The 57671-nt window shown below is 55.1% G+C and carries 37 protein-coding genes (2 of these 37 only partly in view); 23 read left to right on the top strand and 14 right to left on the bottom strand.

The window, feature by feature from the left end; all coding sequences use genetic code 11:
* On the bottom strand, positions 1-806 hold the beginning of the coding sequence (locus Poly59_RS29420) for an outer membrane protein assembly factor BamB family protein (protein WP_186776181.1). The gene continues 1744 nt to the left of window position 1, outside the view; the window shows 806 of its 2550 coding nt (coding positions 1-806); its start codon is at positions 804-806; its stop codon lies beyond the left edge, outside the window.
* 49 nt (positions 807-855) lie between these two features.
* A complete protein-coding gene (locus tag Poly59_RS11390) occupies positions 856-2385 on the bottom strand; it encodes a sulfatase family protein (RefSeq protein WP_146534473.1) in 1530 nt (509 codons plus the stop codon).
* Positions 2386-2798: 413 nt separating this feature from the next.
* Between Poly59_RS11390 and Poly59_RS11385 the strand changes: the two genes are divergently transcribed.
* From Poly59_RS11385 to Poly59_RS11375, 3 genes are all read left to right on the top strand, one after another.
* Positions 2799-4247, top strand: a complete 1449-nt coding sequence (locus Poly59_RS11385) for a neutral/alkaline non-lysosomal ceramidase N-terminal domain-containing protein (RefSeq protein WP_186776180.1) — start codon at positions 2799-2801, stop codon at positions 4245-4247.
* A 54-nt stretch (positions 4248-4301) separates the two neighbouring features.
* Positions 4302-7301, top strand: a complete 3000-nt coding sequence (locus Poly59_RS11380; RefSeq protein WP_146534148.1) for a PVC-type heme-binding CxxCH protein — start codon at positions 4302-4304, stop codon at positions 7299-7301.
* A gap of 283 nt (positions 7302-7584) precedes the next feature.
* Positions 7585-8235, top strand: coding sequence for a class I SAM-dependent methyltransferase (locus Poly59_RS11375; protein WP_146534147.1), 651 nt, complete (start codon positions 7585-7587; stop codon positions 8233-8235).
* 152 nt (positions 8236-8387) lie between these two features.
* Here the strand turns inward: Poly59_RS11375 and Poly59_RS11370 are convergent, their stop codons facing one another.
* Entirely contained in the window at positions 8388-10703 is a 2316-nt protein-coding gene (locus Poly59_RS11370) for a serine/threonine-protein kinase (RefSeq protein WP_246151554.1), read from the bottom strand.
* A 61-nt stretch (positions 10704-10764) separates the two neighbouring features.
* On the opposite strand from Poly59_RS11370, the gene Poly59_RS11365 reads away from it, so the two are divergent.
* Both Poly59_RS11365 and Poly59_RS11360 read left to right on the top strand, forming a co-directional pair.
* The gene (locus Poly59_RS11365) at positions 10765-12015 is read left to right on the top strand and encodes an amidohydrolase family protein (protein WP_246151553.1); all 1251 of its coding nucleotides are present in this window, start codon (positions 10765-10767) and stop codon (positions 12013-12015) included.
* Positions 12012-13082, top strand: coding sequence for an SAM-dependent methyltransferase (locus tag Poly59_RS11360; protein ID WP_146534145.1), 1071 nt, complete (start codon positions 12012-12014; stop codon positions 13080-13082). Before Poly59_RS11365 ends, Poly59_RS11360 begins: the two co-directional genes overlap by 4 nt.
* A 129-nt stretch (positions 13083-13211) precedes the next feature.
* Here Poly59_RS11360 and ypfJ read toward each other — a convergent pair whose 3' ends face one another.
* From ypfJ to Poly59_RS11325, 7 genes are all read right to left on the bottom strand, one after another.
* Positions 13212-14063, bottom strand: a complete 852-nt coding sequence (gene ypfJ, locus Poly59_RS11355) for a KPN_02809 family neutral zinc metallopeptidase (RefSeq protein WP_146534144.1) — start codon at positions 14061-14063, stop codon at positions 13212-13214.
* 158 nt (positions 14064-14221) lie between these two features.
* Positions 14222-15358: an acetate/propionate family kinase gene (locus tag Poly59_RS11350; RefSeq protein WP_146534143.1), complete on the bottom strand. Its 1137-nt coding sequence runs from the start codon at positions 15356-15358 to the stop codon at positions 14222-14224.
* Positions 15358-17496, bottom strand: a complete 2139-nt coding sequence (pta, locus tag Poly59_RS11345; protein ID WP_146534142.1) for a phosphate acetyltransferase — start codon at positions 17494-17496, stop codon at positions 15358-15360. Before pta ends, Poly59_RS11350 begins: the two co-directional genes overlap by 1 nt.
* Before the next feature lie 374 nt (positions 17497-17870).
* On the bottom strand, positions 17871-18839 hold the full coding sequence (locus Poly59_RS11340) for a diguanylate cyclase (protein ID WP_146534141.1): 969 nt from the start codon (positions 18837-18839) through the stop codon (positions 17871-17873).
* A 196-nt stretch (positions 18840-19035) separates the two neighbouring features.
* The gene (locus Poly59_RS11335; protein ID WP_146534140.1) at positions 19036-21588 is read right to left on the bottom strand and encodes a serine/threonine-protein kinase; all 2553 of its coding nucleotides are present in this window, start codon (positions 21586-21588) and stop codon (positions 19036-19038) included.
* A 538-nt stretch (positions 21589-22126) separates the two neighbouring features.
* The gene (locus Poly59_RS11330) at positions 22127-23704 is read right to left on the bottom strand and encodes a DUF1559 family PulG-like putative transporter (protein ID WP_146534139.1); all 1578 of its coding nucleotides are present in this window, start codon (positions 23702-23704) and stop codon (positions 22127-22129) included.
* Positions 23705-23718: 14 nt separating this feature from the next.
* Positions 23719-24675 carry a hypothetical protein gene (locus Poly59_RS11325; protein ID WP_146534138.1) on the bottom strand — a complete coding sequence of 319 codons (957 nt, stop codon included), beginning with the start codon at positions 24673-24675 and terminating at the stop codon, positions 23719-23721.
* Between the two features lie 367 nt (positions 24676-25042).
* On the opposite strand from Poly59_RS11325, the gene Poly59_RS11320 reads away from it, so the two are divergent.
* On the top strand, positions 25043-26572 hold the full coding sequence (locus Poly59_RS11320; protein ID WP_146534137.1) for a trypsin-like peptidase domain-containing protein: 1530 nt from the start codon (positions 25043-25045) through the stop codon (positions 26570-26572).
* Positions 26573-26618: 46 nt separating this feature from the next.
* Here Poly59_RS11320 and ftsY read toward each other — a convergent pair whose 3' ends face one another.
* Positions 26619-27581, bottom strand: coding sequence for a signal recognition particle-docking protein FtsY (gene ftsY, locus Poly59_RS11315; RefSeq protein ID WP_146534136.1), 963 nt, complete (start codon positions 27579-27581; stop codon positions 26619-26621).
* A 540-nt stretch (positions 27582-28121) separates the two neighbouring features.
* Between ftsY and Poly59_RS11310 the strand changes: the two genes are divergently transcribed.
* The 6 genes from Poly59_RS11310 (at position 28122) to Poly59_RS11285 (ending at position 35922) form a co-directional block, all read left to right on the top strand.
* Positions 28122-29420, top strand: a complete 1299-nt coding sequence (locus Poly59_RS11310; RefSeq protein WP_146534135.1) for an outer membrane beta-barrel protein — start codon at positions 28122-28124, stop codon at positions 29418-29420.
* 382 nt (positions 29421-29802) lie between these two features.
* Positions 29803-31182, top strand: a complete 1380-nt coding sequence (locus Poly59_RS11305) for a porin (protein WP_146534134.1) — start codon at positions 29803-29805, stop codon at positions 31180-31182.
* Positions 31183-31824: 642 nt separating this feature from the next.
* Complete coding sequence (locus tag Poly59_RS11300; protein WP_390621465.1) at positions 31825-33189, top strand: ammonium transporter; 1365 nt, start codon at positions 31825-31827, stop codon at positions 33187-33189.
* Positions 33190-33608: 419 nt separating this feature from the next.
* Positions 33609-33956, top strand: a complete 348-nt coding sequence (locus Poly59_RS11295) for a P-II family nitrogen regulator (protein ID WP_146534133.1) — start codon at positions 33609-33611, stop codon at positions 33954-33956.
* Complete coding sequence (locus Poly59_RS11290) at positions 33953-34489, top strand: type 1 glutamine amidotransferase domain-containing protein (protein ID WP_146534132.1); 537 nt, start codon at positions 33953-33955, stop codon at positions 34487-34489. Before Poly59_RS11295 ends, Poly59_RS11290 begins: the two co-directional genes overlap by 4 nt.
* A 47-nt stretch (positions 34490-34536) precedes the next feature.
* Positions 34537-35922: a TIGR01777 family oxidoreductase gene (locus Poly59_RS11285; protein WP_146534131.1), complete on the top strand. Its 1386-nt coding sequence runs from the start codon at positions 34537-34539 to the stop codon at positions 35920-35922.
* Between the two features lie 39 nt (positions 35923-35961).
* On the opposite strand, the gene galK is transcribed toward Poly59_RS11285, so the two are convergent.
* The 3 genes from galK to Poly59_RS11270 all read right to left on the bottom strand — a co-directional run bounded on the left by galK (position 35962) and on the right by Poly59_RS11270 (position 39577).
* Positions 35962-37221 (bottom strand): galactokinase, encoded by a 1260-nt coding sequence (galK, locus tag Poly59_RS11280; RefSeq protein ID WP_146534130.1) that lies wholly within the window; start codon positions 37219-37221, stop codon positions 35962-35964.
* 348 nt (positions 37222-37569) lie between these two features.
* The gene (locus tag Poly59_RS11275) at positions 37570-38058 is read right to left on the bottom strand and encodes a hypothetical protein (RefSeq protein WP_146534129.1); all 489 of its coding nucleotides are present in this window, start codon (positions 38056-38058) and stop codon (positions 37570-37572) included.
* 67 nt (positions 38059-38125) lie between these two features.
* Positions 38126-39577, bottom strand: a complete 1452-nt coding sequence (locus Poly59_RS11270) for a hypothetical protein (RefSeq protein WP_146534128.1) — start codon at positions 39575-39577, stop codon at positions 38126-38128.
* Positions 39578-40042: 465 nt separating this feature from the next.
* On the opposite strand from Poly59_RS11270, the gene Poly59_RS11265 reads away from it, so the two are divergent.
* The 11 genes from Poly59_RS11265 to Poly59_RS11215 all read left to right on the top strand — a co-directional run.
* Positions 40043-42967 carry a TolC family protein gene (locus Poly59_RS11265; protein WP_186776177.1) on the top strand — a complete coding sequence of 975 codons (2925 nt, stop codon included), beginning with the start codon at positions 40043-40045 and terminating at the stop codon, positions 42965-42967.
* 1093 nt (positions 42968-44060) lie between these two features.
* On the top strand, positions 44061-45209 hold the full coding sequence (locus tag Poly59_RS11260) for a DUF1559 domain-containing protein (RefSeq protein ID WP_146534127.1): 1149 nt from the start codon (positions 44061-44063) through the stop codon (positions 45207-45209).
* Between the two features lie 71 nt (positions 45210-45280).
* Positions 45281-46030, top strand: coding sequence for a choice-of-anchor M domain-containing protein (locus Poly59_RS11255; protein WP_146534470.1), 750 nt, complete (start codon positions 45281-45283; stop codon positions 46028-46030).
* 209 nt (positions 46031-46239) lie between these two features.
* Entirely contained in the window at positions 46240-47034 is a 795-nt protein-coding gene (locus Poly59_RS11250; protein WP_146534126.1) for a sterol desaturase family protein, read from the top strand.
* Between the two features lie 167 nt (positions 47035-47201).
* Complete coding sequence (locus Poly59_RS11245; protein ID WP_146534125.1) at positions 47202-48023, top strand: fumarylacetoacetate hydrolase family protein; 822 nt, start codon at positions 47202-47204, stop codon at positions 48021-48023.
* A 210-nt stretch (positions 48024-48233) separates the two neighbouring features.
* Positions 48234-50318, top strand: coding sequence for an efflux RND transporter periplasmic adaptor subunit (locus tag Poly59_RS11240; RefSeq protein WP_146534124.1), 2085 nt, complete (start codon positions 48234-48236; stop codon positions 50316-50318).
* 2 nt (positions 50319-50320) lie between these two features.
* On the top strand, positions 50321-51277 hold the full coding sequence (locus Poly59_RS11235) for an HlyD family secretion protein (protein WP_146534123.1): 957 nt from the start codon (positions 50321-50323) through the stop codon (positions 51275-51277).
* On the top strand, positions 51274-53295 hold the full coding sequence (locus Poly59_RS11230) for a hypothetical protein (RefSeq protein WP_146534122.1): 2022 nt from the start codon (positions 51274-51276) through the stop codon (positions 53293-53295). Before Poly59_RS11235 ends, Poly59_RS11230 begins: the two co-directional genes overlap by 4 nt.
* Positions 53288-53914 carry a peptide chain release factor-like protein gene (locus tag Poly59_RS11225; protein WP_246151552.1) on the top strand — a complete coding sequence of 209 codons (627 nt, stop codon included), beginning with the start codon at positions 53288-53290 and terminating at the stop codon, positions 53912-53914. The genes Poly59_RS11230 and Poly59_RS11225 overlap by 8 nt, the downstream gene beginning before the upstream one ends.
* A gap of 141 nt (positions 53915-54055) precedes the next feature.
* On the top strand, positions 54056-56320 hold the full coding sequence (locus tag Poly59_RS11220) for an FAD-dependent oxidoreductase (protein ID WP_246151551.1): 2265 nt from the start codon (positions 54056-54058) through the stop codon (positions 56318-56320).
* A 59-nt stretch (positions 56321-56379) separates the two neighbouring features.
* Positions 56380-57671: the 5' portion of an FMN-binding protein gene (locus tag Poly59_RS11215; protein ID WP_146534120.1), read on the top strand. The gene runs 295 nt beyond the window's last position; the window shows 1292 of its 1587 coding nt (coding positions 1-1292); it begins with the start codon at positions 56380-56382; the stop codon falls past the right edge of the window.

Below are 57671 nucleotides of genomic sequence, written 5' to 3'. Positions count from 1 at the left end.
ACCTGCAGAAATGAAAACTGGGCTAGGTTTTGATGTTTATTTAAATAGCTATCTCGCACTTGACTCGCTGCCGTTCCACAAACCAATACGGGGCGTCCGTTCAACCGAGACAGACGCGTCAGTGCCGAGGCTCGATCACTGTCGGCATAGTTCCATGGTTTTTGGCCGTCGAAATGATCGTGCGTCAACGCGCCCTTCCAAAGCGACGCGATCTCATCGTCTGCGAGTCCGATGTAGCTGGTTGCAATTGCCCCGCGCGAAAATCCACAGACGAAGACGTTGTCAGGGTCGCCACCAAACTGTTCGCAGATCCGGGGTACGTTCTTCTTGCAGTAGTCCACCGTTGCTTGGCGATCGCCCCACCAAAACGAGCAGTTTTGTTTCCGGCCCACGTCGATGTACGGCATTGAAACCCAAATGAATCCGCGTCCGCCGCTGATGCCGTAACCTAAGTTGGCATCTTCGGTTTTGCCGGTCGAATTGCACTGGGCCCATTGGTTGCCGGTGTACTCGACGATCACAGGCAGTGAACCTAGCGGTGTCCAGTCAGGTGGTAAGTACAGTGCGTGGTGAACGTCGGTGCCTTGATACTCTGGTGATGTCTGCCGCACTCGCCGGCCGGGCCCCGCCGGTTGGTCGGTCATCTTAGGAGTAACCAAATCAAACGGGATGACTTCGGCTGCCTTCACGCCGCCGTCGTTGAAAACCATCGCCAATGCGAGACACAGCCAGCCAACAAAACTTCGTTTGGTCATCATCATTGGCCATTTCCCCAAAATGTGAAAAACTGCAAAGGTCGTGAACATTCGAATCAAATCCGGTGCGCGGCATGAAGTCGTCAATGTCGCTACTCGTTCACTTACCCTCGGCGGCCCATTTTTTCATCAGCGCGATGTTATTTTGGACGGTTTTCAATTGACTGGCCGTGCCCCTGATTTTCAGCGTGTGCAGATAGACGGCCATGTCGCTGTCGAACATCGCATCGGATTCCGGAGTGCGGCCTTGGTCGCCGGTCGATTCCATCCATTGGTCCAAGCGACCGCGCATTTCGGACAGCCGAGTTGCATAGGCAGGGTCGGAAACCAAATTGTTGATTTCAAAAGGATCGTTGCTGAGGTCGTATAGCTCCTCGGCAGCCCGTGTCGGACGAAACAACAGTTCTTGGACCGAGTCGAGTTTGCCTGCGTCATGCCACTGACGCAGGGCAATCAGAATTGCTTTGGCATCTTTGTAAGCGCACGGTTGCAAGTGTGGTCGGTTGGGCAAAAAGTTGCGAATGTACTTCAGCTCTTTCGTTCGCACCGCTCGCATGTGGTCAACCGTTTCATCGCATCGATCCCGTGCCGCAAAGACAGCGTCACGTGGTTGGTAGTCCGTCGCTAAGATGTTTCGGGCCTGCATGATGGTTGGCACGGGGATGCCGGCCGCGGCAAGTGACAACGCGGCGATGTCGATGTGCTCGACCAAGTCATTGCGGACGGTGCCGGGCTTGATGGATGGGCCGCTGATGACCAGTGGGACATGCAGGCCTTCGTCGTACATGAATTGTTTGCCGCGTGCGTGGCTAATGCCGTGGTCGGTCATGAACAAGATCAATGTGTTCTCGCGCACACCCTCGGCTTCTAATCGAGCGACTACTTCACCCACCATCAAATCGGTCAGTCGAACTGAATCCAGGTACGCGGCCCAGTCACGAACCACATCGGGATGACGTGGGTAGTAAGGTGGCAGGACTACCCGGTCGTCGGTGGTGCGACTTCCTAGCTTCTTTTCGGCCGCACTCGCTGTTTTCTCCCAACTGGCTGCATGGCTGCCACGCAGCTTTCCACCTTTGGTTTGCAGCTGCGCGAAAAATGGCTGGCCGTCTTTGCGGTCGGCCCAGTCGTTGGAGTCGTAGACTGATTGGTCCCACTGGAAGTTGTAGTCCGTCTTGCCGAGTTTGCCGCCAATCGGCCAGTCGCTGATTGACGTGTGGTATCCCGCGTCCTGGAACAGTTTCGGCACCAATTCGATTCCCTCGGGTAGCGAGATTTTTTCTGTTCCGCGGCCACTGCGATGGTGATGCGCACCAATACTGGTTTGATACATGCCGGTGATGAATGCCGATCGGCATGTCGAGCAAACTGGCGCGGTGACATAAGCATTGGTGAATTTGACCCCGTTCGCGGCCAGTTTGTCCACGTTGGGTGTTGCGATCGCGGTTTCGCCATAGCACGCAAAGTTGGCAGACATGTCGTCCGGAATGATCCAAACAATATTCGGTCGCTCGTCGCCCCAACACGTGCCCTCAAAGTTGCAAGCCGCAGCAAGGTAGCAAGCTGCGGCTGAAAACAGGATTCCTCGTACCGGGTTAGAAAAAGTTCGCAGTCTTTGAAGCTGATTCATGGTCATTCTGGCTTTCGTTGCTAATAGGTTGGCAGTTGCCGACGGGCGTAACGCTATTCTAAGCAAATGCTGAAGTGGCAGGTTCGTCTAGGTAATTCGTGCTGTTCGGCAGATTCGTTTCAATGGCCGCCCATCGCGATGCCGATTCGAAGTCTCGCTCAACGCGACGTCTTGCCGAGCGTGCCGTCTCGCAAGATTTTTCGCCAAGACGATGAACTTTACGCGACTTGCCGGACTGAGCAATCGAGATTCCATGCCAGTAGAACGTGGTTCAAGCGAGTGAATCGATGGGGCTTTGCGACACTTTCATTTGTTCGACCCACCTACGATGGTGAGTAGGGTTATCATTGGGATAAACCATTCACGGACAATGACCGTGAAGGTTGCCTGTTGCCTCTCCGAAGAGCCAAATCATGAATCGAATCTCTCTGCCGGCGCTTTTCATTACTCTTGTTTTGACTGCGTTGATGTCGGCGACTTCAGTTTTGTCGCAAGATTCGCCATCGCGAGTTCTTCGCGCGGGAGCCTACGCAGCCGACATTACGCCGACCACGTTTCCCGTCGAATCGTCTGGCAGCATGACGCGACGCACGGCGGATAAGGCACATGATCCACTGCACGCTCGGTGTCTTGTCATCGACAACGGCGAAACGCAAATCGCGATCGTGACCTGCGATAGTTGCATGATTCCTCGCGAAATTTACGATGCCGCCAAGGAAGCGGCCTCGCGAATCACCGGCATTCCGACTCAGCACATTCTCTGTTCGGCAACACACACTCATACCGCGGCAAGCGCCACACCGACTTTTCAAAGTCCAGCCGCTGAGAACTATGTCGGCTTTCTTACCGAGCAGATCACGCAGAGTATCGTTCGTGCCCACTCACAGTTGGAACCTGCACGCATTGGATGGGCGATCGGCAACAACCCGCGGCAAGTTTTCAATCGCCGTTGGTTTTTGCGTCCGGGGGTTTCGATAAACGATCCGTTTGATCGCGGATCGGACAGAGTCCGGATGAACCCACCAGCCAATAGTCGAGATCTGCTGCAGCCTGCCGGGCCTGTTGATCCGGAAGTTCCTGTCCTCGCAGTGCAAGCCATTGACGGTCGGCCGATTGCGGTGTGGGCGAACTACAGCCTGCATTACGTCGGCGGTGTTCCTGCCGATTCGCTGTCGGCTGATTATTTCGGCCAGTTCGCACGCCAGATCGCAGACTTAATCGATGCGGGTGAAACCGAGCCACCGTTTGTGGCTGCGATGACCAACGGAACCAGCGGAGATATCAACAACATCAACTTCTTTGAAGGTGGCGGGCATCAACAACCATTCGAGCAAATTCGCATCGTCGCGGGCGATGTTGCCGCTTCCGCACAGTCCGCCTACCAGCGAGTTCGATTTGAAACCTGGGTGCCAATAAAAATGCGAGAGACTGAAATTGAGCTGGGTGTCCGACGACCGGACAAAGACGAAATTGCTCGCGCACAGAAACTAATCGAAGATGCTGCGCCCGGCCCTTGGAGTGACCGTCGTTTGATCTATGCGAATGAGACTTTGGATTTGGCAAAGTATCCTGCCGCGGTCAAAGTCAAGTTGCAAGCAATTCGCATCGGCGACCTCGGCATTGTCAGTAGCCCGTGCGAAACGTTTGTTGAAACGGGACTCGCGATCAAGCAACTCAGTCCGTTGAAACCAACGTTTACGATTGAGTTAGCCAATGGTTACAACGGCTACTTGCCAACGCCCGGGCAGCACGCACTCGGTGGATATGAAACATGGCGTTGCAAATCTAGCTACCTGTCAGTCGACGCAGAACCCAAGCTGCGGCAAACACTGTTAGCGTTGCTCGGCGAAGTTGCTCGGTGAAGCCGCTCGCTAGAAATTTCGATCTAGTAATAGCCCAAGAATATCCGGTGATCCATGCGTTTGTTTTTGCTGTTCGCTTTTTTTGTTGCATCGCCATCGGGATTTGCTGACGAGCAAGGTGGGCCGACGTCGGCGCTCGACGTAATCGAGAGTCAACAAGGCGGACGCCACTGGGTAGGGCAAGTGACCGCGCCACCCAAATCGCCAGTCGAATCATTGGCTGCCATCGAAATCGAAACTGGATTCGAAATATCGCTGTTTGCGGCCGAGCCTCTCGTGCGAGATCCGGTTGCGATCTGCTTTGACCAGCAAGGACAAATGTATGCCGTCGAGTACGGTGACTACCCGATTGGTCCGCCCGCAGGTGGCCAACCGTTGTCCCGAATCGTGATGTTGGAAGACACCGATCATGATGGCGTCGCCGACAAGCGACACGTGTTCGCGGAAAACCTCGACTTCGCTCATAGTCTGATGGCCTACAAAGGCGGACTGCTAGTCGGCGCGAAAACCAAAGTTCTATTCTTGCTCGACCGTGACGGCGATCATGTTGCCGATGTGCGACAGGCTCTTTTCGAAGGATTCAATCCGGCACATCCGCAAATGCAGATCGGCAACCCGCGATGGGGTATCGATAATTGGGTCTACTTAAATTATGGACCAGGAGAAGTCAGTTCAGCCGAGATGCCGGACAAGATCGTTTCGATGCCCCGAAAGGACTTTCGCTTTCATCCTCATTCGATGGAATTTGGCGCGGACAGTGGGATGGGCCAATACGGCAATACCATCGATCGTTGGGGGAATCGGTTTTACTGCACAAATCGGAACCCCATCATGACGACGTTCTTGGCTCCGCATGTCACAGCTAGAAACCCCTATCACGTCGTTAGTCAAACGTCTTATGACGTCGCACCGTCCGGCGGTGATTCAAAGGTTTTTCCGATTGTGGAAATGAAGAGCAACTATCTCTCACATGCGGGGACGTACACATCGGCATGCGGAACGACGGCCTATACCGGTGACCTAGGTGATGAGTCGTTTCAGAATAGTGTGTTCGTCTGTGAACCGATTGGCCATTTGGTGACGCGATCGATTGTGTCGAGCACATCTTTGAAGTTCACTGCGAAGCGAGCACAGTCGTCGAGTGACTTTATTGCATCAAGTGATTCTTGGTTTCGGCCGGCAAGTTTGGCGGTAGGCCCGGACGGTGCGCTGTATCTCGCGGACATGTATCGATTATGGGTCGAGCACCCCAAGTTTTTGCCGCCCGAAATTGCCGATAAATTGGATTGGCGAGCCGGTGAAGATCGCGGGCGCATCTACCGGATCACGCCCTCGCTCGCGACAACCTCAACGGCACTAACGCCAACATCAGCATCGCAGACGTTTTCGATACCGACCGAACCACCCGATGCCGTAGAACTGCTCAGTGAGTCCAATGGATGGCGGCAGTTTTTGGGACAGCGATTATTGGTCGAGAATAACGAATTGGACCAAGCCGCAGGAGTTCGCGAACTTCTAACGCATCCATCCGCGACAACGCGGTTGCACGCGATCTGGACATTGCACGGATTGGATTCTTGCACTGTCGCCGATGTGTTGATGATGTGCCGCGACACAAACGCTTTCTGCCGTTGTGCGGCACTGAAGTTAGCGGATCCATTTCTTGAAGACCCGCGGGTACTTGCGGCGGTCGTTCAATCCGCCGGCGACAAAGATCAGCGTGTTCGTTTCGAAGCCGCCTTGTCGCTGCATGCAAGTGACGCGTTTGCCGCCACCGAAGCATTGATCGCTCTTGCCGTAAGCGACGGACTCGATTCATCGTTCGCCGACGGGCTGTTAACGTCGCTGAAAGAGCGTGCTGGTTTGGTGATTTCTGGTTTGGTGCGAAACGAATCATTCTTAACGCACGGGCGCGATGGCGGAATTCCATTGATCAAACGGCTTGCGACAATTGTTGGTGCTCGAGGTGATTTGGCCGAACTGCGGGAACTCTTTAAATTGCTGGGAGAAAACACGAACCACGCGTGGTGGAAGTCGGCTGCAATCGTTGGCTTAGGCGATGGTCTGCCTCGCTATCGTGGGCCGCAGGGGCGGTTGAATCTGGTAGCGATGATGGAAAATCCACCCGCGGAACTAGCCAACGAGATTGTGAATCTGAGGATGATCTTCGACTCTGGACAACAGATTGCGATGGACGCGAACATGCCGATCGCCGATCGTCGTGCGGCCATCGAACTCCTCAAATACCAATCGTTTGCTTCCTCAGCGACGTCCTTTCGCGAACTGTTGTCGATCCACCAGCCTGCCGAGTTGCAATTAGCTGGTATCGACGCTCTGCGAGTTAGCGGAGCATCGGATGCTGCAGAAGTTTTGTTGGATCGTTGGTCACAATTGGGTCCAGCGGTTCGTGGTGACGCCGTTGCGTTTTTACTGAGCCGAACGGAGTCAACGCGAACGACCTTGGCTGCGATGGCAAGCGGCAAAATGAATCCTGCTGCGCTGAGTATTGATCAGCGAGTTCGTTTGCTAAAGCATTCGGATCCAGGCGTCAGCAACCAAGCGTCTGAATTATTCGGCGGAGTCGTTTCATCGAATCGACAGCAAGTCGCCCAGGAGTACGAGAGCGCGCTCACCAAAGCAGCAGACGCGAACCACGGAAAAGAAGTCTTCACGCGTGTTTGCGCTGCGTGTCATCGCATCAACGGACACGGGCATCTTGCCGGGCCAGATTTGAGCGATGTTCGCAACCGTTCGAAGGCCGCCTTGCTTTATGACATTTTAGATCCCAACTCGAAGGTTGAACCTTCATTCGTTGCTTACACCATTTTGACATTGGATGGCGGAATCTACACCGGTTTAGTCGAATCTGAAACCGATGAAGTCATTGTATTGAAAATGGCGGAAGGCAAATCGATGCTGATCGGTCGAGCCGAAATTGACCAGATGAAAGCAAGCGAGGTTTCGCTGATGCCCGAGGGAATCGAGAAAGACATCACACCCCAGCAGATGGCCGATTTGCTTGCGTATTTGAAAGATCGTAATGATGAAAACTAAACCAAATTCGTACCAAAGCATTGGCCAAAAGTGAGGGATTTGAATGCCCCATATTTCGATGACACGGCACGAGTGCATCGGTCCAATATGGCAATTGCGATGCGGGATCGGGCCCGGCAAGCCGTCCAAAGTAGAGCCATCAGGCCGAATTGCGGTAGAATGTCGCTGCAGGTGGTTTGCGTGCCCCTCTTTTGTTGATTGCTCTCGGGCGGGGAATTAGAGTGCTTGTTTTGCGTTCGTTTCTTTCCACTCGAAAGCGTCATTTCGGTCGCGCAAACCCACCATGCAAATTCTTATTCGTCACCTAAGTCAGTGGGCGTACAAAACCAAGCATTCGCCCATCCTTAAAGGTCGTGCTAAGCGGATGAAGGTTTTTCAGGATCTTGTCAATCCGCCACCCGGCGCGAAGATTCTTGATTTGGGAGGTTCTCCCATGGTGTGGAATTTGATCGACCATGACTACCAAGTCACGATGGTCAACTTACCGGGCTTCAACGACCTCTCAATCAAAGATCCACGTTACCAATTTGTCGAGGGAGACGCCTGTGACCTCGAAGGGGTCTTTGCAGATCAGTCGTTCGATTTAGTGTTTAGTAATTCGGTGATCGAACACGTCGGCGACGAAACGCAGCAAGCGGCTTTTGCGCGCGAAGTGCATCGATTGGCTCCTGCTCACTGGATTCAAACTCCGAGTGACCGATTTCCGCTCGAAGTTCACACCGGGGTTCCGTTCTATTTCAGACTGCCCAGCGGTATCCGCAATCGTCTGCATCGATCATGGGAGAAGAAACTACCTGTGTGGTATGACATGATCAGCAACACACGTGTTCTCAGTCGTTCGCAGATGTCGAGTCTGTTTCCCGATTCAGTCTGTTATCGTGAACGATTTGCATTGATGGAGAAGTCTTACGCATTCTACAAACCGATCAGCTAGTGACTCGGTGAGAATGCGGTCAATGACGAGCAACCGCCCGAAGATCGAAATCGATTTTGCTTGCCACACGGGACATCGGAACGGAGTGGCACTGATGTCATGGCGAAATTATCTGCTTTTGCCACTGCTCAATCGCCAAGCCAAGTTGCAATTCACTTGACCGCCATCGTCTCGGTCGAACCGCGTGGAATCGTTGGTTTTTCAAGAACGCTGCCAGACTCGAAACTGCCTGGTGACGCCACACGGCGGACAAGAAACCAAAGGGTCAATGTCACAGCCATGATCGACATCAGTGCTGCGGCTCCTTCGAATAAGAGCGCCGACCGCATCTGATGGACAGGTTCCATTACTTTTTCGAGACGATATTGAACCAAGACCAGCAGATCGGCATTGTCGCGGACGTTCGCTAGTACGGCTGGCTTTTTACGGTCGTCACCTTGATCAAGTGGTCGAGGCAGTTCGACGGGTTGGATCGCAGCAATCCATGGACCATCGTAGGCGTCGCCATCGTCGGCACCCGCCAAGGGATCCAGATAGTCGACGTCACCGCCACCAATCAAACGGTCCATCATTTCGGTTGACATCTGGTACTTTTCGCCCTCTAGCTTTTTGCCGGCTGTTCGTCGCGAGTCCATCAGTGGATGTTGCAGAATCGTGCCGCGAGATGTTCCTTCGCGAGCTTCCACGAGGACCGCAACTTGATTTGCACCCTCTTTGCTTTGCAACAGTTCAAAGTCACCTAAGTTAATCGTGACGACAAAGATGGCGTCGGGTTTGCTATGGTCATCGGTCAGATAGATCGGCGTGCTTACGGCAACTTTCCACAACCGCGTTGCTGTACTGGGGAAAGCCGCCGACAGATGCGTCGCATTGAGCGGTGCGATTTCGCCAATCGAGACATCCGACTTTGAATGATCGATGTGCCCGCCATGAAAGTAAGTTCGGTAACAGAAGTTTCGGCCAGCACTATTTTCCTCTTCATCAACCTGTTCGTCGTAGGCGATCCCTAGGATCGTGCCAAGAGAATCGGTGATGAACATCGTTGCCAGTCGCAATCGCCGTTCTTTAGCGTTTTCGCCTATGTATCGGGAGAGACGTTCAGCCAGGATCTTGTCCAGGTCCGCGCGTTCTCTGACCGCCAGCAGTCGCTGACGCGGATCGCTTTCGCCATGCGTGCGGACGGGGGAACCCATCGCTGCGATTTCTTTCAATGATGTTTGAATCTCTGGTGCATCGAATGTCTTCTGCAGTTGTTCAATCAGTTTTGATCGTGATGCTTCGTCGGTCGTCAATTGAAAATATCGACCGATCTCGCTTTCCAATGTGCGTGCAGCAAAACTGGCTGCTAGCTTATTGCTGCCAAACGCTTCCGTTCGAAGCGCGCTCATTGTGCTGGCGCTGGCTTGTTTGATACTGCGGTAGCCAAAAAACGAAGTCGCCAACAGGACCAACAGCGGCCCCACAATTCCCAACAGCATCAACGGCTTTCGCGATCGCGACTCGTTCCGACGATCCAGGTCGTCCAGGATTTGTTGGATGTTGCCGTAGCGAGCTTCCGGCTTGACCGACAAACACCGCGAGATGATTCGCGCAAGCGGACGGTCCACACCGCGGTGTTGCACATGACCATCTGGAAGGGATCCGCTAGCTATGGCTTCCCGGTACCGTTCCAAACGTTTGGTAAGTGATCCCGCCGTATCAATCTGTCCAACGACTTGGTCGCTGCGGTAGGGTGGTGATCCGACTAGCATTCGATACAGGATCGCGCCAACCGCGTAGACATCCCAGCTAGCGTCGGGTGTCGAGCTCAAATCGGCTTGCTCTGGCGCCATGTAGAACAACGTCCCCAACGCCGGTGTCTGTTCGTGCGACAAGCGACTTTGGCCAAAATCGGCTAGTCGTGGCTCGCCGTCATCCCCCAACAAGATATTGGCCGGCTTGATGTCACAGTGCAAAACGCCTTTGCTGTGACAGTGGCTTAGTCCGACACAAATCGCGCGAAACATCTCAACCGCTTCGGTGACCGGCAAACGGGGACGAGCTTCCAGCAGGTCTTCAAGAGAGCCACCGCCGACCAATTCCATCACATAATAGGGCGGATCGGCGTCCCATCCCACTTCTAGAACTTGGACGACATGCCGGTCGGCGGATAATGTCACAAGATTCTTGACCTCGCGACTGAGCAGGGACCAATTCACGCCGCCGCGATGCAGGTAGAATTTGACGGCAACGTTTCGGCCGGTGTTCAGATTGATGCCAACCCAAACTTGCCCGAATGCACCCGACCCAAGAAAACGGGTCAAACGATGTCCTGGAACCTCCGCTGGCGGCGTCGTCGCACGCATCGACAGCTTCTTGCTAGTCGACTGTCCATCCTCGGATTGGTGTTCGGTTTGGTCGTGATTCATTTCGCGCCGCTGGATGTAAGACTCGCCACTCAAACTCTCGAAGACAGCAACAAGCGTCATGCCTCAACACCCGCTCAAGCGTCTCACCATTATTGTATCGGACAACTCGCGATTCGCACTCATGTTGACGATCGGTTTTGGATGGCTAAGTGTCTTAGCACACGCACAAACGTTCCCTATCGCCCCACAGGCCGAAGGGTCATTGATCGAAGATTCAATCGCAGATAATCCGCCGCCACTTGATGGCAAAGATGGTCGTGACCTGTCCGTCCGCAATTTTCGACCTAAAAATCAATTGCGTACGCCAGCCAATCCAAAAACTTACGCAAAGTTTCCTGTCGTCGACGTTCATACACATTTTCACTTTAAACTTCGCGACAGCGCTGAATTGCTCGACGACTTTGTCGCAGTGATGGACCGAAACCAAATCGCCGTTTGTGTCTCGTTGGACGGTCAACTGGGCAGTCAGTTTGATGCGCACCAAGCCTTTTTGTGGAACAAGTATCGCGACCGCTTTGCCATCTTTGCTCACATCGATTGGCAGGGTGACGGCGACGAAACGGATCCCACGACCTGGGACTGTCATCGCCAAGGGTTTGCCCAACGCACGGTGGATCAGTTAACCGCGGCGGTCGAAGCAGGTGCCAGCGGCCTAAAAATCTTTAAACGATTTGGGCTCGGCTATCGCAATCCCGACGGCACGCTGATGAAAATTGACGACCGTCGTTGGGATCCGATTTGGGCCGCTTGTGGTGAACTTGGGATCCCTGTGATCATTCACACGGCCGATCCCGCAGCGTTTTTTGAACCCGTCGATTCAACGAACGAACGTTGGGAAGAACTGAGTCGGCACCCGGATTGGAGCTTCTATGGCAAGGAGTTTCCATCGCGTCAAGAGCTCTTGGATGCCAGGAACCGAGTCATCGAACGTCATCCGCAAACGAACTTTATTGGTGCTCATATCGCGAATAATTCGGAAGATTTGGCGACGGTCAGCGGGTGGCTTGATCGATACCCGAACCTCTATTTGGAACCCGCATCGCGAATCTCCGAACTCGGTCGCCAACCACGTACAGCCCGTCAATTCTTGATTCGATACGCTGATCGGCTGATGTTTGGTACCGACGGTCCTTGGCCTCAACAGCGGCTAAGACTCTATTGGCGGTTCTTCGAGACTCGCGACGAATCGTTTCCCTATAGCGAAAAGGTGCCGCCACCGCAGGGAATGTGGCAAATCGACGGTGTCGGGCTTCCCGATGAAGTTCTGGCTAAGCTGTACCACGAAAACGCGGCTCGCCTGATCCCCGGAGTTCGCGACCGAATCGAAAAGTTCCGCGTCACGTATCCGACCCTTTCAACCAAAAACGAATGAACAAGACTGACTGCCCGTCGCCAAGCTTTGCGATGATCACATGCGCGCACGGAGCCGAGCAGGCCGTGAAGCAAGCAATTGCACCGGAGGGATGGCGGCTCGCTTTTTCTCGGCCTGGTTTTGTAACCGCCAAGCACGATTCGTCTCAGACCTTGCCGAGCGGAACCTTTATCCGTACCGTTGCCAGTTCCATTGGCCAGTCCAAGAACGAACTTGGTTCGGCCCAAATCGCGAAACTGATTGCATCACTCGAGGCAGCCGATCCAGCCGCGCGTCCGTTTGACCAACTGCACGTTTGGGCGAAAGACCGGGCGGCGATTGGACGTTTTGATTTTGAGCCAGGGATTGATGAAGTCGCCTGTGCGGTCAGTGAAGAAATCTACGCTGCGATCAGTGAAAAATGGCTTCGCTGCGACGCGCCTAATCGAATCGCCGAGCCTGGTGCACGTGTGCTTGATGTGGTGTTGGTGGAACCGTCACATTGGTTCTTTGGCACACACACGGCCACTGTCTGGTCGACCCGGTGGCCCGGCGGTGTTCAGCCAATCGATCCCGCAGAAGAGCCCGTGTCGCGAGCCTACTACAAAGCCGCCGAAGCCATCACCTGGTCAGGATTCAATTTGCAGCCTGGTGATTTGGCTGTCGAGATCGGCAGCGCGCCCGGTGGCGCATGCGGGCGACTGTTGGAACTTGGTTTGCGAGTGATCGGTGTTGACCCGGCCGAGATGGACCCGCGAATTGCTGAGCATCCACGGTTTCGCCACATTCAGGCCCGGGGCGGTGATTTGCCACGTCGCGAGTTTCGGGGAGCAAAATGGATGTTGGTCGACTCGAACGTCAAGCCGGATCAGACGCTTGTCACCGTTGGCAATATTGTCACGAATCGACAAAGTGATTTTCGCGGTTTGCTGATCACGCTAAAGCTAGGCGACTACGACGCGTCGGCCTCGATTGATCGTTGGCGGACGAAGGTCGAGTCGTGGAACCCCAAGTCGATCGAAATCCGGCAATTGGCACGAAACAAATGTGAAGTCTGCTTCGCGGTCGCGATGCAAGGCGACGCCTGATCGGCAAGCACTGGTCGGCAAGCACTGGTCGGCAATAAATGATCGGCAAAAGAATAGCCATCACTTTTTAAGGTGATGGCTGCGTTGTTAATCTAGCATTTTCAATGCCAGCGTTCGTCATGCATTTCGTTACAACTGTTCTGCTGCAAACGTGTCGCCTTGCCCAGGATCCCCAGTTTCGAGGCCCTTCATGAACCATCGAACACGCTGGGCACTGCTTCCGTGCGTGAAGCTTTCTTGGTTTGCGCGTCCTGTACTGCGTTTTTGAAGCGTGTCGTCACCGATCGCCGCCGCCGCTCGCAGTCCTTCCTCGATATCGCCTTCTTCTAGGATCCGTTTTTCGCGTTGGGCATGGTGGAACATCACGCCAGCGTAAAAGTCAGCTTGCAGTTCAAGTCGCACCGATAACTTGTTGTATTCGACTTCGGGCAAACGTTGGCGAGCCTTATCGAGTTCGCTGGTCTTGCCAAGCAAGTTTTGCACGTGGTGGCCGACTTCGTGAGCGACGACGTATGCCTGAGCAAAGTCGCCTGGTGCGTTCAATTGACGATCAAGTTGGTCAAAGAATGCAGTGTCCAAATAAACTTTTTGGTCGGCCGGGCAATAAAAGGGGCCGGCCGCAGACGACGCGGTGCCACAAGCACTCTGAGTCGTTTGCGTGAACAGTTCCAGCTGAGGTTTTTCGTACTTCAGCCCACTCTGGGCGAACAGTTTCGTCCAAACATCTTCGGTATCGGCCAACACCGTACCGACGAACTCGCCGCGCTCGATGTCTTGTTGGCTCAGTTCCTTTCCACCGTTTTGCACAGCGGCTGGCTTGGCTTGGCCTGCCTGTTGCATGACCTGCCGCGGATCACCGCCCAGCAGGCCAACGATCATGGCCAGAATCAAAACGCCGATGCCACCGCCAACGACGGCAGTGCCCCGGGCTCCACGACGATCGACCACATTCTCGCTCTGACGACGTCCACGCCACTTCATATCACCGACTCCGCAAACGGCCCGCAGGCACATGACCAACTGCAATAAAATCAATCCAACACAGAAAGTGAGTATACGTGGCGTGCCCAATCCCAGGCACCCACCCGAACCTGCTTTTGTGCATCCCTGTTTTGCGGCGGAATCGTCCTTGGACCGATTCAGCCGACAATAAACGCTGTCTGGACGGCGATTTCGAGTTCTTCGTTCGTGCGAACGATTAGAGTTTTGGCCGCTGCGCCCGAATCTGAAATGTCCGTGACTGCATCGGTCGACAGGCCACTTTGGTTGGCCGAAGCGTTGATCTTGATTCCCAGGTGCTGCAATCGTTCGGTCGCCAACCGGCGAATCTCGGCTGAATTTTCACCGACTCCTGCTGTGAAGATCAATGCGTCGACGCCTCCCATCTCTGCGACATACCCGCCGATCATCTTGACCAACCGGTGAATGTAGATGTCGATCGCCAGCGACGCAGCGTCATCGCCTTCATCACGCCGGTTCAGAATGGATCGCATGTCGCAGTCGCCACAAAGGCCAAGCAGCCCGCTGGACTTGTTGAGTAAGCGGTCGACCTGGTCGGCAGTCATTCCCGCATTCCGGATCAAGTGAAGTGGCACCGATGGATCGATGTCGCCCGACCGAGTTGCCATCACGAGGCCTTCCAGTGGCGTCATGCCCATCGACGTGTCCACGGCGACACCGCCGACTGACGCGGTCGCGCTCGCTCCGCCACCCAAGTGTAACGAAACGATTCGAGCATTCGATGCCAATGCGGGCTGCCGTTTGCTGAGGTATTCGATTGCGTGTTTTGTAACGAATCGGTGAGACGTTCCGTGAGCCCCATAGCGACGAACGCCATGGTCGACGTAAACCGATTCGGGGATCGCGTATCGGTAGGCGGCCGGCGCCAACGTTGCAAAAAAGGCGGTGTCAAACACTAAGACTTGACCCAAGCCCGTTTTCATTTCGTCGATGGCTTCGACCACTGATCTTGCGGGCGGGTTGTGTAACGGTGCAAACGAGTCCAGTGTGCGTAAATCGGCGATGACGGACGGCGTTACCAGCGCGGGAGTCTGGAACATCGCGCCACCCTGGACAATTCGGTGGCCGATTGCGTCCACCGAAAGCGATCGGTGTTGGTCGAGCGCTGCCTTGGCTGCGGACAGGTGATCGCCTGCGTCGCCACCGGGTTGACCGATTCGGTCGATCAGCCCTTCGGTCAAACGTTTGCCACTGCTCGTGTCGACGCACGCGAACTTTAGCGTGGTGCTGCCGACGTTGAAAACGAGTACGTTCATTACGACTGCGACCTTTCCCACATCGGATCGGTTGATGCCTGCGCTTGGATCGCTGTGATCGCGACTGTGTTGACGATGTCGGCGACGGTGCAACCGCGTGACAAGTCGTTGACCGGTTTGCGAAGTCCTTGCAGTACCGGGCCGATCGCGACCGCGCCTGCCGAACGCTGGACTGCTTTGTAAGTATTGTTTCCGGTGTTCAGATCGGGAAAAACAAACACCGTCGCACGGCCAGCCACTTCGCTGGACGGTAATTTAGCCGCTGCGACCGCCGGGTCGATGGCTGCGTCGTATTGTAGCGGGCCTTCAATCGGCAGATCGGGACGCATCGAACGTAACAGCCCGGTCGCTTTGCGAACCCGCTCAACATCCTCCCCGTGTCCGCTCTCGCCAGTCGAGTACGACAGCATCGCGACACGAGGCTCAATGCCAAACTGCCGCGCCGTGTCGGCGCTGCTGCTGCCGATTTCGGAAAGCTCTTCGGCAGTTGGGTTCGGGATGACGGCGCAATCGCCATAGACCAAAACACTGTGTTTCAAGCACATCAAGAACACGCTGCTAACCACTTTGACGCCTGGCTTGGTCTTGATGAACTCAAACGCGGGGCGAATCGTATTGGCGGTGGTATGAATGGCACCCGAAACCATACCGCCGGCCAGTCCGCGGCGGACCATCATCGTGCCAAAGTAGCTGACCTCTAACATGCGATCTCGTGCCACGTCCATCGTGACACCTTTATGTTTTCGCAGCTCGAAATACTCTTTGGCGAACTCTTCACGCAGGGGACTGGTCGCTGGATTGATGATCGTGACAGCATCTTCCAGTTGATCAGTCGCGGCCAGCAGATTGACGCCGACCTGGCTGGCGGTTGCGCGAATCGCGACCGGGTCGCCTAGCAACACAATGTCCGCGACATCGCGTCGCCGCAGCGAGTCAACGGCTTGCAAGATCCGAGGTTCATTGCCTTCGGGCAATACGATTCGCACACGTTGCTCGCGAGCCTTTTGCATTAGCGAATACTCGAAAAGCATCGGCGTCAAGCTGGCTGTGTTGGGGGCCTTCAATCGGTCGGCCAGTTCATCGCCGTCAACGTAACGCTCGAACAAGCCGATTGCAGATTCCACTTTGCGGGGTGAATTGATTCCGATCTCGGCCTTGACCATCGAGGCCCGGTTGGCGGCGGTGAACGTGTCGTCGGTCGTCGTCAGGATTGGCAAGCAGCCAGGAAATCGCAACAGTCGCAGCAGGGCCTCGGGCGGAGCCAAGCCGCCGGTCAACACCATGCCGGCCGGTGATGGGCCATCGGAATTCAAGCACGCCAGCGCACATCCGGCAACAATGTCACTGCGGTCGCCCGGCGTGATCACTAGCGACCCAGAATACAACCGTTCCAAAAAACCAGGCAACTGCATGGCGGCAACTTTCAACCGAGTTACCTCGCGGTCGAGAGACTTTTCATCGCCATTGAGCACCTTGGCGTCCAAGCCGACTTGAATCTCGCGAAGCGTAGGCTGGCGCAGTAATGGGGACTCGGGAATGAAATAGATCGGCTCGTCACCGCCAAGCTTCGTTTCCTCAAAAGCCTCACGAATCGATTTAGCCTTGTCGTCATCGATTTGATTGACAATCGTTGCCAAAACGTGTCCGCCGTGATCGGTCAACGAATCGTTGCCAATCTGAATCGACTGCACGCAATCACCCACCGATTTGCCATGCGCCGAATAGACCGGCATGATCGCACAGCCGAAATTGACCGCAAAATCTGCGTTCAATTCAAACTCAAGCTCCGGCACCAAGCCTTGAAAGCTAGTGCCTTCGACCACTGCGAAATCCGCGTCCTGTTGAATTGCCTTGAAACGCTGTTGGACTCGTTGGATCAGTTCATCGTAGCGGTCTTCGGCCAATAATTTACGTGCTTCGGTTCGTGTTACACCCGACATCTGCCCTGCCGTGTGCGGCAATTTGTATCGTGCTCGCATCAATTGAATGCTCTGATCCAATTCCGCGGATTCACGCACCACAGGGCGGAAGAAGACGACGCGATTGAACCGTCGAACTGCCAGTTCCATCACGCCGAGCGCGATCATTCGCTTGCCAGTCGCGTTCTCGTTCGTTGCTAGGTAAAGACTTTCAGGCATCGTCGGGGCTCGAGTTGGGTTTGCAACGAATCCTAGCAAAAAGTTGGCCGGTACGGACCTACGGGTAATCCGGGACCCTTGGCGTGTTAGTGGCCGTTCCCCACAACGGCACGGGTTGCTCCGGTGAATTTCAGCGCAACCTAATCGCGATGCCGTCACCACCGTGGTCGCGGGGTGAATTTGCTTCGACGACGGCCTTGATTGGGTGTGCCCGGCGGGCACACTCTCGTTTCATGGCGATCGGCTTGCCGCCAAGCCGTTCTGGTCCCCACGTTGTAAGGACTGACGCGGTGACATCCAGGACCAACATTCAGGGCTGATTTAGTTGCGAAACCTTGTGGCCAAACCGTCTCGATCCCACTGGTGATCAGCGATCAGCCGCACACTCGGTTTCGGCCACCATGTTTGGCATGGTACAGCTGTTGATCGGCGGCCTCTAGCAACTCAGTGGACGTGGTCGGTTTTTTGGGATCCAAAATCGAAAGTCCGAAACTAGCGGTGACGGTCAGATCGCCGGCAGACGTCTCGAAGGCTTTCTCGCCGACGGCTCGGCGACATCGTTCCGCCATCTCGAACGCTTCTTCGCGTCCGGTGGCAGACAGCATCAAACAGAATTCTTCGCCGCCATATCGTGCAAGCAGATCGTCAGATCGGCATAAGTCACCGACTCGTTTGCCGAACGTCTGCAGCACTTGGTCGCCGACCAAATGGCCATGGGTATCGTTGACGGACTTAAAGAAGTCGATGTCAATCATGATCACCGCCAACTCCGTTGCCGATCGTGATGAACGAGATACCTCGCGATTCATCGATTCCAACAGGTACCGCTTGTTCATTGTTCCGGTCAGCGCGTCACGTGTTAGTGCGCTATAGACCGTTTCGTGATACTGCGTTTCTACTGAACCGGCCGACAGGAATCGAAACAGGAAGCTGCCGATGCGAACCGTGTCGCCGGTGCGCAGCGTGTAATCGGTATCGATAAGAGTTTCATTGACCAGGGTTCCGTTCGTGCTGCCAAGATCACGGATGACGTAGCTGTTTTCGCTGCGAATCAGTTTGGCGTGTTGACGCGAAACACTGCTGTCCGAAAGCGATAGATCAGCATCGGGCGAGCGTCCGACCGAGAACTCAGCTTGCTCTAATAACAGCATTCCTGCGATTACATCGGCAGGATAAATTTGAACAAGGCAGCTTTCGTTTTCGGTGGTTTGCGGAAGCGTCGTCGGTTTTCGCCGAAGCGTTGCCTCTTCATGTGGCGTCGCTGCGTTACTTGTCGAAACAGCTTGTTGATTCAAGGCGACTTCGGTCACAAGGTCGTTTGGCGTAGGGGCAATGTTCGTCATGATCTTGATGCTGTCTTTGCGTGGTGCTGTTTCTGCGTAAAAAGAGACGCCGGATCTGAATGCTGACGCCGGTGCATTGAATTGCTATCGAAAAGATTGGTCACCCCTTGCCATCGTGAGCGACGCTCTCGAATGCATTTAGTCGGCCGATAAGAATTGGCCGACAGTTTGCTCGTCTGGATCGGTCGCAATGATTTCACCGGTTGCTGCGGTCCTGCGTCGCTTTCGTCTGGAACGTGGACGTTGGTGCCTGAGTATGTTCGATTGATTCGCGGGTGTTTGTCTTGCCGGTGCCCAGCAACTGGGCCAAATTGGTCTCCGCGGTTGTCAGTTGCTCTTGGCAAAACCTGTCGTTGTCCGTCAACTGCCGAACGAGCTTGATCTTAACGATCGAACTTTCGAAATCACTCGACGCATCATCATGTTGGCCTATTGCCATCCAACAAATGCCTCGCTGCAACAACGCACATCCCAGTGTCTGCAGATAGTCGATACGATCAGGGGCAGTCTTCAACCAGTGGCTCAAGTCATCGATTAAGACGGTCCAGAGATGTACCGCAATTTGGTGCTGGCCGGCTTTGGTTCGTTGACGGCAAGCTTCGGTTTGAATCGTTTCGGATAGTCGGCGATTGCCAACAGTTCCGCTGCGCTCGGCTAACCAACGTGCTAAACGGATGGCCTGCTCGAAATGTTCACAGTCAGGCTGAGTCGCAGCGTTCGCTGAATGCAAAGCCAACTCCATTCGAACGAGTGCCGAGGCAGTGCGAGCGGCAAAGCCGTCAAGCGGTTTGCCAATCGCTGTGTCGGTTTCGTCAAAATGAGGTTCAGTTTTCTGTTGTAACCATCGCCTTGCCCTTGCGATCTGGTCTGACGACGGAAAGTCTGCGGATGACGAGTCGCTGACCATCGTGTTTTTGATAAGCAATTTTCCGATCAGCGAGTTGATTTGTTCTAATTCAAATTGTGAGTCAAGAAAGTAGTCAATTCGGAGGTTGGTTGCCGTAATGCCGGTCGACGAATCTGGCGTCATTTTCCATGCCGGGTCACTCGTTGCGTGAACCTTTAGCAGTCGCTCAGCAGCGAGGTAGTGATCGAGGGCTTGAGCTTTTTTGCCGGTTAGTCGATACAGATCGCCAAGCCGTAATGTTTCCTTGGCTCGTTCCAAAATGGCCATTCGATCGGTGTGTCGAAGAAATGTATCGGACGGGGCGAGTTCGGTTGCTTCAGGCAGTACTTGAACATTCGACGACTTAACGTTCTGCTTCTCGATACGGTCGTATTGGTCGATTGCCCTCTGAAGCAACTCCGCCTGTACCTTTTTCATGCCGGGATAGAACTGAAGCGATCCGCTGAGTTCAGTCAGCCATACATCGGTTGCCTCGCGAGCTTCGCCTAGGCTAAAAATTGCCTCTCGGTGCGACCGTTCAGCTTCGATGCGGGCAATTCGTTCGGCACGATGTGCTTGCTTGATCACGATGCCGAAGCCGATCGCAGCAATCGTCAAAGTCAAGACGCAGATTGCGATGGTTGCGGCGATCCCTTGGTGATGCCGGCACCAGCGAATACTTCGTTCAATCGCTGTTTCTTGGTGTACCGATACTGCGTCGCCAGCGATGAATCGCCGTACGTCTTGCGCCAGCAGTTCGGCAGTTGCGTAACGGTCGTTAGGATTCGCCGACATTGCCTTTTGAACGATCGAAACCAGCGACGACGGTGCAAGAGGCTGTAACGATCGCAGACTCGGGTGAGTTGTTGCTTTGACCTGTTTCAGGATTTCTTCGACGGGTTGCCCTTGGTAGGGATGGCGTCCCGCAATCAGCACATAGAGGATGACGCCGAGGGAATAAATGTCCGAAGGTTGACCGATCGCCGCGATTTCGCCCGCTGCCTGTTCGGGTGACATGAAGGCGGGCGTTCCCACAACCGTTCCGTCAGGCTCGGTCAGCGAAGAAACTTCGGCACTAAAATTGAGGCCGCGTCCGTTATGTGGCGGTTGGGGTGACGCTGCGGACATGCCTGTGGTCTGGGCCAATCCCCAGTCTAAAACTACCGTTTCACCGAATTCGCCAATCATTACGTTCGACGGTTTCAAATCACGATGAACGACGCCACGTTGATGCGCGTAAGCAACGGCGTTGCAGACATCGACGAACCGCTGCAGCAACGGTTCCAACGATTCGCCAAACTGAAATCGGTTTTGGGTTTGGTCACGCTGTCGATCGTTGTGATGGCGATGGACGAACTCTTGCAGCGTGATGCCGTCAAGCAACTTCATCACATAAAAGGCACCTTCCTGGTCACCTAATTCGTGGACAGGCACGATCCCGGGATGCTGAAGTTGGCTGGTGACTTTGGCTTCGTGCAAGAATCGACGACGTTCATCAATGGTCACATCGTCCGCATCGGTAAATCGTTTCACCGCAACTTCGCGATCGAGCTGGCGATCGATCGCCTTTTCCACGATGCCCCAGCCGCCCCTGCCCACTTCGCCAATGTTGTGATACCGCGGTGTCGCTACGGTGTCGCCCGTTGTGGCGATTGATTTTGACGGTTGTCCCGAACCCGAGGCAAGGGTTGCGTCTTGAATCTGATCTTGATCGACTGCCGCTGGCGATCGTTTTCGGCGCGATCGTACGCGACTCTTTTTCGAAGAGTCTTCAACGCGCGTTCGTGGATCTGTATCGCTGCGATTCGATGGATCGTCCGGGCGATTCGTTAGGTCGTCGGTGGTTGAATCAAAGTTTGTCATGACGACCGCTACCAGGTTCTCGCACTACCAGCTTGCCGGGAAATGGCAGCACAAACGTTGTCGAATCAGCCTGTAATGAGGCCGAGTGGCAAGTAATAGAAGTGCACCGGTCTAGAAATGCCGAATAGCAACGAACGCATTTCGGACCTGTAGCCCGCCGGTTTACTTCCGTCAGAAAAAGTACGTCGCCCCGAAGATGACGAGCCCCAATCGCGGATCGTTTCGCCCGTCAAACCTAATGCACGCCTGCCGCGAACCAATTGAACCGGTCGTAACGATTTCGCCGTCTGTTCCCACCAGAGCTCAGGCAGAATCCGAGTCTATAGCCGCACTGGTTCCGGCAGCACGCTGTGTTCGCTCTTCGTCGAGACCCACTCGGCGAACCCATCTTGCTTCGCACGCTAGGTTACATGCCAATACAGCGGAAAATTTTGAGTCGGCCGCGGTTGCGCTCAAGTACGATCGGTTGGATCGCGGAGTGCTCGATAGACCTGCTAGGGTAATTTTGCTGAACAGTCTTGCTGGTCAGTCTTGCTGGTCAGTCTTGCTGGTCAATGCTGGCGAGAGCTACCCACACGTCTTGGTCTACCTGATCCGAAATGAAGTCCACGCTGCCGTCGAGTCGGCAGATGCAAACGCCGCCGGGATGGTTGCTGGTGGGCGAGACGATTCCCATTGCGGCCGTCTCTAACAAGCTTCCGGAAAAGGTCCCCGAGTAGAGCGAATTAGGCGATGCGGCATGGTTGTATGCCGTCTGACCAAGCCCGGTTAGGTACCAAAACTTTCCGGGACTAGGGGCCATTTCAAACACGTTCCAATTCGCCGCCAACACTTCAATCAAGGCATCGTGGGGCGGAGAATCGGAATAGTCTTGTGGCAATATGCCTGTGTTACAGGCGCTTTCGGCTCGCTTGCGTCCCAATCCCCCTATCAGACGTTCGGACGTGAAGACCGTGTGGGACAGGCCATCGCGTACCTTCGACAAATAGTGATCCCCATCAATCATCGGAATGACGCCGTTTCCTGAATCGGTCGGAGTCGGAAACGGGCGTTGACGTCCATACAGCGAGTAGCCGGACGATCCACAAGTCCGGTAGTTGCATCCCTCGACACCATCGCTCGGGCAAGAAAGAAGGGGGACGTTGGAATTGGAAAGACTTAAACGCTCCCCTGCATCAATGCGAAGTGAGTCGGCGATCGATTGAATCTGCAAGACATCGGCCATTTGGTACCAAGGACCATCGTTGCGAGAACCGATATGCCGTTGTTTCGGAAGCACACCAGAAGTGCGATCGACGAACTGTTTCAGTCCCATTCCGAGCTGACGCAAATTGTTCAAGCACTGAGTCCGTCGTGCGGCCTCACGAGCAGTCCCAAGGGACACCGTCAGCAACGCCACTAGTATTGCAATGATGGCAAGGCATACGAATAGCTCGATCAAAGTGAACGCATCTCGCTTTCGCGATTGAGTCGAATCAAAGCCGGAACCTAGGCTGTTGGGTGAACCATGGTGCTGCGCGAATACCTCGCTCGTTAGCCGGCGACGCTTGCGCCACCAAAACGCCAACCCTAAAAGAGTCAGCGTGCCCACGATTGAACCTAAGCTCCGACGCGAAATCGTTGGCGGTTCTAGCCCGATCGCGAGGGCGTCACCGGAAAGGCGTTCTCGATGCCTTGGCGACAGGAGTTCGGGGCGCAGAGGCGGATCGTTGTAGAACCATAGCCCTCGATTGTTTTGGCTCAGAATCACCAAGTGGTCTTCACTTTGCAACCGTGCGATCAAGTACTCGCATGTCGGCAGATTCGCACCGGTATCAAATGAAATCAGTCGGTTTTCAAGCCCATGCTTGCTTGCCGAATCCGAAAGAGATGCGAGAGACATCGTTTGTTTTGTGTAGTTTTCGTCGCTCGCTAAGAATTCCGCGAAAGTAGGTGGCGACTTCGATTTGGCTGCCAATGCCATGTAGAGACACCGAGCGCCGCTGTTGCCGTACAAATTGGAATTCTTGAAATCGATGTTTGATCGTTGACGTAGCGGTGGTTCGGTCGCTGGCACACGCGTGTAGACCGCCACGAGTAGAGTGAAGCTAAGGAAGAGGCATAGCCAACGCATCATCAAATTTCGCTCGCTTACTGAGAATCGAGTTTCTTCATTTCACGCGCTGCGTGAATCATCATGTGGTGGGCTTCCCCCTCTTTGCCACCAACATAGAACTTCTTGGTAACCTTTTGTCGCGAGTCCGTTACACGGGTGCCGAACGGCAAATCATCAGGCGGAATCGAGAGTGACGGAGCGTCTTTGGGAAGCTTGTTGGTCGCCGCATGAACATTGACTTGCAGGTCAATTGAAAACGTCTTGCCGCCATCCCGGCTAACCCGGCGAACAAGCTTCTTGAGTGCAGGTGGGTTCGCAGAGGTCCACAGTACCTGAACGTCGACTTTATTTAGCTGGTCAGCGGGTACGTTGCCAATTCGTGAAGTGTGGACAAGCAACCCGTTTGCATTGAAAACGCTGCGTGAAACGTAACCATCCATAACAAGTTCGGCGAGCTCTTTCTGATCACGCAGGGCCACTGCGACTTGATCAACGTCACTTTGTTGGCGTCCCTGAAGGAACGAGAAGCTGTCGTCGGCCAGTTTCAGCACTGTGTTGGCTAATCGCGGTTCTTCAATCCATCGTCGTGTCGATTTGTTGTTCAGGACTTCGGTCCAGCTTTCGTTCGGACGAACACGCACAATGGGCAGGGGATCGCGTCCATCGATCAGACGACCGCATCGGGCGGTCAGCAGATCGGGCGCAGTGACGCAGTAGGCGTTCTTTGAACGTAGTTCGATCGATCGTCGATCATTTAATTTTGGGTTGCTCTCTCGATCGATGCGTTCCCGCCGCTCGGATTCACCTGACCACCAGACTTTGATGTCGGCCGTTTCGCCTTGGCAAATGACACTCGTGTCGACGTATCCTTCTTGCCAGTTTGACAAGAAATTGTCGATCCGACTGAAGAGATCTTGTCTCGCATCGTCCGCGCGAATTGTTCCAGGAGTTGTTGCGACAAGAAAGAAGATGATTGCGACGGGGCGATTCATAGATTTGCTCTTGAATGCGGTGCGTGCGTCTCGAAGAAGTCGCTCAGCGGTGGTTTGTCAGGGAAGCTGCCCGCCAGTCGAGCTGCGAGACCGGTGAATTCAGAATTGCATTCTCGAGGTGTTGGGGGCTCTTACATTATCAGCATCCCAAAATAACATCACGCGAGTTGTGTTTCGATAGTTCAATCGAAGCAATTGTTGTTTTGGGGACTGCGATTGGTGATTGTGGTGGGTAGTTTGTTTCGCTTCTTGGCCTTATCCAGCATGACGGTGTGCTGGTTTCTTGTTGTCGGTCGTACTTGGTGGTCGTCTGTCACTTAGAATCGGGGCTTTCAGCGGTAGTGCCCTTTCGGAGAGACAATACGTGATGCTGTTATTTTCCTTTCGCTACCGACCGTTCTTGGGGTTTGTGTTTGCTTTGACTTTGTTGTTTGGTCGCATGCCGATCGGTTACTCGCAAGATGATTTTCAGGTTGTTGATGTGCGGCGATCAGCGACGGTGACTGCGATCGAGAAATCACAACCGGCGGTTGCGGCTGTTTATGCGTTTGACGACGGTCGGCGTGGGACCGGCAGCGGATCGGTGATTGACCCTCGCGGTTACGTTTTGACAGCCAAACATGTGGTGATGAAGGATCACATCGTTCTGCTAGGCGGTCGTCCGCCGCTTCGTGCGTCGTTGATCGGAACCATGCCCGAGTTTGATGTGGCGATCTTGAAGCTGGGTGAGCAGGCGCTCCATCGACCCGGTGCTCCGACGCATCCGCGGGCGAATTTACCGCCGGACTTCATTCGGCTAAGCGTGGAAGCGGACGTTCGCATGGGGGAAACTGTTTTGAATATTGGCAGCCCGGGCGGGCGTGGGATTGTTGCAACGCAGGGGATTTTGTCAGCGGTCGCTTTCACGGGGGTCAATCCGCTGGCGCTGGCGACGCAGTCGTCGACCGCGTTTGACGAAATGTTGCAGTTCGATGCGGCCAGTAATCCGGGCAATTCAGGTGGCCCGCTGGTCAATCTGTTGGGACAACAGATCGGAATGGCTGTTAGCGGAATTCCGGGCGAAGAAGGCGTCCACTTTGCATTGCCACTGAAAACAATCCGGCACTCTATCCCGGCGATTCTCAACAGTGAACTGCGCCACCGTTACATCAGCGGAATTACGATCGATCCGCAATTGGCAGACGTCGTGGTGAGCGAAGTTGCCGGTGAATCGCCCGCATCGGCTGCCGGTATCCAACCTGGTGATCAAATCATTTCTGTTGGTGGGCGTGGACTCCGCGATCCCATTGATTGGGAGTTCACTCGGTTCGATTGGCGACCGGGCGATCAGTGCACGCTGGGGATTCGGCGCGGGGACGAAACGATGTCGGCATCGATCAAGCTTAGCCAGCGGACTGGACGGCCGGGACAACAGGTCGCGGCGACGGAGCCAGGTTTGTTGTGTCGACAATCGCCGTACGATCCTCGATTGCCAAACCCGCTTGATGAGGGTCAACGTCCCGAAGGACCGCCAACGATCATGACAGTCGTCGGGCCTAAACCAGATTCTTTGTCACAAGAGGATCACTACGAGTTGTTGATCGAAGGACTGTTGAAAGTGGATCATGCGGGCGTCTATCGACTTGGTCTACGTTCGGACGACGGTTCGAAGCTGTATGTGCATGATGAGTTGTTGATCGACAACAACGGGAATCACGCGCCGATCGTCCGGACCGACTGGGTCGATCTGCAGGCAGGGTTACATCCGATTCGGATCGAATTCTACGAAGACGAGGGCGACCAGGTGCTAGAGCTCTTGATGGCCAAAGGTGACAGGGAATTGGAAGCGGTGTCGACCGACCGACTGTTTCATCAGCCAGAGTCAAATGCGGCGGAAACCGCATCAGAGAGTGAGTGATTGTTCGTCGTCGGGGACGGTGCGTCAACGAATCCAACCTTGCCGTCTATTCGAAAAGTGCTTTGGCGAACGATGCGGCGTCGAACTTGGCGATGTCTTCGATTCCTTCGCCGAGTCCGACAAACTTGACCGGTAATTGGAACTGTTCGCGGATCGGCAAGATCACGCCGCCTTTGGCGGATCCGTCCAGTTTCGACAATACGATTCCGGTACAGCCGGCTGCGTCGCTGAACCCACGGGCTTGGCTGATTGCGTTTTGTCCGGCGGTCGCATCGAGTACCAGCAGGACTTCATGCGGCGCCGCTTCGATCTTTTTGCCAATCACTCGGCGAATCTTGTCGAGTTGCTGCATCAGGTTGGTTTGCGTCTGCAGTCGACCGGCGGTGTCGATAATGGCAACGTCGGCGCCCATTTCAACGGCCTTTTCGACGGTTTGAAAAGCGACGCTGGCCGGATCGGCTTCGGGTTTGCCGGTCACGATTTCACATCCGATGCGGCCGGCCCAAACAGTCAACTGCTCTACCGCAGCGGCTCGGAAAGTATCGCCAGCGCCCAAGACCACTTTGTGACCGGTCGAATGCAGGTGATAGGCCAGTTTGCCGATCGAGGTCGTTTTGCCGCTGCCATTGACCCCAACGACCAGGATCACGGTGGGGCCAGATTCGGCAAATTGGATATCGGTGGATTCTTGCGACAATCGTTCGCTGGTCTGTTGGGTGATCGAGTCCAATACATCGGGAAGGTGGACCACCCGAGCCCGAAAGCGGCGTCCGATGTCGTCGCGGACCGCTTCGGCCGACGACACACCCATGTCGGTGCCGATCAGACGCGCGAACAGTTCGCCAAGGAATTCGTCGTCGACCAGGCGTCCTTCGCTTTTGAAGAGGTCTCGAATGTCGGTATTGAGCGCCTGGCGAGTTTTCGTCAGCGCGTTTCGCATTTTCGAAAACACGCCGGTTTCTGGCTCGGGGGTCTTGTCTTCGGTCTTCTTGGAATTCCAGAACGCCATAGGAGCAATCACATTGGTCAGGGAACTATCAGGCTCGATCAACTGTCAGGCGAGGCACGTTGGTGCGGGAACGCCTGAATCACCCAGTTTGACGCAAGTTCGAGCAGTTCGGTAGGGCCGTTGACCAAGCGGTGGCTTGGTGACCCCCGTGTGCACGCTCGTCGTATAGTTCCGCTAATCGGTACAGCTTACCGAAGTCGGGCTTCTTTCTTAACGAGTGGACCTTTCCCGACGGGAATTCGCCGATCATTCGGTGCGACCCTTCCGATGCTTAGAAGTAGCGCGGCGTTGGATTGATTTGCGGAATGTCAGGCGGTATTGCCTCGCATGACGTGAAAGAGACTCCGATGAATACTTTCGATGACAGATCGTGGGTTGGATAGCCAGTCGCCAGTAGATCGGCGGATGACACTGACAACGAGCAACCGGTCAAAGGAGTGTTCCTTTGATCTCGTCGATCCAAGATGGATCGGTCGGGCCCATTTCAAACGAGCCGTTTTTGCGGCAACCCAAAACGGATAACTGGGGAGTTAAATAGCAATGAAGCTTAGTAAATTAGCACTGGTCGCTGCGCTTGCTTGTGGTACCTACGCCGGCAACGCGTTTGCAGATCAGACAAACGATATTCAATTGGTTTCGCATTGTGCAGCAGCTTGCGACTGCGGCGAGCCAGCTTGCGGTTGCGAGTCAATCGACACCTCTTGCGGTTGCGGCGATAATAGCTGTGACGGCGGATGCTCGATGGGCTGCGACAGCGGTTGCGATTCGGGAAGCTGCTTGAGCGGCTTGGCCGACTTGGGTAGCTGCAGCGATTGCTGCTTGGGCGACCCCTACACTTTGTTCGGCGAACACTGTGGATGGTCGGCTGGCGGTTGGGTCCAAATGGGCTACCACAGCAAGGGTAACGGACTGTTCAACAGCCGTCCCGACGAGTTGCAGTTGCAGCAGGCTTGGTTGTACGCCGAGAAGGCGATCGACACCAGCAATGGTTTCGATATCGGTGGTCGTATCGACTATCTGTACGGTACTGACTCGCAAGACACTCAAGCATTCGGTACGGGCACAGGCTACGACAACGGTTGGGACAACGGTCCTGATTATGGTCATGCACTGCCACAGTTGTACTTGGAAGCTGGTTACGGAGACCTGTCGGTCAAGCTCGGTAACTTCTACACCATCATTGGTTGGGAAGTCGTTGGCGCGACCGGAAACTTCTTCTACAGCCACGCTTACACGATGTACAACAGCGAGCCTTTCACGCACACCGGTGCTTTGGCGACCTACAATGCAAGCGATGACCTGACCATTTGGGGTGGATACACCACGGGTTGGGACAGTGGCTTTAACGATAACGGCGACGCGTTCTTGGGTGGTTTCTCGGCCGGTTTGACCGACGATCTGACCTTGATCTACACGACCACTTTCGGTCGTTTTGGTGAAGCCCGGTACGGTGCCGACGAGCGTGGATACATGCACTCGATCATCGCTGACTATGCCGTTAGCGATAGCGTCCAGTACATTTTCCAAAGCGATTACTTGGACACTGAAGACGTGGCTGGCGATACCGTTCGTGAAACGTTCGGCATCAACCAGTACCTGATCAAGACGCTTAACGACTGCTGGGCAGTTGGTGGACGTTTCGAGTGGTGGAATGCTGACTTGGCCGCCGGAAATGCCAGCGACGTGTACGCTTTGACCTTGGGTGCAAACTACAAGCCGCACGCCAACGTCATGGTTCGACCTGAAATCCGTTGGGACTGGGACGACGATCAAATCGCCGGCTTGGAAGACGGATCTGACCAAACAACGTTTGGAATCGATACGATCTTCACGTTCTAAGCATTTGCCGAATCTCAGTCGAAAAGGTCACAGAGGGAGGCCCAAGCGATTCTCCCCGACGTTCTCGGCATCTCAGGTGGTGTGATCTCTTCTGCTAAACAACGACCCGGCCGCCCTTGAAAAAGGGCGGCCGGGTTTTTTATTGGCTTGATCCAGACGGTGATTGCGTCCTGATTCATCTGCGGTCTACCGCCCGCCTGCCGCGAAAGGTCTCCTGACCGGCAAACTTTACCAGCGAGTGTTAAAACGGGTGGTTTCGGTTATTTGGCTTTTTCGGGAAGGTTGGATTTTGACGAAAGCGCGAGCCGATGACTGTTGCAGCAGCCCGGTGCTAACCAAACAAGAACGCCGGCAATGAAACATGGATGGGAGTCCAGGACGAATGAGACTTAGCAAATTGGCGTTCCTCGCCGCCCTTTGTACTGGCACTGTCATCGGCGCCGGCGTATCCGATTCGAACGCTTGGGGGCAGTCGCCCGCGGACGATTCGTACGGATTTGAATCTGTCGGATCCGGGGTTTCCCAGGTCAGCTACTGTGATTGCGGATCGCCCGACGGATCCTGTTCCGGCGGGTGCGGCAGCGGCGACTGCGGCATGCCGGTGGAAACCTGCGACAGCGGTTGCGGAAATGGCGACTGCGGTGATGGCAGCTTGTTTGATCAAGGCATCCTTAACGACGATAGCTGCCTTGGCGATCCCTACAAAATTCTCGGCGAAGCCTGTGGAATTTCGATGGGCGGATGGGCCCAACTGGGATACCACAACAAGAACTTGTCGTCGTTCAACAGCCGCAAAGACGAGTACCAACTGCACCAAGCATGGGTGTACGCCGAAAAGGCGATCGACACATCAGGCGGTTTCGACATCGGCGGACGCATTGACTACCTCTACGGTACCGACGGTCCTGACACTCAAGCCTTTGGTGTCGATACCGGCAGTTGGGATACTGGCTGGGACAATGGCCCCGACTATGGACATGCGTTGCCTCAGGTGTATTTGGAAGCCGGCTACGGCGACTGGTCCGTCAAGGTCGGACACTTCTTTACCGCCATCGGTTATGAAGTCGTGCCGGCGACTGGCAACTTCTTCTATAGCCACGCTTACACGATGTACAATTCTGAGCCGTTCACGCACACCGGTGCGATGATCACGTACAGCATGAGCGAAGATGTCGACGTGTTCGGCGGCTACGTGATGGGCTGGGACAGCGGATTTGATGACAACGGTGACTCAGTTATGGGCGGTACAACCGTTCAATTGACCGACGACATCAACATCACTTCGACGTTGATCGCTGGTCGTTTCAATGACCGGGCTGGACGGTCCGAACGAGGCTTCATGTCGTCGACGGTCGCACAGGTTCAACTGACCGAAAAGCTGAGTTACGTTTTCCAAACGGACTTGCTTGACACTGAAGATGCCGCTGGCAATACCGATCGCGAAACGTTCGATATCAACCAGTACCTGTTCCGCACGATCAACGACTACGTTCAAGTTGGCACCCGTTTTGAATGGTGGCAAGTTCAAGCCGACAGCGCTGGCTACGGCTTGCCGGCCGGTGCGATCGGTGACTACGACGTTTACGCGATGACGTTGGGCTTGAATGTCCAGCCTCACGCCAACGTGATGGTTCGCCCCGAGATTCGTTGGGATTGGGTGGACGGCAACAAGAACCGTCTGGCCGCCGCTGACTTCGCCTTGTTGGAAGACAACTCTGGCGACCAAACCACGTTCGGAATCGATACGATCTTTACCTACTAAAATCGAATGAAGACAAGTCGGTCCATGCCCTCGCCGGGCGGCGACCGGCCATCACAAAGTTTCAAAAAGCCCGCTTTCGACATCGTCGGAAGCGGGCTTTTTCTGTTTCGACACTGTGTTCGATTTTGTGTTTCGACGCAGTGTTTGAAATCTGGCGTCGAAGCAGTCTGGATAGCCCGTTTCGGCTGCCCATAATCAGGGCATTCGTGCTGCGGGTGCCTGCGTGCCAGGCAACGTCAAGCGTGGTAATCGCGTGAATCGCCGTGACCGGAAAATTTCTGTTTTTTCTAAAGCCTTTCGTGTAAAGGGCTTACGCGGCAGATTTTTGCCGCTTGATAAGTGTTGGCCCGCTTCTTGCGTTGTCGGTCCACTCAAGCGAGCAAAAGGATCCAAAGCGTCGCACAATTGGCTCACGAGCATATCTGAAGATGGCCCGGGCAGGAGTTAATGGTGAGAAAGACTGAGGTGAGCTCGCGTCACCCAGGCGGCTGTCGGGGCGTTGTTGCCCCGCCGCTCAGTCCAATTTTCAATTTCGATACAGAAGGTGAGTTTAGAATGTTCGATTGGTTGCGAGCACCACTATTTACGTGTTTGATCCTGGGAGGGATCCTAGGCGTCAACATCGCGTTGGCCCCACAATCTATGGCGCAGGATGCCGCAGCCGCAGAGTCGGCTGAAGTAGCTGTGGCAGAAGAAACTCCGGCAGAGGAAGCCGTTGAAGATGCTGACTTGGGCGTCGGCTACGCGTTGGACAACGCAGTCTTGTTTTTGTGTGCCGTTTTGGTGCTCTTCATGCAAGCTGGATTCGCCATGGTCGAAGTCGGCCTGAACTCGGCCAAGAACACGATCAACATTCTGTCGAAGAATGTGATGGACTTGGCTGTGGGAGCGTTGTTGTTCTTTTTCGTTGGCTTTGGATTGATGTATCCAGGCAGTTACGGCGAAGTTGATAACGCCTACTTTGCCTTCGGCGGCAGCGGAATTTATGACGCAGCGGCTGATCGCACCTTCTCGCCTCAAGTGGACTGGTTCTTCCAAGCTGTCTTTGCTGCGACTGCAGCGACGATTGTTTCGGGTGCAGTTGCTGGACGCATGAAGTTCACCGCTTACTTGGTCTACAGTGCTCTGTTGACAGGCTTGATTTATCCGATCAGTGGCTACTGGAAGTGGGGCGGCGGCTGGTTGATGCAGTTCGGCGATTTGGTTGACGGCGAATACACGATGGCTTTCCAAGACTTTGCCGGATCCGCAGTCGTTCACGCAGTCGGCGGTTTCGCTGGCTTGGCTGGTGCAATGATCTTGGGCCCACGTCTGGGTCGATTCACCGCTGACGGCAAGAGCGTGCCACTGCCCGGTCACAACATTGCATTTGCTGCACTTGGAGTGTTTATCCTGTGGGTGGGATGGTACGGATTCAACCCAGGTAGCCAACTGGCTTTCCAAGGAACCGGCGACATTGACGCAACAGTCTTCATCGCGGTCAACACAACGCTCGCCGCTGCCGCTGGTGCGGTGATAGCGACGGCACTTAGCTGGGCTATGTTTAGCAAGCCTGACCTAACGATGAGCCTTAATGGTGCACTCGGTGGCCTGGTTGGCATCACGGCTTGCTGCGACGCTTTCTCGAATGTCTGGTCAATCGTTGTTGGCGGCGTCGCCGGTGCATTGGTGGTGTTGGGTGTGATCATTCTTGACAAGGCCAAGATCGATGATCCCGTCGGTGCATGGCCCGTTCACGGACTGTGCGGTGTCTGGGGCTGTCTGTCGCTCGGACTGTTGCCCAACACACACCTTGAAAGTGGTGCGACCAGCTTGATGGTTCAGCTGATCGGAACCGTGTCGATCTGTGCGTGGTCGTTCGTCACGATGGGGGGACTGTTCTTGGTGCTGAAGGCACTTGGGATGTTGCGAGTCACCGCCGAAGAAGAAACTGCTGGCTTGGATATCTCTGAGCACGGCATGCACGCTTACCCATCGGACGCCGTTTCCGGCGGTGCGGTGATCTAAGCAAACGTCTACCCACCGCTGCTCTGTCACCATCGATCGTCTTGATCGGTGGTGATGGGGCGCCCGTGGTACGAAAGTAAAATCATTGATCGGAAGGTTGATGACCAGTAAGTCGGGGAATCTAGAAAGCTTCTTGGCTCTTGCCTGGGCCAGAAGACCCCAGCTCGGGCGGGCGTCCGCCTCGCTCGCTCGAGTCTGGGATTTTTTAACTGGGTGATCCGAGATGCTTTCTTGACCGAGCCCGTTCCTGATTTTCAGGAACGGGCTCTTTTTTTAGACCAACGTGAGTTCATCGCTGGCGGATCGTTGCTGGTAGATCGTTACTCGCTGACGGCGCATGGTCGACCGAGCTCTGGGCGTCTAGAATCGGCTATGACTTGCCCTCGTTTTTTTGTGTTGTCCTACTGACTGAAAATGCCGTGAAGTTCGTTATCGCTATCGTCCAACCGGGAAAACTTGAATCTGTCAAGGAAGCACTTAGCAATGTCGAGGTCGTTCGTTTGACGGTGCTTGACTGCCAAGGATTTGGTCGACAACGGGGCAAGACGGGACCGTATCGGGGGCAAGACTCTAGCGTCAATTTGTTGCGGAAAGTTCAATTGCAGATTGCCGTCAACGACGAGTTTGTCCAGCCCACGATCGACGCCATTGTTGCTGGGGGACGTAATGGTCCCGATGGTGAGATCGGTGACGGTAAAATCTTTGTGTTGCCAATGGACGATTGCATCCGAATTCGAACCGGCGAAACAGGAAACGAAGCAATATGAGTGATTCAAAACTGCCGTTGGCTGGGCAAAACGTCTTGATCTTGGTGGGCGAGATCTACGAGGATCTCGAACTTTGGTATCCCAAGCTTCGGCTCGAAGAAGCCGGCGTGGCAACCGTCGTCGCCGGTCCCAAAGCTGCCGCGCACTACAACGGAAAACACGGTTATCCGTGCACCAGCGATGCGGCAATTGACGACATGATTGCCGACGACTTTGACGCGCTGGTTGTGCCTGGTGGTTTTATGCCGGACAAGCTTCGCCGCGACCCAGTTGTCTTGAATTTGGTGCGAGCTTTTGACGTCGCTAAGAAACCGATCGCTGCGATCTGTCATGGTGGCTGGATCCCCATCTCCGCCGGAGTCTACAAAGGCGTCCGAGTGACGGGCTCACCGGGGATCAAGGATGACTTGGTCAATGCGGGTGCAGTCTACGAAGACGCCGAAGTTGTGGTCGATGGTCATCACGTCACCAGCCGACGGCCTGATGATCTGCCTGCGTTCTGTCGCGAACTGATTGGGTTGATGTCCGCCTAAAGTGGATTCGGACACCCACCGATCATGTTCTCCAACGGAACCCATTGATGTCTAAAACTGAAACCTACGCGGCGAAAGTGTCTCTGCCTGTGTCGGTCGACGAAGCGTTCGCTTATCACGAGCGTCTCGGGGCGCTAGTCCGCTTGGTTCCGCCTTGGGAGTCTGTCGAGCTAGAGCATTCAGATCACAGCCTGGCCGTCGGTAGCCGAGTGGTGATGAAGACGAAGATCCTCGGGGTGCCGTTTCGCTGGGTCGCCGAGCACACTCAGTACGACCCGCCCCACCTGTTTGCCGATACCCAAATCTCGGGACCGTTTGCATCTTGGGATCACCGACACGAATTCAGCAGCGAAGGAACTCAGTCGGCGCTGTGTGATCAGATTAGCTATCAGTTGCCGATGGGGGCGGTCGGAAAACTTTTCGGCGCTGCGAAAGCTCGAAGCACGATTGAGTCGATGTTTGCTTTTCGGCATCGATTGACTCACGATGATTTGCAACTGCACGCCGACCGGCCAATCGAACCGATGACCGTGGCGATTTCGGGCAGCTCGGGATTGGTCGGCAATCAGTTGTCGGCGCTCGTCACGTTACTTGGTCACCGTGCTCGATCGATCGTTCGGTCGACGAGCGACAGCGCCGATGATATCGCTGTTTGGTCAAGCGATCAGGAAGCGAGCAAGCTTGGCGAAGTCGACGCGGTCGTTCATTTGGCCGGTAAGTCGATCGCGGACCAACGTTGGACCGAGAAAGTTAAAAAAGAGATTCGCGATAGTCGGGTGATCAAGACGCGCGAGCTTTGCCAGGCACTTGCCAAGCTCGATTGCAAGCCCAAGGTGCTGATCTGTGCTTCGGCAACTGGCATCTACGGTGACCGCGGCGACGAGATATTGACCGAACAGTCGCAGCCCGATGATTCCTTCCTGGCCAGCGTTGCGCAAGAATGGGAGTCCGCCTGCCAGCCGGCCGTCGATGCCGGCATCCGGGTGGTGCACGCTCGGTTCGGAGTCATCCTTTCACCGAAGGGCGGCGCTTTGCAGAAGTCGCTGCTTCCGGCGAAGCTCGCCGGTGGAGCGCTAGGGAATGGCAAACAATGGTGGAGCTGGATCGCGATCGACGATGCCGTCGGTGCGTTGTACCACGCGATCACTGATCCGGCGTTGTCCGGGCCAGTCAATTTTGTATCGCCATCGCCAATCACGAATGCTGATTTTGCCAGCACTCTTGGGCGAGTTTTGAATCGTCCAGCTTTGTTTCCGGCTCCCGCATTTGCTCTTCGCGCGGCGCTTGGCGAGATGGCCGATGCGTTGCTGTTGTCGAGCACTCGGGCCGAGCCAGTTCAATTGCAAAATGCCGGCTACCGTTTCCGGTTCGACGACTTGGAACTGTTTCTGCGATACACACTGGGACGGGATCGATTGGCTTCAAACGCGTGAGCGCGACGTCAGCGTTTGAATGGTTTGCTCGGATCTGAATCAGCCCTTCACAACGTGCGCACCGCGTGCCGGACGACTCGAGAAACAAGTAGGCTTGATTCCAGTTTTGGATTCATAGCTTGTGGTTATGGTTGCGATGACCGCGTCAACGTGTTCGTTAGCAACCAAAGAAACCGTGCAACCTCCGAATCCGCCGCCGGTCATGCGCGAACCATAGACACCATTTTCGCCGCCGATGTCTCTGGCAATCTCGACCAAGATGTCTAGTTCGGGGCAACTGACGTCGTAGTCATCTCGCAGTGAGTCGTGGCTGGCGTATAGCAATTCACCCGCCAATTCCCAATCACTGTTTCGAAAAGCATCCGTCGCTTTCAGTGTTCGATGGATTTCAGTTACCACATGTCTGGCTCGACGAAATTCGGTTTCGTTCAGGCCGACAGCGTCTTTCTGGTTGGCTTGTTCGACGTCGGCCAAGGTGACATCACGCCACGACGTCTTGCCCAGTTTTTTAAGGGCCGATTCGCATTGCGATCGACGAGCCGCGTACTCGCCGTTGACCAACGCGTGCTTGACGTTGCTGTTGGTGATTAGGACTGAAACATCGCTGGCGTTGAACGGAATCCCTTCGACGGTTTCCGAGCAGCAATCGATCAGCATCAATTCGTTTTCTTTACCGAAGACACTGCTGAACTGGTCCATGATCCCACAAGGAACGCCCGCGTAGTCGTGTTCGGCTTTCTGACAAAGCAATGCCTTTTCGCTTTGGCCGAGTGTTCGGCCGGTCAATTGTTCAAGCAGAGTCGCGGTTGCCACTTCAAGTGCCGCACTGCTGGACAGGCCGCTGCCGAGCGGCACGGTCGATCCGACGATCGCATCGAACGCGGGAATCTCTACACCGAGTTGGCGGAACCCGTCCAGGACGCCTTCGACATAACGGACCCAGCTTTCGCTGCCCGGTTGAAGTTCCTGGTCCAACCGGATGACCGCCGATTCGGCCAGATCCATGCTGTATAAATTGGCTTGACCAGCCGGTCCGTTTTCGGGGGCCGGTGCAGCCGCGATCACGACTGATCGTTCGATCGCCAGCGGAAGCACATAGCCGTCATTGTAATCGATATGCTCACCGATCAAATTGACACGTCCGGGCGCCGAGACGACAACGGTTGCTGGCCGGCCATACTGCGATTGAAAATGCTGCTCTACCGTCGCTTGGTAACGAGATGCTGCATCGTTTCCGTCGTCCGCCGACGCAAAGATTGCGGGCGTAGTGTCAGTCGAGTTTAAGGAGTTTGACGGCATGGGATGGTGTGAAGGTGGGAGTAGTCGCTAGCGGGGGGAGCCGGTCGCAGTCAGCGTTAAGTATGAGGCACGTCGCTGAAATACAAACGTGTTGAGTTCTTTTGGTACTCGGCAATATCTTAGTCAACATCAGGGCCGAAAAGCGACAACCTGAAAATCTCGATCGCGGGTGTCACCTTCGACGTTTGCCAGACGAGATCTCACGACATCAGACTCTGCACTGCCAGTTCTGAGAAACGTCGGATACTGGTCGTTTTTCCTCAATGCGGCCTGGGAAATCGACTGTCAGCCCGACTGACTGCCAATCCAGCCATCACCGATCTTGCAGTGGTTTCGTCTTTGGCTGGATTACAGATACATGCCGACAAAGCCTTCAGACGAGTCGCTTTCGGCTTGGATCGTCTTGATACGTTCCTCGGTTTTTTGCAAATCACCAGCGGCGATATAGCGATCAAACTCGACCAGCAAAGCGTGACGGACACTTTCGTTCAAGAACTCGACCATTGGTTCGTTTAGCCACGAACACGTTTCCGTTTTCAGCGTGACACGGACATCGACGGCCCTGGTCTGCAGATCCTTCTCGCCCGTCATCACGGTGCCTTCGAAGGCAAACTCGATTTGGCCGCGAGCCGGGTCGTTGGTCAAGTGATAGATGCAGGTCCCACGATGCAAATAGTACGTGTTGTGCGTGCCGTGCATTTTCATCGCCTCTTTGACTCGCAGTACAAACTGCTCGTAGGCGGGTGACGCATCGACTGGGACGTCCATTCGAGTCACGCTTCGCAGCGGAAGGCAATCGAATTCAACCTCTACCCATTTGCCCGTCGTACCTGTCATGACTGTCAATTCTCTGCACAAGTTAAAGTTGGTCAAACAACGATCCCATTGTACCGAAAACTGGCGACTAGCGGGCCGTCGTCAGAACGTTCACGCTCTGTTCGACCGATCGGTGAATCCGGTCGAGTTCCTGTTCGAGTTCCAGATTTTCGCGGTGCAGACGCGACATCTCTTTTTGAGTGGATTCGACGTTCGTCTTCAACTCAGTCATGTAGTCGTTGATGGCGCTGGCTTCGATTTCGAATTGCTTCAGGTCTTGTTCCAACTTGACTTTGATGTCCTGGTTGGTGACTAGCATCCCGTTGCTCTTGTCGATTGCCTCGGTCAGCACCGTTTGAGCAGTGGAGAGTTCCGATTTGCGGTTTTCCAGTTCGGCCAAACGCAAACGAATGTGTCGCAAGATGAATCGGTAGTCGTTCAAAGGTCGCAAATAGTAGCGGTCAATCAATTTAGCCGCGCCGTCATCCACCAAAACATCGGCCGCGTCTTCCTTGACTAGGATGATGTCGTCCTTTTTGAACTTTACCGAACCGCCATCGCCACGCTGCAATCGACCGTCAACGGCTCGTCCGGTTCCGTCAAAGAAACCACCTTCGAGCGCTCCTCGTTGGTCCGGGCTGTCCACTTCGATCGAGTGATTCTTGAGGAATTGAATTTTGGTCCAACGGCTTAGCGGAGGATCGTCCTGAGTCGCGCGGGTGCCGTCACGCAGATAATTCTTCAGCGTTTCCGGCGAAACCGATTTGCCTAACAGCGATTTGACCAATTCATCGTCGATCCGTCCTAGGTAATTGTCTTCGCTCGTGACGCTGCCTTCGGCAATGAATGGCGAGTGACCATCGAGCGGCAGCAGCTCATAAATCGACCAACTGCGTGCTTTGCCACTGCTGATCGCTTGCAGTTGTGCGGGTTCGAGTGGCCCGGTCGGTGTGACTGTGATTTGGTTCGGTGTGCTTGCAGTGACACGGAACTCACCCAAATAGAACGTTGGGATAAGTGTTTGCAGCTCAGCGTTGGGCGTTTCGCCGAAGCCGTACACCACTAAGTTGACCGGGATCAGCGGGGTCTGGTCGGCAACTGGCGCGGCGGGTTCTTCACCGGGGATGCCCTCAACGTCGGTGTCCGGTCGTGGTTCGACCAGCGTGATTTGGTTGTCGGCTACATTCTTCATTTGAAGATTGCGCCAGCGTCGACCTGCTTCAATGCCAAGCTTTGACAGGCGTTGCGACAACCGACGGACACCCTCGCCCGCCGACGGATCGGCTGGATCGCCGCGCGAGATCAGCCGATGTTCGGCTTCGACGATCGCCGCCTGTTTTTCAAGCTTTTCGTGAACCTTGTGCCATTCTGAACGGCTTTTTAGCACGCCAGCGGTCGGGAATAGGAAAAGGACCGCCAATAGCATGGTGATGCAGACGGGCACGATCTGGAACCAGCGCCAACCAGAGGCAGCTTTCCAGACCATGACGAAGAAGCCGATCAGGAGAACGACCAACAAACCGAGGATGACAAACTTCATAGTCGTTTTGAAATCACCATCGCGGCGAGTGAAAGGGAAAAGCGGCTCCCGCCAGATTTATCAGCGTCCAGTAGTCCGTATCGGAATCTGAACCGCTGAAACCCTCATTTTTGAGCGGTGAACACCAAAAATGGCAGACGAGTGGCGGAAAGTGCCTCCCCGAATACTAAGTTGGGCAATTTGCACCGTCAAGGATTTCTCGGCAAACCTGAGCTCATTGTCTGATTTGATCAGCTCAAGGACCAGTGGAAGCCTGCCAATCGAGACAATTCGCAAGGACCCGAATATTCGGACTAATCGATACTACCGGTCGCCAGTGTCATCAAAAACGGCCGTCAAAGCAATCTAGTCCGGGATCTGATCCGCGAAAACACCGAAATCGAGAGAGTCCGGGACCGGCTGTGCAAATTGTGCCGGTTCATCACACGACAACGATTCCTTGGCTTTCGACGATTGGCCCACCTTATGAACATTCATCGCAATCTAACGGCTGTTGCCCCCATGATGGCGGTCAGCTTGGCAATGTTGGCATCGATCATGGCGGTTTCGACCGGATGCCACCGCCAACAATATCGCAAACAGGCTGATTGCGAGGCCCATGCGTTGATCGCCGAAAAGTCGTCGCACGTCGCCCGCCCGCCGAGCTCACCCGTTCGAATCGATGTGGATCGTCGCAGCCGTATGTTCAATCCGTTCGATTTGGACTTCCAGCCGATGCCGCTGGATGATCCGTCATCGTACCGATACATGCAGTGTGTCGACGGCCGTCGTGGTTACCCGATGTGGGAAGCGGCGGGGCTGACCAATACTTCGGAAAGTCCAGACTGGTGGCAATTCTTGCCGCTCGATGACGACGGCGTCTTGGTGCTGAATCTGGAAAATGCGGTTCAAATCGCGCTACTCCATTCGCCCGACTATCAAGCTCAAGTCGAACAGTTGTATTTGTCCGCGCTGCAGGTCAGCGCCGAGCGATTCGCCTTTGACACTCAGTTCTTCGGCGGTGCCCAAACCTTCTTGACCGCCGACGGGCCGCGCCGGCGAGGTGCAGGGGGCGACAGCAGCACACGTTTTGAAATCGGCCCCAACAGCAATGGTCGGCGAGACTTGGCACTGCAACGAAGCTTTGCAACCGGCGGTGAACTGGTTGCCGGTGTCGCCAACAGCATCGTTTGGGAACTGAGCGGCCCGAACACTCAAAGCGCCACGACGGTTTTGGACTTTTCGCTGATCCAACCCCTGCTGCGCCGTGCCGGTCGTGACCGAGTGCTGGAAGACTTGACGTTCGCCGAACGAGCGTTGCTGGCAAATGTTCGTTCCTTCGAACGTTATCGTCGTAGTTTCTTCTTGAACGTTACCGTCGGCCGAAGCATCGAAAGCACACTGCGCGGCGGCGGTTTTAGCTCTGGCGGATTGGGCAACAACGTGCCGGCCGTCAGCGTCGGGAACGTCGGCAGCGCGGGCGGTTATTTAGGGCTGCTGCAAACCCAGCTGCGAATCCGCAACCAAGAAGAAAACATCGCACGACAAAGTGAGTTCTTGCTGGTGCTCGAAGACACCTTGATTGAATTGTTGACGACGATTCCTGATGACGCTGAATCGATCGTCCGCCAGCGTCTGCAAGTCGCTCAGTCGCGATCTAGTTTGCTGCGTTCGCAGTCGGACTTGGTCAACCAACAAGCTACCTATCAAAGATCGGTCGATGCGTTTTTGCGAACCCTTGGTTTGCCGCCTTACATTTGTGCGAAACTGAACGACTCGTTCTTGGATCAGTTCGAATTGATTGATCGTACGCTCTTGCTGCGCCGCGAAGAACTCAGTGCACTGCGTTCGAAAGTGGGTGTTTTGAATGTCGCGATTCTTGAACGCAACAGTTTCGACATCGATCCCGACACGGACCTGCCCGAGTCGACGCTGCAGTGGAGCGAAGAGCTGGCGAAAACACTTGAAACGCTTCGTGACGAACTAGAACCGTTGGCCGAATTCAATCGAACCTTGATTGCCGACGACTTGCCTGCCGTTGCCAAGGACGTTGAAACCTTCAACGAATCGCTGGCGGAACGGCAAAAGCAAAACGAAGAGTTGATGAAGGTTTACAACACCGAACAGCAAAGCATTTGTGGACTTCTGAACGTCTCGGAAATCGACGAGTCGATCTTCGACATCGACGAGCTCAAGAACCTGGGGCCGCAATTGAAGAGTTCCTACGTTAGGCTGAAAGAGCGGTTTGAATCCTATACTGCCAAGATCACCAAACTGCAGGAACGGCTTGATGAAGTGTTGGACGAAGAGGGGGGCGATTTGGAGCCGGCAAAACTGTCCGAGACCCTGCGTGACGATTTGATTTTGGCGTCTCAAGATTTGTTGTCCAACTTGGGCGACGATGTGTTGGCGTTGCAATTGATCCAAGCTCGTGCTCGTACCGAACGAGTGGTGCTTCCATCGGTCGATATCTCGCCTGAGGCTGCGTTTGAAATCGCACGCAAGAATCGTCGCGACTTGGCCAACGCTCGTGCATCGCTGGTGGATAATTGGCGAGCGATCGAAGTCGTCGCCGATGACTTGGAAAGCACGTTGGATTTGGAATTCAGCGGCGACATGCAAAACGTCGGCAATAACCCGCTGGACCTGCGAACGAACACGGGCCGGCTGCGAGTCGGTTTGCGTTGGGATGCTCCGATCACACGGCTGCTTGAACGAAACGCTTATCGAACAACCTTGATCCGGTACGAACAATCCAAGCGTGACTACTATGGACTTGAAGACGGAATTTGGCAGTTGCTGCGTGCTGAAATTCGTCAGATGCAGGCCAACCGTTTGACGTTCGAACTCGGTCGCCAATCCGTTCGCATCGCGGCTCAGCAAATCGAGTTGAACGCTGACATCCGGGCGATCGGTGATGCCCGCGGTCGCTCGGCCGGCCCGACGGCTGCTCGTGACGCGATCAGTGCACTTAGCGATTTGCTGGATGCCCAAAACGGTCTGCTGAATATCTTCGTCAACTACGAAGTCGTACGACGAGGACTTGACTTTGACTTGGGCACGATGGAAATCACGCCCGAGGGTTTGTGGATCGAACCGGGTGAGCTTTCACCAGAGTATTTACTGACGCTGCCGGGAACAACATCCGGTGGTTTGATCGATGGACAATGCACCAACTGTTGCTTGCCATACAACCCGCTGCCACCGGAACCGAGTTTCAAGAGTTTCTTGCAAACGACATCGGGCGTTCCAACTCAGTCGGACACCGGTATCGCGCCCGCACTGATGATCGAAGCCGGCGGCATCAACGAACTTGTCCCTAGCTCAGTCGAATCGGCAGACTCGGCGGCAGGTTCGGCGAGCATCGAGCCGGTTGACGTGAAAGCGTTGCCGACAGAGTTAACGTTCTAAGAACGCTGTTTCTCGGTTGCCCCGTCTATCCAATGTCCATCGCCGCGAAGCGATCTCGATTCGCGAAGTGTTCCCTGGGTTCGCCGGCGCTCGCGCGGGTGACCTTGGGCTGCGGAATCAAACGCCGTTGGGGTAGGTGTCCTCGGCGGGGGAACCGAGGGCAGTCAAGTTTTGGCACGGTAAGCAAGATCTTGGATCGACGACGATTCGATGAAATTTTGTGACGCAACTTGCCGAACACTGTCGTCGACATTATCGTACTTGGAAGTGTCTTTGGTCGGACCACTCAAACTAAGTCTCGTTCATTCAAACGTAGATCTTCGTGTTCTCACTCCGACCCCTCACGACTGCGCTGCTGCTGGCCCTGGTTTGCCTGGGCCATCTGCCTGTTTGGGTTCATGTGGCAAAGTGCCACGACCCTGCTTGTGTGAGCATCCGGTTTGCTGAAGCTCACACTGCAGCCCATTCACACGGGCACGGCGTGACTGGCTCGCAATCGCATTGTCACCACAGTTGCTTGCACTCTGGCGAGAGCCGTGACGAGGCTGGTGTTGGCGGTGAGGTGAATGCTGTAAGTGACCCGACTGAAGAGCTGCCGCAGCATGATTCGGACACCTGTCCGGTTTGCCAATCACTTGCGACTCCTTGCGGGTTCACAGGGCTTGATTGCAGCGAATTGCCGATGCAACTTCTCGTGCAAGCGGTCTGCCTTCCCTGCGAATCCGACCCGTTTTCCAGTGGTCAATTTCTTCCGCCCGCTCGCGGACCTCCAGGGATGCTTGGCTAAACGTCGCTGCTTGAAGCGTTCCTGCATCACGAAGGTCGCCAAGACTTTCGGGCCGGCTCTATCGTGCAATTCATTTCGGTTGATTCCTCTATCGCAGAGTGGAGTCGGATGAATTTCGCGTGATGTCGGCTGTTTGCTAAACGCTCTCGGTCGCGTCTTCTCGCCCCTCGATTCTGATTCTCCCTTGCCCCGTGGTCGCGCCGCGGGTGGGTGACACTTGGTCCGACCAATTCCTTGGTTCACCGGCCAGCGTGCGCGCTCCACGGGGCTCTTGCTAACACCCTGCATCAAATAGTGGGCCGTTCAATGCTGCCTCGATATCAATCTCGCCGTTGCTCCGGAAACACCCCTTCGCGACTTGCCTTTACGTTGATCGAACTGTTGGTGGTGGTAGGCATCATCGGCGTTTTGGTTGCGCTCTTGTTGCCGGCCGTTCAAGCGGCTCGCGAAGCAGCCAGACGAATGCAGTGCCAAAATCGACTCAAGCAAATCACGTTAGCGATACATAACTACCACGACGTCCATCGAGTCATGCCAACCAGCATGACGGGGGCAGACCAGTTCCCTGGTGGCGCGGGCAGCGGGTTTCACAGTTGGATGGCGAGGATATTGCCGCAGGTCGAAGAACAGGCGTTGCATGACCAAATTCACTTTGACCAAACGCTGGCTGATCGTACCGACTACTCCAACGACGCCGACTACCTGGACTACACGCTGAGTTCCTCGCATGTCGATGCTGAAGCTGCTTCGGCTATCGTTACGACATTTTTGTGTCCAAGTGACCCTGCTTCAGTGCCGCAATTTACGTTGGGCACACAAACAGGACCAGGAAGCTATGCCGGAAACATTGGTTGGCCGCGATCGTCGACTGGCCCTGGTGTAACGACACCGCTGCAAAAACAGAACGGTGTGATTGGGCTGCTCAATCCGGCATCGCCCGACCAATGGCAACAGCCTCGTATTCGGTTTGCCGATATCACCGACGGTTTGTCAAACACAATGGTCGTTGGCGAACGTGTGATCGCTCAGGTCTTCGAAACTCGAGACGCGTTCGGAGGCTCGTCTATTAGTTCCAACACTCCGATTTCGATGCAGTCGTTTTGTGGCGGCGGGTCGACAGGGCGATCGTTATCGAAATGGGTGCGGTATTGCGAAGGAGTGTCGCTAGCTGACGTTTCCTACAGCGTCAGTCACGGGCACGCCTGGATCGCGGGCTGGACCTTTGCCGCCAACCATTTCATGCCGGTGATACCCGTCAATCAAAGGAATTGCCACGTCTACGGCGGGGAAGATGACGGCATGAATTTGGTCACTCCTAGCAGCCATCACTCGGGTGGCGTCCATGTCTCCATGGCCGATGGAAGCGTGCGTTTTATGACCGAAACGATCGATCGCGAACTCTATTGGGCTTTGGGCAGTCGGAACGGAGGTGAAGTGATCAAAGAAACTCCATAGCCAAACAGAACACCCTGTTCCTGCAAACAACGCAATCCTGATTGATCCACCTCTCTGATTTGATAATTACCATGAAAACGAAACTGCTTTGGGTTCTCTCGATACTCTGGTTCCTTCCGTTCACCGCTGCTAATGCCGCCGTCGTTGAATTCGCCTCTGGCCACGGAGACATCGGCTTGGCCTACGAAAATGGCGAGCTGGAACTCCACTATCACTTTGGCGACGGAGCTGTCTTGGGCGGATCTCCCCTTGTAGGTGAAATTGAATATGGTCCAAGTGAGGCCTACGTTCGCGTCGGTGACAGTGCGATGGTCACGACAACTGCTGACGTTTCTTTCCTGGGAACTTTCGCTGGCGATTCCGTTTGGTTGCTGCCTCAATCCAATACTGCCGGGCTGCCGTTCCTGGGCATTGCAGCGGAGGAACTTGACTCTTCCTTCGCCGGTGCAATGCTCAGCATGTCGTCATTTAGCGGCCCGGGCGAGTTCGCATTGTGGCAGGCGGGTGGGATTGGTGGAGCAACTGTTCGTTGGCAAAGCAATAACGGCATTGATAGTACCGATATGCTGAACCTCAGCATCGGCGGTCATGACCACTACAATTACGGTTTCACTGCCGAAGGTATCTATGACGTCGGCGTTACCGCTGTCGCCGATTTCGCAGCGGGCGGTTCGGTGACTGACGTTGGAACGTTTCGTTTTATTGTCGGAGACGCAACTGCAGTGCCCGAACCCGGTTCGCTAGCGATTTTGGCCGTAACAAGTGTTGCTGCCATCGTCACGCGACGGCGTCGCAGAACTGCCGGTTCGTCATTGAACTAAAGTCGCGAACCTAGTTGACTGGCAGTCGAAGGTCGCTAACGGGCCGTTTCATAAGCCCATTTTGCTCGAAGGAATGAAACGTATCAGATTGATTCCAGGATCCTTGGCGATCCGTTACGGTATGGCGGTGGTGGCTGTGGAAGGGCTACGATGCAACGAACGGATCGGCGATTCGATGAAATCGATCGACACACCTTCGGAGCGATGGAATGACGGCGGTAGGTTTTGGACTGTATTTTGTCGCAGTCGTGGGGCTGTTTTTTTGGACGCGAGCGTTCACTTGGACCGAAGCGGACGCTTTGCCTCCGGCGGATAAGAAGCCTGGCTTTGGCGCCCGAATCGATCTGTCGACCGCTGCTCGCGACATGTTCAAGTTCTGGGGACCGCGTGTTCTAGTGGTCGTGTGCTTGGCAAGCTTGGCCGTTCGGATCGTGGTTGGCGATTTTGCCTGGTCGGATTTGATTGTTACCGTTGGTGTGATCGTGTCTTGGCCAATTCAAGAATGGCTGATCCACGCTTGGTTGGAACACCGCCCCCCCATTCGCGTCGGCGGTCGCGAAGTCGAGTTGCTGATCACGAAGACGCATCGGGCCCATCATCGAAACCCTTGGGACCCACGATTCGGTTTAACCACGACCTACTTTGTGATCGCTTTCGTTGGCGGTGTTCCCATGATGTGGGCCGTTCCCTACTTGTTAGGATGGTTGCCGATCGGAGCAGCGATGACTGGCAACTTGATCACATTTGCCCTGATCTTGAACTACGAATGGATCCATTATTTGATCCACACTTCGTATGTTCCCAAGACTCGCCTGTATCGGCGTTTGTGGCGCAACCATCGCCTGCATCACTTTCAAAACGAAAACTACTGGTACGGACTGACGATGTTGGCGGGCGACCAAGTGCTCGGAACTCAACCCAAGAAGAGCCTCGCCGGTCACTCGGATACGGTGATGAATCTCGGCGTCGAAAGTGTTGCAAAGACGGATCCTGTTGCTCATTAATTGTGGATATCAATGTCATCAACTCGGCTCACTTCCACTCGGTCAAGCTGTTAAGATTCGCCTTTTCGTTGGTGGTGCTCGAATCTATTCGCAGTACGCCAATCACAGTGGCGATTTCGGCAAGCGGTCGAAAGCCTTTTGAAACGATCATTTCTTGAGTGGCAACTATGGCTTCGTGTCGATACATCAATGAAGATGGCAAGGTTGAGTACGCGATTTACAGTGACGGAAAAATCTGTCCGCTTCCGCACTTGAACGACAGTAACTTTTTTGAACAGCACCCGGTTTTTGACCCGTCGGGCGAGACTTGGCGGAACGCGCCCAAGGTTTTGTTACCGCCGACGCCGACGCCCGAAAAAATCATCTGTATCGGTTTGAACTATCGTGACCATGCGATTGAAACGGGCGCAGAGATTCCTTTTGAACCGGTCGTGTTTAGCAAGTTTGGAACGGCGTTGGCGGGCCACGGCGACGTGATCCGATTGCCCAAGGTTTCATCTCAAGTCGACTACGAAGCCGAATTGGTGGTCGTTATTGGAAAAACCGCGAAACATGTTTCGGCGGCCGACGCGATGGACTATGTCTACGGGTACTCGTGTGGCCACGACGTTTCGGCGAGAGACTGGCAGAAAGGCCGGCCCGCAGGTCAGTGGCTGCTGGGCAAGACGTTCGACACATTTGCGCCGGTTGGTCCCTGTGTCGTTGCCAAATGTGACCTGCAAGATCCCACAGATTTAAACGTGCGGATGAAGCTAAACGATGAAACAGTCCAAAACAGCACGACGGCCCAACTGATTTTTGATATCCCAGCCTTGATCGCACACTTAACCAAAGTGATGACGCTGAAGCCCGGCGATTTGATTTTCACTGGCACGCCGCCGGGTGTCGGTGCGGCTCGCAAACCGCCCGTCTTCTTGAAGCACGGAGACGTCTGCAGTGTAGAAATCGAAGGTATCGGCATGCTGACCAATACTTGCAGAGACGAGTAGTCGAGCTGCAGACCCGCCGGTGACGCAAAGCAAGGTGATAGCAAATCTTGCAACTTGTGGGGGATCCGAAGCGACATTGTCGCCGGGTGGTCGGATTTGGTATGGCTTCCAGGCAAGCGTCGACATTTTCGTAGGCGTTTTCGCCGCCGTTTACCGGCGCCGTCCCATTTGCCTCGCTTCGGCTGCCTCGGCCAAGGTCATTTCCAACGCGTGAGTCCGGCGACCACGAACGAACCGTTTGTCTTTCGCCCCTCGGCTAATCAGCCGGCGGGGACCTCGGACATTGTCGTTGATACGCGTCGTGAGATCTCCGAAATCGTTCGTGAAGTCGCTGCGGCGGTTCGCAGCGATCGGTCTCGTGCTGAATTTCTAGCTCTGCTAGCCGATCGCACGTTGCGAGCGATGGCGGCTGAAGGAGTCGTGATTTGGCAGCGTAATCCGGACGCGAAACGAATCACCTATCGATGTGTGCATCGCCTGGGACGTGTGACGGATCGAACTCTGCCGGACGAATCGGCTGGCGCTCACCAGCGTTTGTTGGTTGAAATCGGCCACGATGGTTCGCCCGTTGTTGTACCGCCCACGCCGGGCGCAGCGGATTCCGATGTCCCAGCCAATCCTTCCGACGTTCCTGTAGCGCTGGCACCGATCGATTGCGATTCGACCGCCGCAGGTGCTGATATGATCCTGGAAGTCTTCTTGGAATCCGGTGGCGGCGTCGCGACTCAGCGAGGCTATCTGCGATTCGTTGCTCAAATGGCCGACTTGGCCGGTGAGTTCCTAAGGGCCGATCAACTTCGAGTTCTCCGTCGGCGCCAATCGATGGCATCGACGATCGATCAGTTGACGACAAGGATCCATCAAATTTTAGACTCAGCGAAACTGAATGAGTTGATCGTTGATTCGGCGGCCGACGCTTTCGGTTTTGATCGCGTTGGATTGGTGCGGATCGATGGCACGCTGTCGCGAACCAAAGCCACGTTGATCGCCGTCAGCCATGTTCACACAATCGATCAGAAATCACCTGCTGCCCAGCAATTGCGTCACGCGGCCGAAACCAAACTAGCCGCTGATGGGTGCCAATGGCTTGATGGATCCGCCGACCCGGACGCCGAACCAAAACAGGATTCGTTGATCGTTCGTGCGGTCGCTAGCAGCCGTCCTGATGCGAATAAAGAATCATCGTTCCGATTGATCGGATTGCAGACCGCCGATACCCCGGCGATCTCGTCCGAGTCGCGAGACCAGTGGCTGCGTCTGGTCGTTCACGCAGGATTGGCGATTGCGAACTTAGAAACTTCTACGTCATCGTCGTGGTTTTCCGTTGCTAGAATGATCCGCGGCGAAGGTTCCGCATCACCGCTTCGAAAGGCTTTGAAGTGTGGTGCTGCGGTCGCGACTGTTCTCGTCGCTGGTATGATACCGGTCCCCCTGACGGTCGACGCGCCAGCGATTGTGCGTCCTGCGGAATCACAAGTGGTTTGCGCGCCTCGTGACGCAGTGGTTGATTCAATTTCGGTCACACACGGTGACACTGTCACAGCCGGCCAAACTCTGCTGACGATGTCGGACGAGAGGCTCGAAGAACAGCTTGAGGTTCTGCGCAGCTCGCTGAGGGAGTTGGGAGAGAAACGAGCTCGGTTGACCGAGGCGATGATGGACGCGTCATCATCTCAACTTGATCGAGCCAAGCAAACACAAGACGAACGAATGCTGGTGACCGAAGAGATTCAATCGGTCAACGACCAACTCAATGTATTGCTGCGCACGCAACAGAATCTGGTCATACGCGCCGATCGAGACGGCATCGTCGACGCATGGCAAGTCGAGTCGCGATTGCAGTCACGGCCCGTACGTCGCGGCGACGGTTTGATGCGAGTGATCGCGAGCGATTCAGCTTGGTTGGTCGAGGCTCACGTTCCGCAAAACCGTATCGCCCATTTAAACGATCCCGTGGCGCACGTCTCGTTCGATGCCGACCCCGGTCAAGTATTCGGCGCCGAACTGTTGCAGATCGGACCCGCCGTGATCTCGGCTAGCGATCCGGCGCCAGCGACCGCTGCACTGTTGAAGCTCGGCGGACAAGAATGGGAAAGCAGCATTGGGCGAGGGCTTCAAGCTGGCCACCGACATTCGGATCCGTCCGGGGCACCAGCCCGGGTCATGTTTCGGTGTGGCAATCGGCCCGCTGCGTATGTGGCGTTCCAAGACTTGATCCACTGGGTCAGCAGCACAACGTCGCTCTACTTTGCCCGCGAGACTTCGCATTCCGATACTGACAACGCGAGAGACTGATCATGAAACCGACGATTCAAACCACCGCTGTTCTGATCGCGATTGCACTGGCAAGTGTCGCAGTCGCAAATCTTGAAACCGCCCAGTCCGCGTCACAGGTCGAAGTGGCGGACTGCATTGTTCGATTTGCGAGTGAGTTGAAGGTGCCGGCGCTAGAGACTGGCTTGATCGAAGAATTGAAGGTCAAACAGAATGACATGGTCACCGCCCGTGACCAGATCGCACGACTCGATGACCAAACTTTGCTAAAACGTCGACGTGCGGCGGCTCTGGAATTGGAAGCCGCAATGTCGGACGCGGCCGACGATAGCGAACTGCAGTACGCAAAAACCGCTAGGGACGAAGCGGAAGCCGAGTTGGCGATGAGCAAGTCTTCGCAAAAAGATTTTCGCGGTGTGATTCCTGAAACCTACCTGACGAAACTTCGGCTCGCTGTCGAACGCGGCAAACTTGAAATCGCCCAAGCTGAACTTCGCAAGAAGCGTGCGGTGATGGAAAGCGAAGTTCGTCAAGCCGAAGTGTCGCTGATCGATGACCAACTGAGCAAACTTCACGCGGAAAGCCGGATCAGCGGTGTGGTGCTGAATCTGTCGCATTCTGCGGGTGAATGGATCAACAAGGGGGAAACGATCGCAACCATTGGCCAGATCGATCGACTTCATGTTCACGCACTTGTCGACAGCAAAGATCTTTCGCCGGCAATCTGCAAAGGGCTGCCCGTCAGTGTTCGCTGGAACGCTTCGTCAACGGGACAGTTGCGAGCTCTCCGCGGCAACGTGTTGTCTGTCGACCCGCAAATGCTCCCCAATGGCGTGTTTCGCTTGCATGCTGAAATTCAAAACGAGAACGTCGGCGGTGACTCCGGCGGTTGGGTTCTGATGCCGGGAATGGAAGTTCAGATGACGATCTACGTTTCGGCGGCGACAGCACGCTCGGCGAACGGAACCTCGATCCGATGAGTGATGTATCGGCCAATGACAATTCGTCAAATCGATTGCGGCGGGACCTGAGCTGTGTGGTCACCGATTCGTCTCGTCGTAGCATGCGGATCGTGATTGACGAAATCAGCGGACGGTTCACTCGTGTTTCTGCGGACCTGTGGCAAGCTTTGCAGTCCGGCCATGCTTCCCCCGATCAATGGCGTCAAGCGGATCAAGTCGGCTGGACACGCCGGCGAACGGTAACAAGTCGTGCGTTCATCTTCAGCAAATTTTCGCCGCTGTATATTCGCATTCCGATTGGATCGGGCGATGGAATTGCCCGCCGATTGACTCCTTGGACGGGATGGCTGTTTTCAAAAACTGCGGTCACTTTTTGGCTGGCGTTGGTCGCTTTATCGGCCGGATTGGTACTCAGTCGAAGTCAGCAGTGGATGACTTTGTTCGGTTCGCTTGGAATGTTTCTGGCACAAACCAGTCCGGTTGTTCTGGGGATTTGGTTTGTCATCACAAAAGTGATTCACGAACTGGCTCATGCGGTGATGTGCCGGCGAGTCGGTTCACGCTGTGGATCGGTCGGCCTGCTGTTGTTGTGCGGAATGCCATGTCCTTACTGCGATGTGTCAGATACCTCACGCAATCCGTCAGCATGGCAGCGTGCGTCCGTCATGCTAGCAGGGATCTATGTCGAACTGATCATCGCATCGCTCGCGGCATTGGTTTGGCTTGGGGCCCGCGACGTGGTGATTCAGTGGCATGCATTCCATTTGATGTTCGTGTGCAGCATTAGCACGTTGATCTTCAACGCCAATCCGCTGATGCGTTACGACGGGTATTTTGTGTTGGCCGATTGGATCGGCAGTGTGAACTTGCGAGCCGATTCGAAGAACGCGTTTCGCGACGTTGTGGTGGCTCGATTTGCCGGTTCGGGTTTCGCAACCCAGCCAGAATCAAGTTCTCGTTCGATTGGACTGTCGATCTATCATGCTGCATCGACGGTGTACCGGTGCTTTGTGTTGCTCGGGATCGCTGCGATGCTGCTGGTGGTGGCCGACCAAATGCATTTGCGGCCCTTGATGGTCGCCGTGATCGCAATAGTGGTGATCATGATGACATTTCGAAGTGCAAAACGCATCGCCCAGATCGTTGGCGGCCAGGGTAATTGGATCAAGGTGCCGGCGATTCGGCGTTTGGCGTTTGTGATCATGTTGATGGGTGGCGGCGCGGCGATACTGTTTTGGCCAACGCCTCGTTACCGGACGACCACCGGGATGATCGACGCGGTTGATGCCGAAAAAGTGTTCCTACCCAGTGACGGTTTTGTTGAAGTTGCCGCAGTTGATTTCGGTGATAGGGTCGAACCTGGCCAAACGATTGTTAGACTGCGGGATGAAGCGATTGAGTTCGAAGAAACTCGAATCACAGGCCAGCTTCGGATCGCAAAAGTTCGGAGCCAACTTTCACGCCGCGCTGCGATGGGTCAAGGAGACAACGCCGATACGTTGCGAACGCTGCAGGCTCAGGAAGAGGGACTGCAAGCAAGGCTGGTCTCGGTTCAGACTCGTGCCGATCGGTCCAATGTTCGGACCAACATTGGTGGAGTGTTGTTACCTGCTGAATCTACGCTCGAAATGGATCCAATCAACGGAACTCAGTCGCTGGCCCGGCGCGTCGGTTCGCTCGCTACATCACGTCAAGCTTGGTGTCGCATCAGTGGCGACGGTCAACTGCACGCCGTAATCACGATCGATGCACGCGATCGTCAAAGGATTCGTCTAGGGACAACGGTTCGGATCACGGCGACAGCGATCCCCGGCCAAGTCTTTGTGTCGCAAATCGAAAGCGTTTCGCCGATCGACCAAGAGACTGAATCGGTGGTGCGTCGGGCTGGCTATGAAGTCGTGTGCCCCTTGATCGAAGTCTTGCAAACCGACATGCTCGAGTTGCTCGGCAGTCAGGTTCGAGCGGCGGTTCGCATGCCAGATCGGACAATGGCCGAAGACCTGTGGCAAAATTGCAAAGACTTTCTCGGTGAGTAACGAAAAAGATAGCGGCGGCAAAAATATCGCGAAAAACGACGGTGATCAGGACATTGCACCTGTGATGCCTCGCCAAGCCGATCGCATGTCGGTCGTGTTTGTTGGCTCGCCTCATCCGGCGCTGTTGGATGACGAGACGTTATTGTCGCAGTGCGACTTGCGATTTCAACGCCGCAGCGGTCCTGGCGGCCAACACCGCAATAAAACGAGTTCTGGTGTGTTCCTGCATCACGAACCCACCAACGTGACGGCCGAAGCAACCGAACGACGAAGCCAAGCTGATAACCGCAGCGTCGCACTCTCGCGATTGCGATTTCGTCTCGCGGTGGAACGGCGTACTCTGTCGGTCTGGGACGCAGATCCCGTGGGTCCGGCTCACCAGCTGAGAGAAAAGTACCGCCACGGTTCCCTAAAGTTCCGCGAATCGAACCCCGATCGACCGAGGGTGCTGACGCTACTGCTGGATGATTTGCATGCTGCTGGCGGTCAACCGAGTGCGGTCACGAAGTCTTGGTCCGTTTCGACCAGCAGCATCGTCAATTTGCTGAAATCGCACTCGCCTGCTATGACGCTGGTCAACCAGATTCGTGCACATCACGGACGGTCGGCACTGAAATAGATATTGGTTGGTAGGGAAGCTGCTCTGCACGGCAAGCCGATCTCACAACGACTATACTCTACACCGAAGTCGGTGATGCCGCGTCGCTCAATTCGCAGCGCACCTTGAATGACCGAAGCCTCAACTTTGTGCGAACCCAACATGCCCTTTCGACTTTCTTGTTCGTTGCTTGCTGTGCTGATCCTTGGAGCCCTTGCGCCGGCGGCGGAAGTATTCGTCGAAGCCGAGAGTTTTGCCGATCATGGTGGATGGAAATTGGACACCCAGTTTGTCCAGCAAATGGGATCACCCTATTTGATCGCTCACGGTTTAGGGAAACCGGTCGACGACGCGTCGGTAACGGTGACTATCCCCGAAAATGGTCAATACCGGGTCTGGGTGCGAACGATCGACTGGGTGGCGCGTTGGAACGCAAAACCATCACCTGGCAAGTTCAAGTTAATCGTCAACGGCAAGCCGCTTGACGTGACCTTCGGCACCGAAGGCGCGGACTGGTCTTGGCATGATGGGGGTATCTTGTCTTTGGAAGCGGGCGAAGCTGAAATTCGGTTGCACGACGAGACCGGGTTCGATGGCCGCTGCGACAGTGTCTACTTGACCACGGCGTTGGATGCCAAGCCGCCAGCCGACCCCGAAATGCTGCTGCCTTGGCGCCGCCAGCAATTGGGCTTGTCCGACAAACTGCCGATTCGCGGCGCCTATGACTTGGTGGTTGTCGGCGGCGGGTACGCGGGCATGGGCTCGGCGATTTCGGCGGCTCGCATGGGATGTCGTGTGGCGTTTGTGCAAGATCGGCCCGTTCTGGGCGGCAATGGATCCAGCGAAGTGCGAGTCTGGGCAATGGGCAACATTCGCCGTGGTAAGTACCCACGCATCGGCGAGATGATCGAAGAGTTTGCGGACAAGGCAACAAAGTCACCGGGAACGTACGAAGAGTTTGGTGACGAGTTGAAAGAACAAATCGTCCGCGCCGAACCGAACATTGATTTGATGCTGAATCATCACGCAATGTCGGTTCGCATGGACGGTTCGAAGATCGCTTCGATTACCGCAATCGATACACGAACGGGCAGCGACGTCGAAATCACAGGCGATTTCTTCGTTGACTGCACCGGCCACGGTTGGGTTGGGCATTGGGCCAGTGCTGATTTGGACATGACCGACGCTGGTCGGATGGGGATGAGCAATATGTGGGCTTGGGACGAAGCCGAATCCTCCACTACGTTTCCCGACACTCCGTGGGCACTCGACCTGAAAATGGAAGACTTTCCGTACCCACGTGATCATCACGGTCAATGGTTTTGGGAAAGTGGTTTCGATAAGGATGCCATCGGCGGCGCCGAAGCAATTCGCGACTGGAATTTGCGAGCGGTTTTTGGCGCGTTCAATGCAATGAAGAACCGTGACGGTGCCGACCAGCACAAGACAGCCGAATTGACATGGGTCGCCTACATTGGTGGACCGCGCGAGAGTCGGCGATTGCTAGGCGATGTGGTTCTGACCGAGGAAGACATCGTCACCAAACGCGACTTTCCCGACGGCTGTGTCCCCAGTACGTGGTCGATCGACTTGCACTATCCCAAAAAAGAATACGCGGACAAGTTTCCCGACAATCCGTTCATCTCTGTCGCCGTCCACGACCGACGCGTCGACCGATCCTATGGCTATCCAGTCCCCTATCGATGTTTCTACAGCCGTAACGTTGACAACCTTTTCATGGCTGGTCGCAACATCAGCGTGACTCACCAGGCACTCGGCACGACGCGTGTGATGAAGACGTGCGGCATGATGGGCGAAGTCGTTGGTAAGGCAGCCTCGATCTGTACGCTGAACCAGTGCAGCCCACGGGACGTCTACGAAGAACACCTTGACGAGCTGCTGGAACTGTTGGAACTGCCCGGCAAAGCCAGACGCAGCACGCCATCGGCCGACATCATCATCCCGGACGACGCGATGCAGAAAGCCGGTCCCAACGGGCCACCGCCGGGATACAATCCCGCCACCATGGAAGGCGTCGTGGTCGACGATTCTGACGCCAAGTTGACGGGTGCGTGGACCGAGGGAAGCGGATTGAAGGGATTCGTCGGTTACGGCTATCGATATGCGTCGCCCAATTCAGATGCAACTGCCACGTTCACGATCCGGCCGAAGCAGTCGGGGAAAGTCGAGCTGCGTTTCTATACCCATCCGCATGAAAACCGGTCATCCAAAACGCCAGTGACAGTTCGGCAAGGTGATGTGGCACGTTCGTACACAATTGACCAGCGCGCGGCGCTTGACGCTGGATGGATCGTTGTGGAGCAATTGTCAGTTAACGAAGGTCAAGACGTTGTTGTTGAATTGAGCACTGATTCCGCGGATGGCTTTGTCCATGTCGACGCTGTGTCGCTGGTCGAAGTCAAGTGACGCGGGCCGCCGGACGTTCAAACATCAGAGCTCGAGTCGTCCATGCGATTCGGTTTGCGTTGGTCTCCGCACTGCTGCTAGCAATCCCAGCACCTCATCGGAAACCCGTTGGCTCGTCCGAGCCACCGCCGATCGACAAGGTGCGCGACCTGCTGCAGCGACCGAGCGTTCAATTCAGTGGTCAAGACGTAAACGGAATGTGGCGGCTGACCGATGCCTCCGGCGGCAATGTTGGAACGATTACCAGAACACTGCCGATCGCTCGCGACATTGTCGGCTATCGCGGTCCTAGTGAAGCGATGATTTTGCTAGACAACGAGCTGCAGATCGTAGCTGTCCATTTATTGTCGAGCGACGACACGGCCGAGCACGTCGAAGCGGTTCAAGCGAATCCCGCGTTCTTTGCTCAGTTTGTGGGTTGGCGGTGGGGCGGCGGTGGAAGCGAATCTCGCATTGACGGTGTCTCGGGCGCAACACTGACTTCACTCGCGATTGCCCAGGGTGTTATCAAACGCATCGGAGGCCAACGACCGTCGTTGGTTTTTCCCGACGACGTTACGGATGAAGAACGCAGCGAATCGATCGCGGATGATGACGACGTCAGCGAGCTGCTGCGTAGCGGGCCCTATTCCGATTCAGTGATCGGATATCAGGGACCAACCGAGTTGCTGTTGAAAGTTGGCTCCGACGACCGTGTCGAGAAACTGGCGATTCGAAAATCCTTCGATAACGAACCGTATGTCGACTACGTGCGAACCGAACGCGGATTTTGGAAGCGGTTTACCGGACGCACGCTTGCGGATCTTTCGACCATGGATCCGGCGGCCGAGGGTATCGAAGGAGTTTCCGGTGCAACGATGACCAGTCTGGCAGTTGCCGATACGATCGTCGCAGCCAGCAGTGGCATCATCCGGCAAAGAACCGAGTCGCACGACAAGTCGACATCGGCAATGGTTCGCTGGACGATCGTCGACTGGATCACGGTTGCGATGATTTTGGCGATCACGATTCTAAGTCGCTGGGGAGCCTTTCAGTCACCGGTCGGGCGTCGAGCCTGGTTGGTCGCGGTGGTCCTCGTGATCGGTTTTTGGACCGGCAATTTGATGTCGATGGCGCTGCTGGCGGGTTGGTCGGCGCACGGGATCGCTTGGCGATTGGCACCAGGGCTAGCCTCGATGGCTGCGGTGGCGTTTTTGGTGCCGCCAATGAAAAAAGCGAACCCCTACTGCAATCATCTGTGTCCGCACGGCGCACTTCAGCAGCTGGTTAAACCGTCGGCAAGATCAAGGCGTCGCATCCGGCTGTCACCGCGTGTCATACCTTGGCTGAAAATGATCCCAGGAGTCACGCT

Source organism: Rubripirellula reticaptiva (genome assembly GCF_007860175.1).
GTDB lineage: Bacteria > Planctomycetota > Planctomycetia > Pirellulales > Pirellulaceae > Rubripirellula > Rubripirellula reticaptiva.
The sequence above is the reverse complement of the archived record's forward strand: the minus strand, read 5'-3'. Positions and strand labels throughout refer to the sequence as shown.

What these genes read in the sequence shown, in the direction of transcription:
- Poly59_RS11390 (WP_146534473.1), bottom strand. Translation starts at nt 2,385, where the DNA reads ATGAATCAGCTTCAAAGACTGCGAACTTTTTCTAACCCGGTACGAGGA.
- Poly59_RS11385 (WP_186776180.1), top strand. Translation starts at nt 2,799, where the DNA reads ATGAATCGAATCTCTCTGCCGGCGCTTTTCATTACTCTTGTTTTGACT.
- Poly59_RS11380 (WP_146534148.1), top strand. Translation starts at nt 4,302, where the DNA reads ATGCGTTTGTTTTTGCTGTTCGCTTTTTTTGTTGCATCGCCATCGGGA.
- Poly59_RS11375 (WP_146534147.1), top strand. Translation starts at nt 7,585, where the DNA reads ATGCAAATTCTTATTCGTCACCTAAGTCAGTGGGCGTACAAAACCAAG.
- Poly59_RS11370 (WP_246151554.1), bottom strand. Translation starts at nt 10,703, where the DNA reads ATGACGCTTGTTGCTGTCTTCGAGAGTTTGAGTGGCGAGTCTTACATC.
- Poly59_RS11365 (WP_246151553.1), top strand. Translation starts at nt 10,765, where the DNA reads ATGTTGACGATCGGTTTTGGATGGCTAAGTGTCTTAGCACACGCACAA.
- Poly59_RS11360 (WP_146534145.1), top strand. Translation starts at nt 12,012, where the DNA reads ATGAACAAGACTGACTGCCCGTCGCCAAGCTTTGCGATGATCACATGC.
- ypfJ (WP_146534144.1), bottom strand. Translation starts at nt 14,063, where the DNA reads ATGAAGTGGCGTGGACGTCGTCAGAGCGAGAATGTGGTCGATCGTCGT.
- Poly59_RS11350 (WP_146534143.1), bottom strand. Translation starts at nt 15,358, where the DNA reads ATGAACGTACTCGTTTTCAACGTCGGCAGCACCACGCTAAAGTTCGCG.
- pta (WP_146534142.1), bottom strand. Translation starts at nt 17,496, where the DNA reads ATGCCTGAAAGTCTTTACCTAGCAACGAACGAGAACGCGACTGGCAAG.
- Poly59_RS11340 (WP_146534141.1), bottom strand. Translation starts at nt 18,839, where the DNA reads ATGACGAACATTGCCCCTACGCCAAACGACCTTGTGACCGAAGTCGCC.
- Poly59_RS11335 (WP_146534140.1), bottom strand. Translation starts at nt 21,588, where the DNA reads ATGACAAACTTTGATTCAACCACCGACGACCTAACGAATCGCCCGGAC.
- Poly59_RS11330 (WP_146534139.1), bottom strand. Translation starts at nt 23,704, where the DNA reads ATGATGCGTTGGCTATGCCTCTTCCTTAGCTTCACTCTACTCGTGGCG.
- Poly59_RS11325 (WP_146534138.1), bottom strand. Translation starts at nt 24,675, where the DNA reads ATGAATCGCCCCGTCGCAATCATCTTCTTTCTTGTCGCAACAACTCCT.
- Poly59_RS11320 (WP_146534137.1), top strand. Translation starts at nt 25,043, where the DNA reads ATGCTGTTATTTTCCTTTCGCTACCGACCGTTCTTGGGGTTTGTGTTT.
- ftsY (WP_146534136.1), bottom strand. Translation starts at nt 27,581, where the DNA reads ATGGCGTTCTGGAATTCCAAGAAGACCGAAGACAAGACCCCCGAGCCA.
- Poly59_RS11310 (WP_146534135.1), top strand. Translation starts at nt 28,122, where the DNA reads ATGAAGCTTAGTAAATTAGCACTGGTCGCTGCGCTTGCTTGTGGTACC.
- Poly59_RS11305 (WP_146534134.1), top strand. Translation starts at nt 29,803, where the DNA reads ATGAGACTTAGCAAATTGGCGTTCCTCGCCGCCCTTTGTACTGGCACT.
- Poly59_RS11300 (WP_390621465.1), top strand. Translation starts at nt 31,825, where the DNA reads ATGGCGCAGGATGCCGCAGCCGCAGAGTCGGCTGAAGTAGCTGTGGCA.
- Poly59_RS11290 (WP_146534132.1), top strand. Translation starts at nt 33,953, where the DNA reads ATGAGTGATTCAAAACTGCCGTTGGCTGGGCAAAACGTCTTGATCTTG.
- Poly59_RS11285 (WP_146534131.1), top strand. Translation starts at nt 34,537, where the DNA reads ATGTCTAAAACTGAAACCTACGCGGCGAAAGTGTCTCTGCCTGTGTCG.
- galK (WP_146534130.1), bottom strand. Translation starts at nt 37,221, where the DNA reads ATGCCGTCAAACTCCTTAAACTCGACTGACACTACGCCCGCAATCTTT.
- Poly59_RS11275 (WP_146534129.1), bottom strand. Translation starts at nt 38,058, where the DNA reads ATGACAGGTACGACGGGCAAATGGGTAGAGGTTGAATTCGATTGCCTT.
- Poly59_RS11270 (WP_146534128.1), bottom strand. Translation starts at nt 39,577, where the DNA reads ATGAAGTTTGTCATCCTCGGTTTGTTGGTCGTTCTCCTGATCGGCTTC.
- Poly59_RS11265 (WP_186776177.1), top strand. Translation starts at nt 40,043, where the DNA reads ATGAACATTCATCGCAATCTAACGGCTGTTGCCCCCATGATGGCGGTC.
- Poly59_RS11260 (WP_146534127.1), top strand. Translation starts at nt 44,061, where the DNA reads ATGCTGCCTCGATATCAATCTCGCCGTTGCTCCGGAAACACCCCTTCG.
- Poly59_RS11255 (WP_146534470.1), top strand. Translation starts at nt 45,281, where the DNA reads ATGAAAACGAAACTGCTTTGGGTTCTCTCGATACTCTGGTTCCTTCCG.
- Poly59_RS11250 (WP_146534126.1), top strand. Translation starts at nt 46,240, where the DNA reads ATGACGGCGGTAGGTTTTGGACTGTATTTTGTCGCAGTCGTGGGGCTG.
- Poly59_RS11245 (WP_146534125.1), top strand. Translation starts at nt 47,202, where the DNA reads ATGGCTTCGTGTCGATACATCAATGAAGATGGCAAGGTTGAGTACGCG.
- Poly59_RS11235 (WP_146534123.1), top strand. Translation starts at nt 50,321, where the DNA reads ATGAAACCGACGATTCAAACCACCGCTGTTCTGATCGCGATTGCACTG.
- Poly59_RS11230 (WP_146534122.1), top strand. Translation starts at nt 51,274, where the DNA reads ATGAGTGATGTATCGGCCAATGACAATTCGTCAAATCGATTGCGGCGG.
- Poly59_RS11220 (WP_246151551.1), top strand. Translation starts at nt 54,056, where the DNA reads ATGCCCTTTCGACTTTCTTGTTCGTTGCTTGCTGTGCTGATCCTTGGA.